The organism is Streptomyces sp. CB01881, assembly GCF_002953255.1.
Taxonomy (GTDB): Bacteria; Actinomycetota; Actinomycetes; order Streptomycetales; family Streptomycetaceae; genus Kitasatospora.
On the sequence record NZ_CP026498.1, the window covers coordinates 4,892,782 to 4,937,433 of the forward strand.

Below are 44,652 nucleotides of genomic sequence, written 5' to 3' on the forward strand. Positions count from 1 at the left end.
GATGATCAGCGTCGAACTGGCCCATGTTCTCGGTGTTGATCCGGAAGTAGGCCTGGAGCGGGATGTCGACGTGCACGCCCTTCGGCACGTAGATGAAGGAGCCGCCGGACCAGACCGCCGTGTTCAGCGCGGCGAACTTGTTGTCGCCGGCCGGGATGACGGTGCCGAAGTACTCCTTGAAGATCTCCGGGTGCTCCTTGAGGGCGGTGTCGGTGTCCAGGAAGATGACACCCTGCTCCTCCAGGTCCTCGCGGATCTGGTGGTAGACGACCTCGGACTCGTACTGCGCGGCGACACCGGCGACCAGGCGCTGCTTCTCCGCCTCCGGGATGCCCAGCCTGTCGTACGTCGCCTTGATGTCGGCGGGCAGGTCCTCCCAGGACTCGGCCTGCTTCTCGGTCGAGCGGACGAAGTACTTGATGTTGTCGAAGTCGATGCCGGAGAGGTCCGAGCCCCAGGTCGGCATGGGCTTCTTGCCGAACAGCTTGAGGCCCTTGAGCCGCAGGTTCAGCATCCACTCGGACTCGTTCTTCTTCGCCGAGATGTCGCGGACGACGTCCTCGCTGAGCCCGCGCTTGGCAGCGGCACCGGCGGTGTCCGGGTCGGCCCAGCCGTACTCGTAGGTGCCCAGGCCTTCGAGCTCCGGGTGCGAAACGGTGTCAGTCATGCGAGCTTCCTAACGCGCGGACGCTGAGTCTTCGATGGACGTACCGGCAGTCGGCACTGCACCGGTACCCGGTCCTGCGGCACGCAGGGCGGGCGACGATGCGGCACCGGATGCCGGCACATAGGTGGTGCAGACCCCGTCGCCGTGGGCGATGGTGGCCAGCCGTTGCACATGGGTGCCCAGCAGTTGGGAGAAGACCTCGGTCTCCGCCTCGCAGAGCTGCGGGAACTGCTCGGCGATGTGCGCGACCGGGCAGTGGTGCTGGCAGAGCTGGGCGCCCGCCGGGGCTTTCGCCGCGGCCGACGGCACACGCCGCACGGTGGCAGCGTACCCGTCCGCGCTCAGCGCCTGGGCGAGCGCCTCGGTGCGCTCCCCGGCCGCGGCCTGGCGCAGCGCGGCGAGGTAGCGCTCGCCCTGCTTCCCGAACCGGGCCCGGGCGAAGGCGGCGACCGCCTCCTCGCCCGCCTTGCCGCCGCCCACCGAGTCGGAGATCCAGCGCAGCGCGTCGGCCGCGAGCTGGTCGTACGCCTGGTAGAAGGCGTCCCGGCCGGCGTCGGTGAGGGCGAAGACCTTGGCGGGACGGCCCCGGCCGCGGCTGCCGTACACCCGCTGTTCGCGGGCGTCGACCAGGCCGGAGGCGGCTAGTCCGTCCAGGTGACGGCGGACGGCCGCGGTGGTCAGACCGAGCCGGTTCGCCAGGTCGGCGGCGGAGGAGGGGCCGTGGTCGAGGATCGAACGGGCGACCCGGTCCCGGGTCGCCCGGTGGCCCTCCAGCAGCACCTCGGCCGCCGTCGCGGGCACGGCGCAGCCGGGGGCCGACTCGGCCTCCTGCTGCGTGGAGTGCTCGCGCATGTTTTTCACAACACCAGTGTTGCGTAATTACTTCCGACGGGACAAGCCGTGATCCAGGCCTCACTGGTGTCATCTGTCACGCAGGTAAGGCTTACCTGACCTGCGTGAACGATCATCCGGCCCGGCTTCGGCCCGCGGCGTTCACGCCTCTTACACTCGCCGGTATGCATTCCGAACCCGCGGTCCAGATCACCGGGCTGGTCAAGCGCTACGGCGAGAAGACCGCGGTGGACGGTCTCGACCTCACCCTCGCACGCGGCGCGATCACCGCCGTGCTCGGCCCCAACGGCGCCGGCAAGACCACCACCATCGAGACCTGTGAGGGCTACCGCCGCCCCGACGCCGGCACCGTCCGCGTCCTCGGCCTCGACCCGGTCACCCAGGGCGACCGGCTGCGCCCCCGGATCGGCGTGATGCTCCAGTCCGGCGGCGTGTACGCGGGCGCGCGCGCCGTCGAGATGCTCCGGCACACCGCGAAGCTGCACGCCCACCCGCTGGACGTCGGCGCCCTCGTCGAACGGCTCGGCCTCGGCTCCTGCGGCCGCACCACCTACCGCCGGCTCTCCGGCGGCCAGCAGCAGCGGCTCGCCCTGGCCATGGCCGTGGTCGGCCGCCCGGAGCTGGTCTTCCTGGACGAGCCCACCGCCGGCCTCGACCCGCAGGCCCGCCGAGCCACCTGGGACCTCGTCCGCGACCTGCGCCGGGACGGCGTCACCGTGGTCGTCACCACCCACCACATGGACGAGGCCGAGCAGCTCGCCGACCGGGTCGCGATCGTCGACCGCGGCCGCGTGATCGCCGAGGGCACCCCGGAGGAGCTCTGCCGCGGCGGCGCCGAGTCCTCGCTGCGCTTCGACGGGCCGCCCGGGCTGGACCTCGGCCCGCTGCTCAAGGAACTGCCCGAGGGCGCCACCGCCACCGAGCCCACCCCCGGCAGCTACCGCGTCGAGGCGCCCGTCGACCCGCAGCTGCTGGCCACCGTCACCGGCTGGTGCGCGGCCTCCGGCATCCTCCCCGAGCGGCTCGCCGTGCAGCGCCACAGCCTCGAAGACGTCTTCCTCGACCTGACCGGACGGGACCTGCGCGCATGAGCACCGTTGACCACTCCCCCGACTACTCCCCCAGGCCGGGTGCGGCCCCCGTCGGCCGGATGCTGCTCGCCCAGACGGCCTTCGAGACGAAGATGCTGCTGCGCAACGGCGAACAGCTGCTGCTCACCGTGGTCATCCCGACGGTGCTGCTGGTGCTCTTCTCCGCCGTGGACATCGTCGCCGTGGACGGCCCCGGCAAGCGGGTCGACTTCCTGGCCCCCGGCCTGCTCGCACTGGCCGTGATGTCCACCGCCTTCACCGGACAGGCCATCGCCACCGGCTTCGAGCGGCGGTACGGCGTGCTGAAGCGGCTGGGCGCCAGCCCGCTGCCGCGCTGGGCGCTGCTCACGGCGAAGACGGGCTGCGTGCTGGTGACGGAGGCGCTGCAGGTGGCACTGCTGAGCGTGATCGCCCTGGCGCTCGGATGGTCCCCGCAGGGCAACGTGCTGGCCGTTCTGGCCCTCCTCGTCCTCGGCACCGCCGCCTTCTCCGGCCTCGGCCTGCTGATGGCCGGCACGCTCAAGGCGGAGGCCACGCTGGCCGCCGCGAACCTGGTCTTCATCCTGCTGCTGCTGGCGGGGGGCGTCATCGTTCCGCTGTCGAAGTTCCCGGCCGCCGTGCAGTCGGTGCTGGAGCTGCTGCCGATCGCGGCCCTGTCCGACGGCCTGCGCTCGGTGCTCCAGACCGGGGCCGGCGTGCCCTGGGCGGACCTCGGCATCCTGGGCGGCTGGGCAGTGCTCGGGCTGGCGGCGGCGGCCCGGTTCTTCCGCTGGGAGTAGCAGCCCGGTTCTTCCGCTCGGAGTAGCAGCCCCCGATCGCCGCGAGGCCCCCGTCCTGATGGGCGGGGGCCTTCGCGTTGGCTGCTCAGGTAGGTATGCGGTGCCGGCCGCGGGCGGGCGGGTCAGGGTTGGTTCGGCGGCGGATCTCGGGGCCGTAGTGGCCGGCCTGGCGGGCGATCCAGGCGTATTCGTGGGTGCCGTCGGGGAGTCGGCGCAGCTCCCAGCGGCCGTGGCGGGTGATGGGGGGCGGGGGTTCGTTGACCTTCAGGGCGGTGACGACCCCGAGGGCGACGGTGGCGATCGCCAGCGCGAGGAGGGTCAGGAGGACCACGCCGACGAGGAAGTTGGCGGTGCCGGTCCTCATCATCGGCGGATGCCGATCACGCGGTGGCCGAGGTGGGCCGCGAGGCCGTGGAGGAGCTCGTGGGCCTGGTCGCGGGTGAGGGGGAGGGCGAGGTACTCACCGGGGGCGGCGTGGATGTCGAGGTCGACGGCGATGCGGAGCTGGACGGTCGCGTCGGGGACGTGCTCGACGGCGAGGTAGTGGACGGTGGTGCGCTCGGTGTGGACGGCCCGGGTGGCCATCGGGATCACGACGCCCACGCGGCGCGGTCCAGCTCGAACCATACGAGCTTGCCCTTGCCGTGCCGGCGCGGGTCGGTGCCGAAGCGGTGGGTGAGCGAGCGGACGAGGTGCAGGCCCCGGCCGGACAGCTCGTACGGGTCGGCGGAGACACGGGGCTCGGGCAGGTCCGGGCTGTCGTCCACCACGGAGACGCGGAGGGTGCGGTCCGCGAGGAGGACGACGACCACGGTCGGCGCGGGGCTGCCTCCGTGCCGCCAGGCGTTGACGAACAGCTCATGGAGGGCGAGTTCGGCGTCGGAGATGAGGTCGTCCGGCCAGCCCGCGGCGGACGTCGCGCTGCGCAACGCCTCACGGGCGGCGGACCAGTCGGGCGGGTTGAGGGCACACATGGGGAACCTCCGAGAGAGGTGGTGTGGTGGATTCGGGGTTGACCGGCGGAATCGTCGCCGTGAGCCAGGCCAGGACGGGGCTGGGAATGCCACGCGTGGCTGCTCTGCGGTGCGCGGGCAGCAGGCGCCTACTGCCCTGGAAACAGGCGTTACTGACGATCCGTCGGATCGCTGTGATGAAGACCATAGCGCAGCAAGGTTCTAAAATTAGAACTCTCGCGGGAAATTCCCTCTCCGGTGGCAACAGAGGCCAGGTGGACCTGCTCACAACCATCCGGGCAGACTTGGCCCGACCCCAGGCCCGGAAGGAAACCATGCCGCCACGCCCCAACCCGACACTGCGCCAGCGCAGGCTTGGAACCGAGCTGCGACGAATGAGGGAGCAGGCCGGCCTCGGTGGCACCCAGCTCGCCCGCACCCTCGGGATGAGTCCTGCTCAGGTCACGCAGATGGAGACAGGGAAGATCGGCATCAGTGCGGACCGCCTACGGACGATCGCCGCAGCATGCAAGTGCGCCAACCAACCACTTGTCGACGCACTCGCCGGCCTCGCTGCGACACGCGGCAAGGGCTGGTGGGAGGAGTATCGAGGAGTCCTGCCGACCGACTTTCTTGAGGTCGCAGAAATGGAGGCCCACTCCCACGAGCTCTACACCTGGGCCACGACCTACATCCCCGGACTCCAGCAGACCAGCGCGTACGCGTCTGCCGTTTTCGCACGGATCACACCGCCGCTACCTCGTCACGACATCGACGTCAGAACGGCGTTCCGCGTGCAACGCCAGCACGTTGTCCGCTCCGGCAAGACGCCGTACGTCTCCTTCATTCACGAGGCCGCACTCCGAATGCAGTTCGGCGGACCCAAGGTCCTCGCAGACCAACTCGGCAGTCTCATCGAGGACTCCGCGCAGCCGGAGATCTCCGTTCGGGTGGTTCCGTTCGACATGGACACCTTCCCCGGCGCAGGCGAGAACATCATGTTCGCCGAAGGTCCGGTTCCAGAACTTGCAACCCTTCAGATGGACACCGCGCAAGGCGTTCTCTTCTTCGACTCCCCAGCAGACCTGGCCAGCCATCGGACAACCTTCGCGCGGCTGAACTCTCTCGCTCTGTCGGAGGATGACTCGCGAAAGTTCATTCGATCCCTTGAGGATGAGATGAAGGGCAAGTATGAGTAGGTCCAACTGGCAGAAGTCGAGCTACAGCGGCGCGTCCAACGAATGCGTCGAGGTCCGTGCCGCCGACAGCCAGGTCGAACTCCGCGAATCCGACGCCCCCGCCACCATCCTCCGCACCACCCCCACCACCTTCGCCAAGCTCCTCCAAGCCGCCAAAGCCGGCGCCTTCGACCACCACGCCGCCCCCACCCCCTAAGGACTCCCAACAAAAGTGGTGGGCTTGACCTGGTCAGCCGTTGGCGCACGAGGCCGCCGGGCAGCGGGATGCGGTCAGCCGCGTAATCGCACGCGGTAAACCTGGCGACGTCGGCGGTCGTCCCCGGGATACTGGTCGCCCATGGATGAGGTCCAAGTCGTCGTCGCCCATTCCGAGCGCGCGACCCTGCGCGTCGGCGATGTGTTCCTGAAGGTGGACGCCGATCAGGCGCGCATCGACGTCGAGGTCGAGGCGATGTCCCTCGCGCCGGTCCCGACCCCGGAGGTCCTGTGGCGCAAGCCGCCCGTGCTCGCGCTCGCCGCGCTCCCGGGGACGACGCTCGGGCGCCTCGGCGGGCCGTCGACCGGGGCACCGGCGTCGTGGGCCGCGGCGGGCGCCGCCATCCGGAGGCTGCACGACGCGCCGCTGCCGCCCCGGACCGGCCGGGCCGGCCGGAGCATCGTCGCGCTGGCAGCGGAACTCGACGACGAGTGCGAGTTGCTCGTGACGAACGGCGTCCTGCCCGCCGACCTGGTCGCCCGCAACCGCCAGGTCGCCAAGGCCGCGCTCCGGCCGTGGAGTCCGGCGTTCACGCACGGCGACCTGCAGGTCGCGCACGTCTTCGTCGACGGCGGCGAGGTCACCGGCATCATCGACTGGTCCGAGGCGGGCCAGGGTGATGCCCTGTACGACCTCGCCACCTTCACGCTCGGACACGAGGAGCACCTCGACGACGTCATTTCCGGCTATGGCACCGACATCGACCTCGACGTGATCCACGCGTGGTGGTCGCTGCGAAGCCTGCTGGTGGTTCGCTGGCTGATCGAGCACGGCTTCGACCCCTTCGCACCGGGCTGCGAGGTCGACGTGCTGAGATCCCGGATGTGAGGCGGCGCGGACCCGACTGCCGTGAGTACTTTCTGACGTATTGAGTCCGGGCGGCGAACAGCCCTTGGACGCACTGCCGACAGAGGTCGCCCGCAGTCGAACAAGGCTTCCGGGACGGCTCATCCGATCGAACAGTTCGTGCCGAAATCGACTCTGCGGGAATCTCTGGCGTGTCGAGATCGGGGCCCAAGTCATGCCCCGCCACGCGCCGATAGCATCGCGGCGCTGATCGACATCAGAATGCGAGAGAGGAATCCTGCACCATGCCTCCGATCCCGATCAAGCCCGGCATCTACAAGATCCACGCGCACATCATCGGCCCGTCCTCCCTGCTGACCGCCACGGAGTACGCCGTCAAGTACGGCGCCCCCGTCATCACCGACCGCTTCAACCCCCTTCCGATCGAGCAGGAGTGGGCAGTCGAGCCCTTCGAGGCCGAGCCGGGCTCGCCCTACGTGGTCCGCCTCGCGTCTCACGAGGAAGCGGGGCTGGTGGTGGCCGAGGACAAGCTCTGGGTCAACACCGTCCCGCGCATCGAGCGGGCGAAGTTCACCTTCGAGGCGGTCCTCGGCGGGGTCAAGATCATCTCGGAGAAGGGGCTCGCCCTGCGTGCCGGCCACCGTGGCGCGCAGATCGAACTCAGCCCGCCGAAGCCCGAGTTCCAGGAGACGTGGACGCTGGAGTACGTGCGTACGCTCGACGAGGAGTAGTCCGGGAAGGCACGCGGGGCGATCGCCGCCAGTGCGGCCGGTCGCCCCGCCGTCGCGTTCCCGCTACGACGCCGCATCGAGGCCTGTCTCGTGGGGCTTGAGGCCGCCCCACACCTGAACAATCCCGTATCTCCGATCTGGATGCCGCGGTTCCTGGCAAGCAGGTTCGGTTCATGGCACTTGGGGGCGGGGCGGGTGAACGGCCGACGACGGTTCTCTGGGGGCTGCTGACGGCCTTGTGCGTGGGCGCGGCCGCCGTCGGGCTGGTGCTCGGCCTCGCCCGGGTGGCGCCGTGGGGCCACCCGGAGTCGGTGGTCGTGACGGAGTGCCACACGAAGCACGCCGGACGCAACGACTACGTCCAGTGCGAGGCCCGCTCGGCCGGTGGAGCCCTGGTCTCGCTGCGCCACGACGGTCACCCCGGCGAGGCCGTGAGGGCGGTACGAGCACCATGGGGCTCGTACGTCGTCCCCCAGACCGGCGTCACTGCGTGGGCGATCGCTCTGGCTGTTCCACTGGCGCTGCTTCTGGCGGCCTCGGTGTGCGGGATGGTGACGCTGAGAAGGGTCCGCCGGCTCCGGTACCGGCCAAACGGTGAAACCTCGATGAGGCTGGTCAATATCCGCTGACACAAGAGTGCAGCCCTTGGCTCGGCGAGGGTCCGCCGGAGCCACTCGCAGATCTTGGCTGCCGAGAGTTGTTGGGCCACCGATCGCCAGGTGACTGGTTCGAGCGCCAGGACGGTACCCCGCCCTGGCGGGGCGCTCATTCCCCAGGTCGGGCCGGTCGGGCCCCGTGACCACCCGAGCGAGCAGCCGTTGCCGTACCGATCATGGAGTCCGTCGATCGAACGGGAGTCTCGATCGGGTGATCGCGGGCACTGCCCGGCATGAGAGCAGGACCTGGCGGTATACGGGGAAATCCAGGGGAGCGGACAACCGCGCGCTGGTACGGTCGGGCGCTATGAGCTGGCTCCCCGATAACTTCGTCCATCCCGTCCTGGTGCCGCTGCCGGGCAGTGGTCATCACCTGCGGCCGATCCGGGAGGCGGACGCCCCGCTCGACTATCCGGCTGTGATGGGTTCGCGCGAGCGGCTGTGGGCCATGTTCGGCCCGGCCTGGGGCTGGCCCGCAGCCACCATGACCTACGAGGCCGACAAGGCCGACCTGTTGCGGCACGAGAAGGAGATCGCCGCACACCAGTCTTTCAACTACGCGCTGTTCGACGCGGCGGAGACAGCTCTGCTCGGCTGCGTCTACATCGACCCACCGGAGAGGGCCGGCGCGGACGGCGAGATCTCCTGGTGGGTGGTGGACGAGCTGGCGGACAGCAAGGTCGAGCAGGCCCTCGACGAGCTGGTGCCGCGGTGGATCGCCGCCGACTGGCCGTTCGAGCAGCCGCGCTTCCTCGGCCGAGAGATCTCCTGGTCGGACTGGCTCGCCCTGCCGGAGCACCCCGACGCGTAAGTAGCTTTTGTCGTCATGCTCTGGGGGCTGGTGCTCGAACGGCCGTCTCAATCGGGTGGTCGTCGGGTGCTCCGGCGTCAGCGGCGCTGTCCGGAGCCAGAACGTATCCGACCCGCCGCCGGGCGATCACCCACTCCTGCCATTCCTCCTCGGCTGCGGCCAACTCGGCCTGAATACGGTCGGCCTCCTCACGCTGGTCATCGACCCGACGCCGAGCAACGAACTCGTGCTGTTCCAGTAGTCCAACGACTGACGGCATGCGAGACCTCCCGGGGAACGACGACCTGACAGGCCACTACTCCCACGGGTCCACCGCACCTGTCCGCAACCAGCGGAAACACGCCAATCACACCCGGAGAGACAACAGCTTCTGAGGCGTCAGGTCAGCCGCAGGCACTACCTGCCTGTTCGGCGCCCGCTTTGTGCAGATAGGCATGGGCCAGCTCACGAAGCCGCGTCTGGTCGAAGCTGCGCCCGTGGCCCGGATGGACGACGGACACGTCCAGCTGCGCGAGGCTTTCCATGCTGCGCCGGTAGGCGGGCACATCGGAGTCCGGGAGGTCGTCGATCAGGTGGCCGTCGTACACCACATCGCCGGAGAAAAGCACCCCGGTACGCTCCTCCAGCAGGGCGATGCTTCCTGGGGAGTGGCCGGGAAGGTGAAGGACCGTCAGCGTGCGGTCGCCCAGGTCGATCCGGTCCCCGTCATCCAGCCGGCGACTCAGTGTCACCGCTTCGACGCGATACGTCCGCGGGTCGTACTCGGGATACGGCAGATCCTTGATCAGCAGGTCCGGGACGGGCTCTCCCCCAGCATTGATGCCGAGCTTCTCGTAGAGCTCGGCGCCGTACAGACTGGCCGGGACACCCGCGGCCAGGATCGCGGCGTCGGCCGTGTGAGCGGCCCGCTCACGAAACTCGTGAGCCCCACCGACGTGGTCCAGGTGCGCGTGGGTGAGGACTGCCAGCGGGTCGCGCTCGAACATGCGTGGGATCTCCCCGCGCAGGGCGACGACGCCAAGCCCGGCATCGACGACGAGGTCGCGGTCGGTTCCGCGCAGCCACCACATTTTCGCTGACAGCAGCGGGCTGACGAGGGGTTCCGAGACCCGGACGAGGTCACTGCCCAGCTCTAACTGCTCATACCAGTCACTCATGCCGAGCAGTGTGTCAGCCGCCTCGCCCGGACCAGCGGGATTGAGACGGTGGGCGGCATCCACACACCGCAGACCAGATCGCTTGAGATCTCGGATCGCTGCTCGTCGCAGATGATCTGGTCGCCGCAGATCGCGGTCATGGCCTCGGACCAGATCGCTTGAGACGGGACAAGGTCTCGATCTTGCTCTGACTCATGCCGCAACGCACTGCAAGCCGGTCTCCCGTGAGACCGGCTTGCAGGCGCAGCGTCCTGAGTGTGCCGGCCAGGTCCTGCTTGGACCGGTCGAGCGCATCGGGGTCGAGCGTCACCCGTGCTCTTTCAGGTAGTCGAAGAAGGGCACCGAATGCTCGATCGCCGACCTCTTCAGCTCCTGGCACTCGACCGCCCGTTCATCAACCAGCTCACGGTTGACCTGCGTGCCGTCCGGGCGGAAGTTGAGGTGCACGACCGACACTTCGTCGAACATCCACCAGTCCTGATCCGGGATCCCGTGGTCCTCTTCGGTGGCGTCCAGAATCCGGATGTCCTCACCGGCCGCGATGTTGCCCGGGATTCCCCAGGCGAACTGGTACCGCTGGTAGTCGGTCAGCGGCCGACGCACCACGCGGACGCGCCCGATCGTCCTACCGGACGAGACGAATCCGCGAACCCGCTGGTGCCAGGCCGCGTTGTGCCCCTCCGGCTTGGGTTCACCACGCAGGAACCGCGCGAGATTCTCGGCCTCACGCGGCATCGTGTAGGCGGGCTGGGCCTCAAGCCGGAACGCATCGCGCCGGAACCCGTCGAAGTGCCGGCGCCACGACTCACCATCCAAGAGCACGGACAGCCTCCTCCAGATCGTGATTTCTCTGAACTCCTTTCCCCATTCCACTGCATCGAAGGACCCCGTGGAGTCGGAAGTCGGTGTGGCCGACTTCCTACTCCAGGCGGGCCGCGGGTGGATCGCGCAGCACAGCGGAAGCGGACGGGTGTGCCCAACGCCGCACCGCGCCGGGCATCCCACCTGCGGCCTCGCGGCGGGCCGTTGACGCGGCAGTGGTGAAGAAGATCGCCCGCCCGCGCGACATCCTGCCGTCCCACGTAGTCATGAGGGGTATGCACGGGGATCACAGGACGAGGGAACAGGCGGGGACCGAGTGAAATCAGCTCAGGAGAACGAGTACCTGGAGTTCGTGGCCGCAAGGGCCAAGGCGCTGTACCGCTCGGCGTACGTGCTCACGGCCGGTGACGCGCATCTTGCCGAGGACCTGGTGCAGGAGACCCTCAGCCGGGTGTACGTGCACTGGAAGCGGGTGGCCGGTGCGGACAACCCGGCGGCCTACGCCCAGACGGTTCTGGTCCGCACCTTCCTCAGCCTGCGGCGTCGGCGGAGCACCACGGAACGCCCCGTCGGGAACGTGCCCGACGGTGCGGCGTCCGGCCCGGACACCGCGCTGCGGCTCACCCTGCTGGACGCCCTCGGCCAACTCCCGCCCCGCGACCGGGCGGTGCTTCTGCTGCGCTACTGGGAGGACCGCAGCATCGAGGAGACCGCCCGGATGCTCAGGCTGAGCAGCAGCGCGGTCCGTTCCCAGGGCACCCGCGCGCTCGGCAGGGTGCGCGCGCTGCTCGGCGACAGCCTGTCCGACCTGGTGCCGCACTGAGCACGTGCACGCAGGTCAGAACCGCCGCAAGGCCCCGCCCCCATCAGCGACAGAAAAGGTGACTTCAGCATGCCGTTCGAAGCAGACCTCGCACACGCCCTGGACCGCACGGCCGACTCCCTCGACCCCGATCTCACCACGTTCGTGAGCGGAGCCGTCGAGCGCGGGCGCAGCCGCCGGCGTCGGCGCACCGCCGGCGTCATCGCCGGTGTCACCGCCGGGGTCGGCGCCTGCGCCTGCGCCGTGGTCGCGGCGACCGGCCTGGCGTTCCCCGGCGCGCTCCCCGGGCTCCACCCCGCAGGATCCGACATCGAGCCGGCGGCGCACGCGGCGCCCCGTTCCGCGATCACCGACACCCAGATGATCAAGGCCCTGGAGCTGACGTTCCCCGGGGGCCGGTTCAGCCAGGAGACCGGGCAGAGCAACAACCCCTCGGATCCGTCCGGCGGAATGGTCGCCATGGGTTCACTGGTCGTCGACGACGGTGGCGGCGCCTCCAGCGTCGGCGTCTCGGCCGTGCGGCTCAAGCTGCCGCTCAGGGACGGTGACGGGCTGAGCTGCGAGCAGACGAAGCCCGCGCGTGCCGCCGGTGACACCTGCACGCTGAGCGAGCTGCCGAGCAGTGCCGCGATTCCCGGTGGGGCCGTGGTGATGTCGGAGGAGATCGCGGCCAAACACCCGGCCGGTGTCGACGCCGCCCACCGCTGGACGGTGACGGTGACCCTGAAGTCGACCGGTGCGCAGCTGCAGATGGTGCAGTGGAACAGCGCCGGCGGTTTTGGTGCCAGTGAGGTGCCGAAGCCGACCCGGGCCGCTCCCCCGCTCTCCCAGCAGCAGGCGGTGGCCGCACTCACCGGTGCCACCTGGGCGCCGATCCTTGCCGCCCTCGGCTGACGGTCCGTCGGTTGCCCGTCGGCTGTCCCTCGACTGCCGCGGCGCACCTGCCCCCCACACACACCACACACACCACGGCGGCCCCCCGCTCGACGAGTCGAGCGGGGGGCCGCCGTGGTCACCTGTCGCGGGCGTCAGCTCTCGCTGCCGCCGCCGCGGCGCTTGCGGGCGACGAAGACGAGCCCGCCGCCGAGCAGGACGACGGCGCCGCCGGCCGCGGCGATGACCGGGGTGGAGTCGTTGCTACCGGTCTGGGCGAGCACCGGGCCCGCGGTCGGGGTCGCGGTCGCGGTGGTCGGCGCCGGGGTGGGCGTCTTGGTCGCGGTGGGGGTCGCCGTCGCGGTGGCGGTGGGCGACACCGTCGCGCTCGGGGCCGGGGTCGGGGTCGGGGTCGCCGTCTTGGTGGCGGTGGGCGTCGGCGTGGGGGTCGGGGTCGCCGTCTTGGTGGGCGTGGGGGTCGGCGTCGGGGTCGGCGTCTTGCAGACCTCGATCGTCCTGGTCTCGGTCTTGTTCCAGTCGTGGTTCTTCGGGTCCTCGGTGGTGGTGACCACGAAGGTGGCGGCGACCGGCTTGTCGTGGTCCTTGACCGGGTACGTCCCGTGGAACTCCTTGCCGAACTCCTTCTGGTCCAGCACCTTCACGCCGTCGACGGTCAGGCTGACGACGTTCTTCACGCCCGCCGCGTCGCTGTAGTTGATCAGGTCGATGACGACCTTGTCGCAGGTCGTGGTCCATGCGGGCGTGTGCGCCGAGGCACTGGTGGCCAGGGCCATCGGCAGTAGGACGGCGGCCGCCGCCGCCCCCGCCAGTGCCGCGCTCCTGATGCCGATCTGCCGCTGCTGTCGCGCCATTTCGTTGTCCCCTCCGAACGGTCTTGTGCAGCAGGCGTGTTGAGTGGTCTGGCGGTGGCCCGCTACGACTGTCCGGGGGACTCTACCTGCACTTACGCCCCTCCCCACACCCCGCCGACGACCGGATTTCGTCTGTCCGTCCGGTCCCGGATGTGCAATGAGCAGCCCATCACGCCCGCCACCTCGCATGACGTGGTTTCGGCAAAGTTGAATGGACTTCGTCACACTGCCATGAAGAACGGCGCCCGCGGTGATCGGGTTCAGTCACCGCAGGCGCCGTGTCGATCGGCCGCATCGGCCGCATCGGCCGGTCAATGAGGGTTCAGGCCTTCTTGGCCGCCCGGCGACGGGTGGCCCCCACGATCGCGCCACCGGCCGCGATCACGACCGCGCCACCGATCGCCAGCGGGACGACCGGGCCGGAGCCGGTGTGTGCGAGGTTGCCACCGCCGGTGGCCTCGGCCGACGGGCTCGCGGAAGCGGTCGGCACGGCCGCCGGGGCGGAGGCCGACGGGCTCGCGGAGGCGCCCGGGCTCGGCCTGCCGCTCGCCGGAGTGGTCGGGCCGCCGGAAGCGCCCGGGGTCACCGAGGGGGACGGCACCCCCGGGGTGGTGCCCGGCGTGCTCGGGGTGGCGGACGCCGACGGCGAGCCGCTCGGGATCACCGGGACCACCGTCGTAACGGTGGTCGGCGGCGGCACGACGGCGGGCAGGCAGCCGGCGAACGGGTAGTGGTGCGTCTCCGCACCGCCCTTTCCGGTCAGCGACTTGGCGATCACCGAACCGTTGACCGGCCCGCCGCTGCCGAGGTCGAAGGCCGCGTTCGGCGCCAGGACGGTGCCGGCCCAGGCGGCCTGACTGTTCTTGACCACCTTGGTGGCGGTCGGGAAGTTCCAGAGCAGCCTGGCGCGGACGGCCCCGCCCGCGGCGCTCTGCAGCTTGTCGTCCAGGACGTACGACTGCTTCGCCTCGTCCCACAGGTGGAAGCCGGTGGTCTTCGCGGCGGCCATGTCGTACCCGTCGCCGGTCACGTTGATCACGGTGACCGAGCCGGCCGGCACCTTCAGGAAGACGTCGGTGGCGCCCTGGAGCGTCGCGGCGCTGACGGTGAAGCTGTTGAGCCCGGTGCCGGTGCCGCCCAGGCGGAGCTCCTTGCCCTTGGCCTCGACCGTGGCGCCGGCGGTCTGCGGTGCGGCGGCGAGCGAGGCGGAGGCGGAGCGCAGCTTGGCGAACTCGGCCTTGAAGTCGATCGGGGACGCGCCCTGGCCGACCTTGCCCTGGTGCGCCTCGACCACGGCGCCCGCGGCCTTCGAACCGTAGACCCCGTTGCCCTTCATGACCTGGGTGTTGTGCCCGGTCACGCTGCCGGCCACGACCAGCGCGTTGCCGCCGGGCAGCGCGGCGACCTGCTCGGGGGTGAGCTCCTGGCCGACCGAGAAGCCGCCGGTGAAGTCGGCGTTGCCGCCGACCGCCACCGCGCCCTCGGCGTCCGGCGTGTGGGTGTCGTCGCCCTCGATGAACTCCCCGTAGAGGTTGGCGACGCCGAGGCTCTGGCACTGCCGGCCGGGCCCGGCGGCGTGGGCAGCCGGGGCGACGAGGGCGGCCAGGGCAAGGGATCCGCCGATTGCGAGCGCCGCGGCGGGTGTGGGTATGCGCATGTGCAGGATCTCCGCTTGACGTGCGGGGGTGGGTGGGGCCCGAAAAAGGTATGGACCAAACCGCACTCTTTCGGCCAGTCGGATAATTGGTCAAGACCAATGACCGACATGCCCGAACAGTCCGGTTCCCGCCGACGCTCTTGCCGGAGCGGCAAACCGCACGGGGCCCGTGCGGCGCGCGACCGCCCCGCCCCAAGATCGGCTGTAAGGCCGCCTACGATTGACCCCGTGCGTACCCCCTTCTCCCTGCTCGCCGAGCGCTGGCAGCCGTCCGCCGCCATGGTCAGGCGTGCCGCGTTCGCCGCGCTGGTGATGAGCGTGGTCATCGTGGTCACCGGCGGCGCCGTCCGGCTCACCGCCTCCGGCCTCGGCTGCACCACCTGGCCCCGCTGTACCGACGAGAGCCTGACGCCGACGCCCGAGATGGGCTTCCACGGCGTCGTCGAGTTCACCAACCGGATGCTCACCTACGTGCTGAGTGCCGCGGTCGGCTGGGCCATCCTGGCCGCCCGCTGCCACCGCCCGTGGCGGCGGCAGCTGACCAAGCTGGGCTGGGCGCAGTTCTGGCTGGTGATGAGCAACGCCGTGCTCGGCGGCATCACCGTGCTGACCGGCCTCAACCCGTACACCGTCGCCCTGCACCTGATCGCCGCGATGGGCCTGGTCTGGGTCGCGCTGCTGATGTGGGAGCGGTCCGGCGAGGGCGACGGACCCCCGCAGCCGGCCGTGGCCCGCCCGATCGTGCAGCTCTCCTACGTCCTCGTCGTGGTGATCGGCCTGCTGGTGGCGGCCGGGACGCTGGTGACCGGCGCCGGGCACCACCCGGGGACGCCCAGGGACAACAAGATCGTGCCGCGCATCCCGCTCGACTACGACCGCCTGGCGCAGTTCCACGCCGACCTGGCCTTCGTCTCGGTCGGCCTGGCGATCGCGGTGCTGTTCGTCTTCGCCGCGGTGAAGACCCCGCCGGCCGCCCGGGCCCGCGCCCGCGAGCTGCTCGTCGTGCTGCTGCTCCAGGGCGTGCTCGGCTTCGTCCAGTACTTCACGGAGGTCCCGGAGATCCTGGTAGGCCTGCACATGCTGGGCGCCACCCTCACCTGGATCGCCGCGCTGCGCATCCCGCTCGCGCTGCGGGTCCGCACGGACGGGGACGCGCCCGCCCCGCTGCCGGCCCGCGAGCCGCAGGCCGCCGCCGCCTGAGCCACGCGAACCGCCTGAGCCCGTACGCGAAGGGGCCCCGGGATCACCCGGGGCCCCTTCCGCATGTCCGGGGCGGCGTCAGCCGCCGATCTGGATGCCGGCCATCCGCTTCCACTCGTACGGGCCGGTCTTCACCTTCAGGCCCAGCTCGCCCTCGAAGTCGTCGTGGAGGGTGACCCCGGCCAGCTCGGCGGCCCGGCGGCCGACGGCGTAGCTGGGGGCGACCTGGTCGCCCCAGGTGCCGTCCGCGCCGACCACCACGATGCGGGTGGCCACGGCGCCGACGTACTCGACGACGCCGTCGGCGCTGCCGCCGTGCTGCCGGGCGAAGCTGGAGAGGTGCTTGGCGATGCGCTTGGCGCGGCGCTCGGCGCGGGCGTCCGGCGCGGCGGTGGTGGCGGTCTCTGCGCTGCTCATGCCCGCATGCTACCGATCGGTAGCGGAGCTGGCGACGGGAGCGGACTGTGCACCGGGCCACATGCCGGCCCCGCGCACCACATACTGGCCCCGTGACCTTCCAAGGCTGGCCCGCCGAGGCGCTCGACTTCTACGAGCACCTGGAGGCCGACAACTCCAAGACCTTCTGGCAGTCCCACAAGGACCAGTACGACCACGCCGTCCGGGAGCCGATGGAACGGCTGCTGGACGAGCTGGAACCCGGCTTCGGTCCCGGCAAGATCTTCCGCCCCAACCGCGACGTCCGGTTCAGCGCCGACAAGTCCCCCTACAAGACGCACATCGGCGCCCACCTGGAGGCCGGCGGCTACGTCCAGCTCTCCGCCGACGGACTGGCCTGCGGCAACGGGCTCTACCAGCTCGCCCCGGACCAGCTGGAGCGCTACCGGGCCGCCGTCGCCGAGGACGTGAGCGGCGCCGAGCTGGAGCGGGTGGTCGCCGCGGTCCGCGAGGCCGGCCCGCAGGTGGTCGGCCGGGACAGCCTCAAGTCCGCGCCGCGCGGCTACCCCAAGGACCACCCCCGGATCGAGCTGCTCCGCCACAAGGGCCTGGTCGCCTGGCAGGAGTGGCCGCCCGGGGCCTGGCTCGGCACCCGGACGGCCTACCGGCGGATCACCGGCTTCCTGGAGGCCTCCCAGCCCCTCAAGGACTGGCTGGACGGCCACGTCGGCCCGTCCGAACTGCCGCCCCGCTGACACCGGGCCGGCCCGCGCCGGAAGCCGAATCCCCCGCACTGCCCCGCCCCGCCGCAACCGCACGGACCCCGCCCCACCGAAAACAGAAGGGCCCCGGTCCGAAGACCGGGGCCCTTCCTCAGAAGTCCTACTTCACGAACGGGTCCACCGCGATCACCACGAACAGCAGCGTCAGGTAGGTGATCGACCAGTGGAACAGCCGCATCTCCTTCAGCTTGGCGCCGACCACCCCGGCCTTGGCCCGGGCGTACAGCCCGTGCGCCTCCTTGAGCCAGGCGGCGCCCAGCACGACGGCCGAGACGGGGTAGAGCCAGCTGGTGTCGGCCAGCGGCCACAGCGCCAGCGAGACGGCCACCATGACCCAGGAGTAGGCGACGATCTGCTTGGCGACCGCCAGGTTGCCCTTGATCACCGGCAGCATCGGGACGCCGGCCCGCTCGTAGTCCTCGCGCACCTTCATCGACAGCGGCCAGTAGTGCGGCGGCGTCCAGAAGAAGATGACCAGGAAGAGCACCAGCGCCGACCAGGACACCGTGTTGGTGACCGCCGCCCAGCCGACGAACACCGGCATGCAGCCGGCGATGCCGCCCCAGACGATGTTCTGCGCCGTCCGCCGCTTGAGCCCCAGCGTGTACACGAACACGTAGAAGAGCAGTGCCGACAGCGCCAGCAGCGAGGACAACGGGTTGACCAGGTAGCCCAGCCAGATCGTCGAGCCGACCGCCAGGGCGATGCCGAAGACCAGCGCCTCGCGCGGCGACACCATGCCGGTGACGAGCGGCCGCCGCTCGGTGCGCGACATCACCGCGTCGATGTCACGGTCGATGTACATGTTGAGGGCGTTGGCGCCGCCGGCCGAGAGGTAGCCGCCGATGACCACCTCCAGCACCAGCAGCGGATCCGGAACACCGCGCTGCGCCAGGAACATCACCGGCACGGTGGTGATCAGCAGGAGCTCGATGATCCGCGGCTTGGTCAGTGCGACGAAAGCGCCGACACGGGCCCCGAACGGCCGGTGCGCAGGCGTCGCCCCGGTGACCCCGGCGGGACGGGATTCGACGGCGGTCACTAACACCCCAACTGAAGATGAATCCTCACAGGCGGCCACGGGAACGAGGGCCCCGTTTCGTCCGCTCTGCGCGTACCACGCCACCTTAGACGCTCCATATCTCCCCACCGGCTCCGGGGTCCCCCGGCGAGGCGGAACGCACACCCCTGGGTGAACAGACGAAGCTGGTCCCGTGCGGTACCTGCCCCCTGCCCCGACCCCCCGAGGGGCAGAGACGACGAAAACAGGAGAGCCTGTGACAAAACAGCCGCCCGGTCCTTCGTGGGAATCGCCATACGGAATTTCCCGTTGTCCCAGCACGGAGGGTGAGCCTCGGCCCGGACGGTAGGCTCGCTCCGAGAAGCGGGATCTACCCTCCGTGACCGGCACCACCCAAGCGTCCGGCCCCAGCGACGTGGCCGACCCGGTCCCCCTCACGGGGTCACTCTTCACAACGGAAGGAGCCCTGAGACAGGGTGAACACGACGCCGACGAACGTATTCGAGTGGTCCGAACTGGACGAGCGGACTGTCGACACGGCCCGCGTCCTGGCCATGGACGCGGTCCAGAAGGTCGGCAACGGACACCCCGGGACGGCCATGTCGCTGGCCCCGGCGGCGTACCTGATCTTCCAGCGCTTCCTGCGCCACGACCCGACCGACCCGGCGTGGGTCGGCCGCGACCGTTTCGTGCTCTCCCCCGGGCACACCAGCCTGACCCTCTACACCCAGCTCTACCTCTCCGGCTACGGCCTGGAGCTCGACGACCTCAAGGCCTTCCGGGTCGCCGGCAGCCGCACCCCCGGTCACCCCGAGCACGGCCACACCGCGGGCGTCGAGACCACCACCGGCCCGCTGGGCCAGGGCATCGCCAACGCGGTGGGCATGGCGATGGCGGCCCGCTTCGAGCGCGGCCTCTTCGACCCGGACGCCGCGGCCGGCGAGTCGCCGTTCGACCACACCATCTGGGCCATCGTCTCCGACGGCGACCTGGAGGAGGGCATCTCCGCCGAGGCCTCCTCGCTGGCCGGCCACCAGAAGCTGGGCAACCTCGTCGCCCTGTACGACGACAACCACATCTCGATCGAGGGCGACACCGAGACGGCCTTCTCCGAGGACGTCCTCAAGCGCTACGAGGCGTACGGCTGGCACGTCCAGCGGGTCACCCCGAAGGCCAACGGCGACATCGACGTGGCCGCCCTGGCCGAGGCCCTGGCCGCCGCCAAGGCCGAGACCTCCCGCCCGTCGATGATCGCTATGCGCACGATCATCGCCTGGCCGGCCCCGGACGCCCAGAACACCGCCAAGGCACACGGCTCCGCGCTCGGCGCCGCCGAGATCGCCGCCACCAAGAAGGTCCTGGGCTTCGACCCGGAGAAGACCTTCGAGGTCGGCGACAAGGTGATCGAGCACGCCCGCCAGGTGATCAAGCGCGGCAAGGCCGCCCGCGACGCGTGGCAGCAGTCGTTCGAGGCCTGGCGCGGCGCCCACCCGCACCGCGCCGCCGAGTTCGACCGCATCCAGGCCGGCGAGCTGCCCGAGGGCTGGAAGAAGTCCGTCCCGGTCTTCGAGGCCGGCAAGGACGTCGCGACCCGCAAGGCCTCCGGCGAGACCCTCAAGGCGATCGGCGCGGTGATCCCGGAGCTGTGGGGCGGCTCGGCCGACCTCGCGGAGTCCAACCTCACCACCATCGACGAGGACAGCTCCTTCCTCCCCGAGGGCAACCCGCTGAAGACCGCCGGCCCCTACGGCCGGACGATCCACTTCGGCATCCGCGAGCACGCCATGGGCTCGACCATGAACGGCATCGCGCTGCACGGCAGGACCCGCGTCTTCGGCGGCACCTTCCTGGTCTTCGCGGACTACATGCGCCCCGCCGTCCGCCTGGCCGCGCTGATGAAGCTGCCGGTCACCTACGTCTGGACGCACGACTCGATCGGCCTCGGCGAGGACGGCCCGACCCACCAGCCGGTCGAGCACATGGCCTCGCTGCGCGCCATCCCGGGCCTGGCCATGGTCCGCCCGGCCGACGCCAACGAGACCGCCGTCGCCTGGCGCACCGTGATCGAGCGGCAGACCACCCACCCCGGCCCGGTCGGCCTGGCGCTCACCCGCCAGAACGTCCCGACCTTCGACCGCGAGGTGTTCGGCTCCGCCGAGGGCACCACGAAGGGCGGCTACATCCTGGCCGAGGCCTCCGACGGCGACCCGCAGGTGATCCTGCTCGGCACCGGCTCCGAGGTCCAGCTGGCCGTCAAGGCCCGCGAGGTCCTGGAGGCCGAGGGCATCGCGACCCGCGTGGTCTCGCTGCCGTCCTTCGAGTGGTTCCAGGAGCAGGACCAGGCCTACCGCGACAGCGTGCTGCCGCCGTCGGTCAAGGCCCGCGTCTCGGTCGAGGCCGGCATCGCCCAGGGCTGGCGCGAGCTGGTCGGCGACCACGGCCGGATCGTCTCGCTGGAGCACTTCGGTGCCTCCGCCGACTACAAGGTGCTGTTCGAGGAGTTCGGCCTGACCTCCGAGCGGGTCGTCGCCGAGGCCCACAACGCACTGCGCTCGCTCGAAGCCGTCAACCGCTAGCGGCACCCGGGCCGGGCCGCCGACCGCACATCGGCGCCCCGGCCCCTCTGACTACCCCACGAAGCAGAAGAAAAAAGGGACTGAAGCACCATGACTGACGCACTGAAGCGCCTCAGCGACGAAGGCGTGGCGATCTGGCTGGACGACCTCAGCCGCAAGCGGCTGAACACCGGCAACCTCGCCGAGCTGGTGCAGAACAAGCACGTGGTGGGTGTCACCACCAACCCGACCATCTTCCAGAAGGCGATCGGCGGCGGCGACTCCTCCTACGACGGCCAGCTGCGCGACCTCGCCGTCCGCAAGGTCACCACCGACGAGGCCGTCCGCATGATCACCACCTCGGACGTGCGCGACGCGGCCGACGTGCTGCGCCCGGTCTACGACGCCTCCAACGGCCGCGACGGCCGGGTCTCCATCGAGGTCGACCCGCGCCTGGCCCACGAGACCGCCGCGACCATCGCCGAGGCCAAGCAGCTCTGGTGGCTGGTCGACCGCCCGAACGTCTTCATCAAGATCCCCGCCACCAAGGCCGGCCTGCCCGCGATCGGCGAGGTCATCGGCAAGGGCATCAGCGTCAACGTCACGCTGATCTTCTCGCTGGAGCGCTACCGCGCCGTCATCGACGCCTACCTGACCGGCCTGGAGTCCGCCAAGGCCAAGGGCCTGGACCTCTCCCAGATCGAGTCGGTCGCCTCGTTCTTCGTCTCCCGCGTGGACACCGAGATCGACAAGCGCCTGGACAAGGTCGGCGGCGACGCCCGGGACCTTCGCTCCAAGGCCGCCCTGGCCAACGCCCGCCTCGCCTACCAGGCGTACGAGGAGGTCTTCGGCACCGTCGACGGCAAGACCGCCGGCAGCGAGCGCTGGAAGGCCCTGGAGGCCGCCGGCGCCAAGCCGCAGCGTCCGCTCTGGGCCTCCACCGGCGTCAAGGACCCGGCCCTGCCGGACACCCTGTACGTCACCGAGCTGGTCGCCCCGGGCACCGTCAACACCATGCCCGAGGCCACCCTGGACGCCACCGGCGACCACGGCGTGATCACCGGCGGCACCATCGTCCCGAACTACGCCGACGCCAAGGCCGTGATGGACGCCATCGCCGCGGCCGGCGTGGACTACGACGACGTCGTCCAGGTGCTGGAGGACGAGGGCGTGGAGAAGTTCGAGCAGTCCTGGAACGAGCTGCTCGACACCGTCACGGCCTCGCTCGCCTCCTTCGCCGACGAGAAGTGATTCCCGCTCACAGCCAGCGCACGAAAGCGGAGCCCATCAAGTGAGCACTGATTTCCCTGAGTTGACGTCGGACTCGGACGCGGGCGACCCCCCGCCGGCTCCCGTCAACCCGCTTCGTGACCCGGCAGACCGGCGGCTCCCGCGCATCGCGGGGCCGTCCGGCCTGGTCATCTTCGGGGTCACCGGCGACCTGTCCCGCAAGAAGCTGATGCCGGCCATCTACGACCTGGCCAACCGCGGCCTGCTGCCGCCGGGCTTCTCGCTCGTCGGCTTCGCCCGCCGCGAGTGGAAGGACGAGGACTTCGCCCAGGAGGTCCACGACGCGGTCAAGGAGCACGCCCGGACCCCCTTCCGCGAGGAGGTGTGGCAGCAGCTCGCCAAGGGCATGCGCTTCGTCCACGGCACCTTCGACGACGACGACGCCTTCGACAAGCTCCGCGGCACCATCGAGGAGCTCGACAAGGCGCAGGGCACCGGCGGCAACTTCGCCTTCTACCTGTCGGTCCCGCCGAAGTTCTTCCCGACCGTCGTCCAGCAGCTGAAGAAGCACGGCCTGGCCGACCCGCCCCAGGGCTCCTGGCGGCGCGCGGTCATCGAGAAGCCCTTCGGCCACGACCTGGAGAGCGCCCAGGAGCTGAACCGGATCGTCCACGAGGTCTTCCCCCGGGACGAGGTCTTCCGGATCGACCACTACCTGGGCAAGGAGACCGTCCAGAACATCCTGGCGCTCCGCTTCGCCAACCAGATGTTCGAGCCGATCTGGAACCGGTCGTACGTCGACCACGTGCAGATCACCATGGCCGAGGACATCGGCATCGGCGGCCGGGCCGGCTACTACGACGGCATCGGCTCGGCCCGGGACGTCATCCAGAACCACCTGCTCCAGCTGATGGCGCTCACCGCCATCGAGGAGCCGGCGTCCTTCCACCCCAAGGCGCTGGTCGCCGAGAAGCTCAAGGTGCTCAGCGCCGTCAAGCTCCCGGCCGACCTCGGCAAGCACACCGTGCGCGGCCAGTACGCGGCCGGCTGGCAGGGCGGCGAGGAGGTCGGCGGCTACCTCGACGAGGACGGCATCAACCCGGACTCCAAGACCGACACCTACGCGGCCATCAAGCTGGAGATCAACAACCGCCGCTGGGCGGGCGTGCCGTTCTACCTGCGCACCGGCAAGCGGCTCGGCCGCCGGGTCACCGAGATCGCGGTGGTCTTCCAGCGCGCCCCGTACCTGCCGTTCGACTCCTACGCGACCGAGGAGCTGGGGCAGAACGCCCTGGTCATCCGGGTGCAGCCGGACGAGGGCGTCACGGTGCGGTTCGGCTCCAAGGTGCCGGGCACCTCCTTCGAGGTCCGGGACGTCACGATGGACTTCGCCTACGGCGAGTCCTTCACCGAGTCCAGCCCGGAGGCGTACGAGCGCCTCATCCTCGACGTGCTGCTCGGCGACGCCAACCTGTTCCCGCGCCACCAGGAGGTCGAGCTCTCCTGGCAGATCCTCGACCCGATCGAGAAGTACTGGGACTCCCACGGCAAGCCCGCCCAGTACCCGGCGGGCACCTGGGGCCCGGCCGAGGCTGACGAGATGCTCGCACAAGACGGCAGGAGCTGGCGCCGGCCATGAAGATCGATCTCACGAACACGACCTCCAGCAAGATCAACGCAGCGCTGATGGAGGCGCGCCGGGGCAACGGCGCCACCGCCGCCGGCATGGTGCTCACGCTGGTGATCGTGACCGACGAGGGCAGCGCCTACGACGCCCTCAAGGCCGCCAACGACGCCTCGCGGGAGCACCCCTCGCGCACCCTGGCGGTCATCAAGCGCGCCGGGCGCTCGCCCCGGGCCCGCGCCGAGACCCGCCTGGACGCCGAGATCCTGGTCGGCAGCGACGCCGGCTCCGGCGAGACGGTCGTCCTGCGCATGCACGGCGAGCTCGTCGCGCACGCCCAGTCGGTCGTCCTGCCGCTGCTCCTCCCGGACGCCCCGGTGGTCGTCTGGTGGCCGGAGAACGCTCCGCTGCACCCGGCCCAGGACCCGCTGGGCTCGATCGCCCAGCGCCGGATCACCGACGCCGTCACCGCGGAGTCCCCGGTCGGCCAGCTCGCCCAGCGGGCCCAGAGCTACACCCCGGGCGACACCGACCTGGCCTGGACGCGGATCACCGGCTGGCGCTCGATGCTGGCCGCCGCGCTGGACCAGCGGCCGTCCACGATCACCTCCGCGGTGGTCGAGGGCGAGTCGTACAACCCCAGCGTCGAGCTGCTCGGCCTCTGGCTGCACAACCGGCTGCACGTGCCGGTCGAGCGGGTCGTCACCGGCGGCCCCGGCATCACCGCGGTGCACCTGCGCACCACGGACGGGGACATCACCCTGGACCGCCCGGACGGCCTGATGGGCACGCTGTCCATGCCCGGCTCGCCGGACCGCCAGGTGGCGCTCAAGCGGCGCGAGACGTCCGAGCTGATCGCGGAGGAGCTGCGCCGGCTCGACCCGGACGACATCTACGCGTCGGCCGTGCGCACGCCCGTCGAGCGGCTGCGCGAGACGGCGGCGGCCGAGTCGGCCGCGCACACCGTCGCCGAGGCCGCGGTGGCCAACCCTTCGCGGGTGACCGCCAAGGTGCCGGGCGACGCCGCACCGGAGAAGGACGCCGACCAGGAGTCCGCGCCGAAGAAGGCCGCCGCGAAGAAGGCCCCGGCCAAGGGCGCGGACAAGAAGGCGGGATCGTGACCGCGGCCACCCCGCAACTGGTCGTCCACCGGGACAAGGAGCTGATGGCCCAGGCGGCCGCGGCCCGGCTGATCACCCGGATCGTGGACGCCCAGGCCGCCCGTGGCACCGCCTCGGTGGTGCTCACGGGCGGGCGCAACGGCAACGCCCTGCTGGCAGCCATCGCCGCCTCCCCGGCCCGGGACGCGGTCGACTGGGCCCGGCTGGACCTCTGGTGGGGCGACGAGCGCTTCGTGCCCTCCGCCGACCCGGAGCGCAACGCCGTCCAGGCCCGGGCGGAGCTGCTCGACGCCGTCCCGCTCGACCCCGCGCGGGTGCACGAGATGCCCGCCTCGGACGGCGTGGACGGCTCGGACGTGGAGGCCGCCGCGGCCCGCTACGCCGAGGAGCTGGCGAAGGCGGCCGGGCCGGGTGACCGGCTCGGCGTCCCCTCCTTCGACGTGCTGCTGCTCGGCGTCGGACCGGACACCCACGTCGCCTCGCTCTTCCCCGAGCACCCGGGCGTGCGGGAGACCGAGCTGACGGTGATCGGCGTGCGCGGTGCGCCGAAGCCCCCGCCGACCCGCGTCTCGCTCACCCTCCCGGCTATCCGGGCGGCCCGTGAGGTCTGGCTGCTGGCGGCGGGCGAGGACAAGGCCGGCGCGGTCGCGGTGGCCCTCTCCGGCCCGGGCGAGCTCCAGGCGCCCGCCTCGGGCGCGTACGGCCGCAGCCGCACCCTCTGGCTGCTGGACCGGGCGGCGGCGGCGCAGATCCCGCCGCAGCTGTACCCGCCGGCCTCGGCGTAGCCCCGGCCACGGCCACGGCCACGCGAAAGGGCGCCACCGTCGCAGAACGGTGGCGCCCTTCGTGTTGTCAGGTCTCAGATCTCGCCGCGCAGCTTGGCCAGGGCCTCGGCGAGGATCGCCTCGCCGTCGGCGTCGGTGCGCCGCTCGCGCACGTAGGCGAGGTGGGTCTTGTACGGCTCGTTGCGCGAGGGGGCGGGCGGGTTGTGCTCGTCCTGGCCGGCCGGGAAACCGCAGCGCGGGCAGTCCCAGGTGTCCGGGATGACCGCCTCCGCGGCGAAGCTGGGGCGGGTCTCGTGCTTGTTGGCACACCAGAAGGTGATCCGGTTGCGCGGGGCGGACTCGCCGCGCTCCGCCTCCCCCATCGGGCCGGCTCCGACCCTGCTGCCACGGATGGCGTTGCCACTTGCCACGGTCTGACTCCCTGCGTGCTGATGCGCCGACCCGCCGCGGTGCGCGTCGGTGGCGAAAGTCGTCCTAGTGTAAGCAGGAGTTAAGGATCCACGACCACCGGCTCCGCCCCGGACCGTTCCAGCATAGGCCGCGGGGCGACGAGGCGTCAGAGATATGTCAGCTCTTGTACTTGAGCACCAGGCCGAGCACGATGATGCATGCGAACCAGCCGACGGCGACAATGATCGTGATGCGGTCCAGGTTGCGCTCGGCCACCGCCGAACCGCCGCCGGTGGACATCGCGCCGCCGCCGAACATGTCGGACAGGCCGCCGCCCTTCCCCTTGTGCAGCAGCACCAGGAGGATCATCAGCAGGCTGAAGATGATCAGGGCAATCGAGAACCCGATAACCACGACGGGACCAACTCTCTCGTATCTTCGGCGAAGGGGCCGGGCCGCACTGAGCGGTCCGGCCCCAAAGCCTACGTTGCTGCGGCGGCGTTAGCCTACTGCCTGCTCACGGTACCGCACGATCTTGACGAACTCGTCGGCGTCCAGGGAGGCACCACCGATCAGGCCGCCGTCGACGTCCGGCTTGGCCATCAGGCCGGCCGCGCTCGACGACTTGACCGAACCGCCGTACAGCACGCGGACCTTGCCGGCCAGCTCGGCGTCGTACAGCTCGGCGATCCGCACGCGGATCGCGGCGCAGACCTCCTGGGCGTCCTCGGGGGTCGCCACCTCGCCGGTGCCGATCGCCCAGACCGGCTCGTACGCGACGACGATGGACTCGGCGTGCGCGGCCGGGACGTCCTTCAGGGCGCCGTCGAGCTGGGCCAGCGTGTACTCGACGTGGGTGCCGGCCCTGCGGATGTCCAGCGGCTCGCCGATGCAGAGGATCGGCGTGATCCCGCTGCGGTAGGCGGCCTTCACCTTGGCGTTGACGATCTCCTCGTTCTCGCCGTGGTACTGGCGGCGCTCCGAGTGGCCGATCACCGCGTAGGTGCACTTCAGCTTGGACAGCATCGGGCCGGAGACCTCGCCGGTGTACGCACCGGAGTCGTGCTGCGAGATGTCCTGCGAGCCGTACTTGATCTTCAGCTTGTCGCCGTCGACCAGGGTCTGCACCGAACGGAGGTCGGTGAACGGCACCAGGACGGCGACCTCGACCGACTCGTAGTCCTTGTCGGCCAGCGCGAAGGCCAGCTTCTGGGTGTGCTGGATGGCCTCAAGGTGGTTGAGGTTCATCTTCCAGTTGCCCGCCATCAGCGGGAGACGCTCAGTCATTGCCTCAGCCTTCCAGGGCGGCGAGACCGGGGAGGGTCTTGCCCTCCAGGTACTCGAGGCTCGCGCCACCGCCGGTCGAGATGTGCCCGAACTCCGTCTCGTCGAAGCCCAGGATGCGGACGGCCGCGGCGGAGTCGCCGCCACCGACCACGGTGAACGCGTCGCTGTCCAGCAGCGCCTGCGCGACTGCCTTGGTGCCCTCGGCGAAGGTCGGGTGCTCGAAGACGCCCACCGGACCGTTCCAGAACACCGTCCTGGCGTCGGCCAGCTTCGCCGCGAAGAGCTCGCGGGTCTTCGGGCCGATGTCCAGACCTTCCTTGTCCGCCGGGATCTCGTTCGCGGCGACGATCGCGAAGTCCTCGACCGGGGCGTGCGTCTTGGTGTCGGGGAACTTCGCGGAGACCGCGACGTCCACCGGCAGCACGAACTCGACGCCGTTCTCCTCGCCGCGCTTCAGGTAGTCCAGGACCACGGGGACCTGGTCCTTCTGCAGCAGCGAGATGCCGACCTCGTTGCCGAGGGCGTACAGGAAGGTGTACGCCATGCCGCCGCCGATCAGGATGCGGTCGGCCTTGCCGAGCAGGTTGTCGATCACGCCGACCTTGTCGGACACCTTGGAGCCGCCGAGCACGACGACGTACGGGCGCTCGACCTCCTCGGTGAGGCGCTTCAGCACGCCCACCTCGGTGGCGATCAGGTCGCCGACGGCGTGCGGCAGGCGGGCCGGCAGGTCGAAGACGGAGGCGTGCTTGCGGTGCACCGCACCGAAGCCGTCGCCCACGTACAGGTCGGCCAGCAGGGCCAGCTCGTCCGCGAAGGCGCCGCGCTCGGCGTCGTCCTTGCTGGTCTCGCCGGCGTTGAAGCGCAGGTTCTCCAGCAGCGTGACCTCGCCGTCGGCCAGGGCGGCGACGGTGGCCTTCGCGCTCTCGCCCACGGTGTCGGCCGCGAAGGAGACCGGCCTGCCGAGGATCTCGCCGAGGCGGGCGGCCACCGGCGCGAGGGAGAACTGCGGGTCCGGCTCGCCCTTGGGGCGGCCGAGGTGGGAGGCGACGACGACCTTGGCGCCACGCTCTGCGAGCTTGGCGATGGTCGGCGCGACGGCACGGATCCGGCCGTCGTCGGTGATCGTGCCGCCGGACAGCGGGACGTTCAGGTCCGCGCGAACGAATACGCGCTTGCCGGCGACGTCGAGGTCTTCGATGGTCTTCACGGTCTTCCGTCTCCTGGGGGGTGGAGCAAGGACGGCACAACGGCGGGCCGTCAAAGGGGAGTTGAGGGTGCGCAGACGAGGGCCCGGATGGCGTCGAAGCCTTCCGGGCCCTCCCCCTTACTTCACGTCAGCTCCCGCTGCGTCAGAGCTGGCCACCGACGAGGCTGGTCAGGTTGACGAGGCGGTTCGAGTAGCCCCACTCGTTGTCGTACCAGCCGAAGACCTTGACCTGGTTGCCCTGGACCATGGTCATCAGCGAGTCGAAGATCGTGGAGAACGGCGAGTTCACGATGTCGGAGGAGACGATCGGGTCCTCGGTGTACTGCAGGATGCCCTTGAGCGAGCCCTCGGACGCCTTCTGGAAGGCGGCGTTGACCTCCTCGACGGTGACGTCGCGCTCCAGGGTGACGACCAGGTCGGTGATCGAGCCGGTCGGGACCGGGACGCGCAGCGAGGTGCCGTCCAGCTTGCCCTTCAGCTCGGGCAGCACCAGCGCGGTCGCCTTGGCGGCACCGGTGGAGGTCGGGATGATGTTGAGGGCGGCGGCGCGGGCGCGACGCAGGTCCTTGTGCGGGAAGTCCAGGGTGACCTGGTCGTTGGTGTACGCGTGCACCGTGGTCATCAGACCCTTGACGATGCCGAAGTTCTCGTTCAGCACCTTGGCCAGCGGCGCCACGCAGTTGGTGGTGCAGGAGGCGTTGGAGATGACGGTGTGCTTGGCGGCGTCGTACTTGTCGTCGTTGACGCCCATCACGATGGTGACGTCCTCGTCGGTGGCGGGCGCCGAGATGATGACCTTCTTGGCTCCGGCGGTGACGTGCTTCTTGGCCGCCTCGGCCTTGGTGAAGATGCCGGTGGACTCGATGACGATGTCCACGCCCAGCTCGCCCCAGGGCAGGTTGGCCGGGTCACGCTCGGCGATGACCTTGAAGGTCTTGCCGTCGACGGTGATGCTGTTCTCGGTGTGCGAGACCTCGCCCGGGAAGGTGCCCAGGATCGAGTCGTACTTGAGCAGGTGCGCCAGGGTCTTGGTGTCGGTCAGGTCGTTGACACCGACGATCTCGATGTCTGCGCCCTGGGCCTTGACCGCACGGAAGAAGTTGCGGCCGATGCGGCCGAATCCGTTGATGCCTACCCGGATCGTCACGAACCGATCTCCTCGTTAGGTACGCCGGAACTATGCCGACGGGGTGGAATTTGGGATGTCCCCGACCGCCTACGACCCTACCCCTCCGAGACGTTCCGGGGCACATCAGGCCGGGTCAAAGACCCTGGCGTGGCGTGTCAAGGGGCCACGAACAGGACTTCCGCGCCTCCCCCCGCGGGAAGTTGGTCCCACATCCCGGACACCCCGCCAGGGGCTGCGCCGTCGGCGGTTCGGACACGGAACGGCCGGTACCCGGGATTCCGGGTACCGGCCGTTCTCCACCACGGTCCGCGATCGCTGTCAAGGCCCGCTAGTTGAGCGCCATCTCGTCGGTCAGATTGGCCTCGGTGCTCGGCAGGCCGAGCTCGGAGGCCCGCTTGTCGGCCATCGCCAGCAGGCGGCGGATCCGGCCGGCCACCGCGTCCTTGGTCAGCGGCGGGTCGGCCAGCGCGCCCAGCTCCTCCAGCGAGGCCTGCTTGTGCTGCATCCGCAGCTGGCCGGCGGCGGCCAGGTGCTCGGGCACCTCCTCGCCGAGGATCTCCAGCGCGCGCTGCACCCGGGCGCCGGCCGCCACCGCGGCGCGGGCCGAGCGGCGCAGGTTGGCGTCGTCGAAGTTGGCCAGGCGGTTGGCGGTGGCCCGCACCTCGCGCCGCATCCGGCGCTCCTCCCAGGCGAGCACCGACTCGTGGGCACCGAGCCGGGTCAGCAGTGCGCCGATGGCGTCGCCGTCGCGGATCACCACCCGGTCCACGCCGCGCACCTCGCGGGCCTTGGCCGGGATGCCGAGCCGACGGGCGGCGCCGACCAGGGCGAGGGCGGCCTCGGAGCCGGGGCAGGTGATCTCCAGCGAGGAGGAGCGGCCGGGCTCGGTGAGCGAGCCGTGCGCGAGGAACGCCCCGCGCCAGGCCGCCTCGGCGTCACAGGTGGCGCCGGAGACCACGGCCGGCGGCAGGCCCCGGATCGGCCGACCGCGGCCGTCCACCAGTCCGGTCTGGCGCGCCAGCAGCTCGCCGTCCTTGACCACCCGGACCACATAACGGCTGCCGCGGCGCAGACCGCCGGGCGCCATCACGACCAGGTCCGAGGAGTGTCCGAAGATCTCCAGCAGGTCCTTGCGCAGACGGCGCGCCGCCGCGCCGGTGTCCAGCTCCGCCTCGATCACGATGCGGCCGCTCACGATGTGCAGCCCGCCCGCGAAACGCAGGATCGCCGAGACCTCCGCCTTGCGGCAGCAGGCCCGGGTGACCGGGAGCCGGCTGATTTCGTCCTTCACCGCTGGAGTCATCGCCATGGCCCGATCCTTCCATGTGTCCGGAAAATCCGGTCGTACGCGGCGGCCAAGAGCTCCGGGTCGTGTCGCGGCGTCCCGTCGGTACGGGCGACCCGCCCGAGCACCAGGGCCGCGCCCATCCGCTCGGCGGCCTTCTCCAGGCCGGCCAGGTCCGCCTGGCCGAAAGCGCCGCCGGTGACGGCGCGCTCGTCCACCAGGATCGCATCCACCGCGAGGGTGGGTGCGTGGTCGGCGATGACCTCCAGGTGACGCTGCGGGGTGAAACCCTCCGTCTCACCGGGCTGGGGGGCCAGGTTCAGGGTGAGCAGGCGACGGGCCCGGGTCTCGGTGAGCGCCTTGGCCAGCTCGGGCACCAGCAGGTGGGGCAGCACGCTGGTGAACCAGGAACCGGGGCCGAGGACCACCCAGTCCGCCTCGCGGACGGCGGTGACGGCCTCCGGGGCGGCCGGGGGCTCGTCCGGCAGCAGCCGGACCGACTCCACGGTGCCGGGCGTCGCGGCGACACTGGCCTGGCCGCGGACCGCGGAGACCTCTCCGGGGCGGGCCGGGTCGTGCCCGCGGACTATCGCCTCGATGTCCAGCGGGACCGCCGACATCGGCAGCACCCGGCCCTGGACGTTCAGCAGCCGGCCCACCCAGTCCAGGGCGGCGACCGGGTCGCCGAGCTTCTCCCAGAGCGCGACGATCAGCAGGTTGCCGACGGCGTGGCCGCCCAGCCCGCCGGTGCCGGTGAAGCGCTGCTGGATCACCTCGGACCAGGTGCGGCCCCAGTCGTCGTCGCCGCAGAGCGCGGCCAGCGCCTTGCGGAGGTCGCCCGGCGGCAGCACCCCGAGCTCCTCGCGCAGCCGGCCGCTGGAGCCGCCGTCGTCGGCCACCGTGACCACGGCGGTGAGGTCGGTGGTGAGCCGACGCAGGGCGGAGAGCGAGGCGGAGAGGCCCTGGCCGCCGCCGAGGGCGGTGATCCGGGGGGCCTGGTTGGACCGGGGCGCCTGACTGGTGCGGGCCGGGCCCGGGCGGGCCGGGTTGGTCCGCGCCTGCCCGGTCCGCGGCCTGCCGGGCGCCGCGGCGCGCGGCGGGACCCCCGTCCGGTCGGCGGTCTTGTTCTGGAGCTGCCGCCCGGGCACGTATCCCGTCACACCTACCTCGCGTTCCTCTTGCCCGCCGCCGGGCCTCCGCCGGCGGCCCGGCAGGGGCGCGGCGGCTACTCCCGTCCCATGTCACGGTGGACGAGCACGGTTTCCACTCCGTCCGCGATGAGGCGCTTCGTCAGGCGCTCGGACATCGCGACGCTGCGGTGCTTGCCACCGGTGCAGCCTACGGCAAGCGTCATGTAGCGCTTCCCCTCGCGGCGGTACCCCTCGGTGATGATGCGCAGAAGCTCGGCGTAGCCGTTGAGGAACTCGTTGGCCCCGGGCTGCTGGAACACGTAGTCGGCGACGTCGGCGTCCGTGCCGGTACGGGCGCGCAGCTCGGGGACCCAGTGCGGGTTGGGCAGGAAGCGGCAGTCCACCACGAGGTCGGCGTCGACCGGCAGGCCGTACTTGAAGCCGAAGGACATCACCGTGGCGCGCAGCTCGGGTTCGTCGTGGTCGGCGAACTGGGCGTCCAGCTTGGCGCGCAGCTGGTGCACGTTGAGGTTGGAGGTGTCGATCACCAGGTCGGCCTCGCCGCGCAGGTCGCGCAGCAGGTCGCGCTCCCGGGCGATGCCGTCGACGATCCGGCCGTCGGCCTGGAGCGGGTGCGGGCGGCGCACGCTCTCGAAGCGGCGGACCAGGGCGTCGTCGGAGGAGTCCAGGAAGACGACGCTCAGCCGGACGCCGCGCTTCTCCAGCTCGTCCAGCGAGGTGAGCAGGTCGTCGAAGAACTGCCGGCCGCGGACGTCCACCACGACGCCGATCCGGGCCACGTTGCCCTGGGAGCGGGCGCCGAGGTCGACCATGGTCGGGATGAGGGCCGGCGGCAGGTTGTCCACCACGAACCAGCCCAGGTCCTCCAGGCACTTGGCCGCGGTGGAGCGGCCCGCTCCGGACATGCCGGAGATGATCACCAGCTCCGGGGCGTTCTCTCCCGCGTCTGACATCGTCACTTCGGTTCCCCGCTCTCGGTGGTTCTGCTGAGGAGAACGCGCGTCGCGCGGGCACGCTTCCCCGGCTCACTCGGACGAGTGGGCTCGGGGCGCGCCGGCTGACGGGCGGCGTCGGCCGTCATGGCGTCTCCTGGGACGGTGCTGCCTGGGGCGCCGCGCCGGCCGCCGGGCCGGCCACGTCGGCGCTGTCATCGATGATCTCGCCGGTGGCGGTGTTCACAGCCGGTGCCGCGGGTGTACGGGAGGACAACGCTGCCGCAACAGTCTCCGCCGTCCGGCGTCCGATGCCGGGGACGGCGCAGAGTTCGTCGACGGTGGCCGCGCGGAGCCGCTTCAGCGAGCCGAAGTGCTTGAGCAGCGCCTGGCGGCGAGTCTCGCCGAGGCCGGGGACGGAGTCCAGCTCCCCGGCGGTGAGTCGCCTGGAACGCTTGGCGCGCTGGTAGGTGATGGCGAAGCGGTGCGCCTCGTCGCGGACCCGCTGGAGCAGGTAGAGGCCCTCGCTGCTGCGGGGCAGGACCACCGGGTCGTCCTCGCCGGGCAGCCAGACCTCCTCCAGGCGCTTGGCCAGGCCGCAGAGGGCGACGTCGTCGATGCCCAGCTCGTCCAGGGCGCGCCTGGCGGCGGCGACCTGCGGCTGGCCGCCGTCGACGACCAGCAGCTGCGGCGGGTAGGCGAAGCGGCGGGGGCGGCCCGTCTCCGGGTCGACCGGCCCGGCGGGCACCTCCTGGCCGTCGGGGGCCTCCTGGCCGGCCGCGTCCGCGGTGGCGGCGACCGGGTCGTCGGCCTCGGGGACGGCCCACTCCCCCGTCTGCTCGCGCTCCTGGAGGTAGCGGCGGAACCGGCGGGTGATCACCTCGTGCATCGAGCGGACGTCGTCCTGGCCCTCGAAGCCCTTGATCTGGAAGCGCCGGTACTCGCTCTTGCGGGCCAGGCCGTCCTCGAAGACCACCATCGAGGCGACCACGTCCTCGCCCTGGAGGTGCGAGATGTCGAAGCACTCGATGCGCAGCGGGACGGAGTCCAGCTCCAGCGCGTCGGCGATCTCCTGGAGGGCCCGGCTGCGGGTGGTGAGGTCGGAGGCGCGCTTGGTCTTGTGCAGGGCCAGCGCCTGCTGGGCGTTGCGCTGCACGGTGACCATGAGGTCCTTCTTGTCGCCGCGCTGCGGGACGCGCAGGTCCACCTGGGCGCCGCGGAGGCCGCTCAGCCACTCCTTCACGGGGCCGACCGGTTCGGGCAGCGCGGGGACCAGCACCTCGCGCGGGACGGCCTCGCTCCGTTCGTCCCCGCCGGCACCGCCGTAGAGCTGCTGGAGCGCGTGCTCGACCAGGCCCGCGGTGTCCACGTCCTCGACCTTGTCGGTGACCCAGCCGCGCTGGCCGCGGACCCGGCCGCCGCGGACGTGGAAGATCTGGACGGCGGCCTCCAGCTCGTCCTCGGCGACGGCGAGCAGGTCGGCGTCGGTGGCGTCGGCGAGCACGATGGCGTTCTTCTCCATCGCGCGCTTGAGCGCCCCGATGTCGTCCCGCAGCCGGGCCGCCTTCTCGTACTCCATCTCCGCGGCGGCCTCCTGCATCTGCTCTTCCAGCCGGCGCAGGTAGTTGCCGGTGCGGCCGGCCATGAAGTCGCAGAAGTCCTCGGCCAGCGCCCGGTGTTCGTCCGCCGAGACCTTGCCGACGCAGGGCGCGGCGCACTTGCCGATGTAGCCGAGCAGGCAGGGCCGGCCGACCTGGCGGGCGCGCTTGAAGACGCCGTTGGAGCAGGTCCGGACGGGGAAGACGCACAGCAGCAGGTCGACCGTCTCGCGGATCGCCCAGGCGTGCCCGTACGGGCCGAAGTAGCGCACGCCCTTCTTGTGCGCCCCGCGCATCACCTGGACCCGCGGGTACTCCTCGTTGAGGGTGACCGCCAGCTCCGGATAGCTCTTGTCGTCGCGGTACTTGACGTTGAAGCGGGGGTCGAACTCCTTGATCCAGGAGTACTCCAGCTGGAGCGCCTCGACCTCGGTGGCGACCACCGTCCACTCCACCGAGGCCGCGGTGGTGACCATCGTCGCGGTGCGCGGGTGCAGCCCGGCGAGGTCCTGGAAGTAGGACGACAGCCGGGGGCGCAGGCTCTTGGCCTTGCCGACGTAGATGACCCGACCATGGGCGTCGCGGAACTTGTAGACGCCCGGCGAGACCGGGATCGCGCCCGGCGCCGGGCGGTAGGTGGACGGGTCAGCCATGGGTCCACCGTACCGAGTCGGGCCGGGTGTACGGAGGGGAGATCAACTGGGCGGAGGTCAACTGCTTCAGCTCGGGGTCACCTTGAGGTTCCCGCCCTCGACCGCCACCGTGTACTCGGGCAGCGGGGTGGGGGCGGGGCCGTCCAGCACGGCGCCGTCGGTGATGCCGAACATGCTGCCGTGGCAGGGGCATTGGATCTTCTGGTTCTTGACCTGGTCGACGATGCAGCCGGCGTGGGTGCACTTGGCGCTGAAGGCCTTGTACTGGCCCTCGGCCGGCTGGGTCACCACGATCTTCTTGTCGCGGTAGACGGTGCCACCGCCGACCGGCACCGCGGAGGCCGGGCCGACGTCCACCGGGGTCTTCGCCGCCGGGGTGCCGGAGGAGCCGGAGGAGGACGAGGAGCAGCCGGAGACCGCCAGCGTGCCGCCGCCGGCGGCGAGCACGGCCGCGGCCCCGCAGAGCAGGGTGCGGCGGGAGGTGGCGGGGCTCTCGGCCTGCGGGCTCTCGGGTGCCTCGGACATGGGTGCGCTCCTGGTCTGGCGGCGGGCTCGGCTGCTGGGGGTCGCCGGGAATTCTATGCGGCCCTTACCGGCCGCCCCCACGGGTGGGGGCGGCCGGTAAGGGGTGCCGCACGGTACGGCCGGCGGGGCTACTTCTTCGCGGCGGCCCGCTTGCGCGGGACCTTGACCGCCACCGGGGCGTCGGCGAACTCGCCCGGGAGGATGTCCCGCAGGAACTTGCCGGTGTGGCTCTCCGGGACGGCGGCGATCTGCTCCGGGGTGCCCTCGGCGACCACCGTGCCGCCACCGGAACCACCCTCGGGGCCCATGTCGACGATCCAGTCGGCGGTCTTGATCACATCGAGGTTGTGCTCGATGACGATCACCGTGTTGCCCTTCTCCACCAGACCGGAGAGCACCTTGATCAGCTTGCTGATGTCCTCGAAGTGCAGGCCGGTGGTGGGCTCGTCCAGGACGTAGACCGTCCGGCCGGTGGAGCGCTTCTGCAGCTCGGAGGCGAGCTTGACGCGCTGCGCCTCGCCGCCGGAGAGCGTCGGCGCGGACTGGCCGAGCCGGACGTAGCCGAGGCCGACGTCGTTGAGCGTCTTCAGGTGGCGGGCGATCGCGGGGACGGCCTCGAAGAAGTGCAGGGCCTCCTCGATCGGCATGTCCAGCACCTCGGCGATGGACTTGCCCTTGTAGTGGACCTCCAGCGTCTCCCGGTTGTACCGGGCGCCGTGGCAGACCTCGCACGGCACGTAGACGTCGGGCAGGAAGTTCATCTCGATCTTGATGGTGCCGTCACCGGAGCAGTTCTCGCAGCGGCCGCCCTTGACGTTGAACGAGAAGCGGCCCGGCAGGTAGCCGCGCACCTTGGCCTCCTGCGTCTCCGCGAAGAGCCGCCGGACGTGGTCGAACACGCCGGTGTAGGTGGCCGGGTTGGAGCGCGGGGTGCGGCCGATCGGCGACTGGTCGACGTGCACCACCTTGTCCACCAGGTCGGTGCCGGTGATCCGGGTGTGCCGGCCGGGCACGCTGCGGGCGCCGTTCAGCTCCCGGGCGAGGTGGGTGTAGAGGATGTCGTTGACCAGCGTCGACTTGCCGGAGCCGGAGACGCCGGTGATCGCGGTGAACGTCCCGAGCGGGAAGCCGACCGTGACGTCCTTGAGGTTGTGCTCGCGGGCGCCGTGGACGGTCAGCTGGCGCTTCCTGTCCCGGTCGCGGCGGGCGGCCGGGATCGGGATGGACCTCTTGCCGGAGAGGTACTGGCCGGTCAGCGACTCCTTGTTGCCGAGCAGCTGCTTCAGCGAGCCGGAGTGCACGACCTTGCCGCCGTGCTCGCCGGCGCCGGGGCCGATGTCGACCACCCAGTCGGCCATCTTGATGGTGTCCTCGTCGTGCTCGACGACGATCAGGGTGTTGCCGATGTCCCGCAGCCGGACGAGCGTCTCGATCAGGCGGTGGTTGTCGCGCTGGTGCAGGCCGATGGAGGGCTCGTCCAGCACGTAGAGCACGCCGACCAGGCCGGAGCCGATCTGGGTGGCGAGCCGGATCCGCTGGGCCTCGCCGCCGGAGAGGGTGCCGGCCGCGCGGTTGAGCGAGAGGTAGTCCAGGCCGACGTCGACCAGGAAGCGCAGCCGCTCGTTGACCTCCTTGAGGACGCGCTCGGCGATCTGCTTGTCCCGCGCGTTGAGCTTCATCGCGCCGAGGAAGTCCGAGCAGTCGCTGATCGACATCGCCGAGACGTCCGCGATCGACCGGCCCTCGACGGTGACGGCGAGCACGACCGGCTTGAGCCGGGTGCCCTCGCACGTCGGGCAGGGCACCTCGCGCATGTAGCCCTCGAAGCGCTCCCGGCTGGAGTCGCTCTCCGCCTCGGTGTGCCGGCGCTGGATGAACGGGACGGCGCCCTCGAAGCCCGTGGTGTACGAGCGGTCCCGCCCGTAGCGGTTGCGGTAGCGGACCTCGACCTGGTGCTTGTGCCCGTACAGCAGCGCCTTCTTGGCGCGGGCCGGCAGCCCGGCCCAGGGGATGTCGGTGCGGAAGCCCAGCTCGCCGGCGAGGGCGTCGATCAGCCGCTGGAAGTACTCCTTGGTGTGGCCGCCCGACCACGGGTGGATGGCGCCCTCGTCCAGCGACTTCTCGTCGTCGGGGACGACCAGCTCCGGGTCCACCTCCATCCGGTTGCCCAGGCCCGAGCAGTCCGGGCAGGCGCCGAACGGCGAGTTGAAGGAGAACGAGCGCGGCTCCAGCTCCTCGAACGACACGTCGTCGTACGGGCAGTAGAGGTGCTCGGAGTACATCCGCTCGCGCTCCGGGTCGTCCTCCGGGAGGTCGACGAAGTCGAGCACCACCATGCCGCCGCTGAGCCGCAGGGCCGTCTCCACCGAGTCGGTCAGGCGGCGCTTGGCGCTCTCCTTGACGGTGAGGCGGTCGATGACCACCTCGACGGTGTGCTTCTCCTGCTTCTTGAGCTTGGGCGGCTCGGCGAGCTGGACCGTCTCGCCGTCCACCCGGGCGCGGGCGTAGCCCTTGGACTGGAGGTCGGCGAAGAGGTCGACGAACTCGCCCTTGCGCTCGCGCACCACGGGGCTGAGCACCTGGAACCGGGTGCCCTCGGTGAGCTCCAGCACCTTGTCCACGACGGCCTGCGGGGACTGCTTGGCGATCGGGCGGCTGCAGTGCGGGCAGTGCGGCTTGCCGATCCGGGCGAACAGCAGGCGCAGGTAGTCGTAGACCTCGGTGATGGTGCCGACGGTCGAGCGCGGGTTGCGGTTGGTGGACTTCTGGTCGATCGAGACGGCCGGGGAGAGGCCCTCGATGAAGTCGACGTCGGGCTTGTCCATCTGCCCCAGGAACTGGCGGGCGTAGGAGGACAGCGACTCGACGTACCGGCGCTGCCCCTCGGCGAAGATCGTGTCGAAGGCCAGCGAGGACTTTCCGGACCCGGAGAGGCCCGTGAAGACGATGAGGGAGTCGCGGGGCAGGTCGAGCGAGACGTTCTTGAGGTTGTGCTCGCGAGCACCACGGACGATGAGCCGGTCGGCCACTGCTTCTGGCGCCTTTCTCCGGGGCGAGATGGCTGGTGAAAGTGAGGTGTTCTTCTTCCAGGATGCGGCAGCCAGCCTACTAGCTCACGCGTTCGATTATCGAGCTTGTCCAGCCAGGTCCACCCGAACGAGTGACGGCGGCCTCGGGGCCGTCCATACCCGGTCCGAAAAGGCCCTGCTCAGGGCCCGGGTTCGGAGGTAGCGTCAGCTGGTCAACGAGCGGAGCCCCGCCGGGGCAACGCGCCGCCTCCCGAGAGAAGGCCCACCCGATGACCGACCCGCAGACCGCCGCCGCCCTCGCAGCCGACCGGCTCGGCCTGGTCGGGGAGAGCACCCGGCACCTGCTGCACACCGTCTCCGAGCTGAAGCCCGAGGCCGTCGCCGAGCCGTCCGCGCTCCCCGACTGGACCAAGGGCCACGTCCTGGCCCACCTCGCCCGCAACGCCGACTCCCTGGTCAACCTGCTGAACGGCGCCCGCACCGGCACCGACATCCCGCAGTACGCGAGCAACGAGGCCCGCGACCAGGAGATCGAGGACGGCGCGCCCCGCCCGGTGGACGTCCAGCTCGCCGACCTGGAGGCGAGCGGCCAGCGCTTCGCCGAGGCCGCCGCGCTGCTGCCCGGCGAGGCGTGGACCGCCGACGTCCGGCACCGCAGCGGCTACGTCTTCCCGGCCTGCGACATCCCGTGGAAGCGCCTCGCCGAGGTCGAGTACCACCACGTCGACCTGGACGCCGGCTACACCCCCGCGCACTGGCCGGAGGCCTTCGCGGTGGCCGAGTTCCGCAGGATCGCCGCCGGGCTGGCCGACGCCGCCCTGCCGGCCGTCGAGCTGATCGCCGACGACACCGAGGACCGCGGCGCGATCGGCTCGGGCGGGCCGGGACTGGTCGTCGAGGGCCCGGTCCGCGCGCTGCTCGCCTGGCTCTCCGGCCGCTCGGACGGCGACGGGCTCCAGGTCCACCGGGGCGGTGTCCAGCTCGCCGACGGCCGCGCCGCGCTGCCCCCGCTTCCCCCGCTGGGCTGACGGCGCGAGGATGTTCCTGACCCCTGTAGCGACCTGACGAGGAGCGGACGGATGACGTACCACGGAGCGGTCAAGGTCGGCGGACCGCCGGACGTGCGCGAGCTGGCCCATCTGATCATCACCAAGGTGGCGGTCGGGCCGTACGACAACAACGCCTACCTGCTGCGCTGCCGGGCCACCGACGAGCAGCTGCTGATCGACGCCGCCGCCGACGCGCCGGTGCTGCTGGAGACCGTCGGCGACGAGCTGGCCACCGTGGTGACCACGCACCGCCACCACGACCACTGGGGGGCGCTCGCCGAGGTGGTCGCCACCACCGGCGCCCGCACGGCCGCCGGCGAGCACGACGCCGAGGGCATCGACGTCCCCACCGAGCTGCGGCTCGCGGACGGCGACACCCTCCGGGTCGGCCAGGTGGAGCTGACCGCCCGGCACCTGGTCGGCCACACCCCCGGCGCGATCGTGCTGGTCTACGACGACCCGCAGGGCCACCCGCACGTCTTCACCGGCGACTGCCTCTTCCCGGGCGGCGTGGGCAACACGTGGGGCGACGCGGCGGCCTTCGAGAGCCTCTACCGGGACGTCAACGAGAAGATCTTCGACGCCCTGCCCGACGAGGCCTGGGTCTACCCCGGCCACGGCAACGACACCACCCTCGGCGCCGAGCGCCCGCACCTCCAGGAGTGGCGCGAGCGCGGCTGGTGACCGCCCCGGCCACCGGGAACGACGGCGGGCCCGCGACCTCTGCCAGGTCGCGGGCCCGCCGTTCACGAGGGGGGTCAGGCGTCGATCTTCTCCGGCTCCGCCGCTTCCCGCTCCTGCTTCTTCGAGGCCATCAGGCTGGTCACCGTGGTGACGGCCAGGACGACGACGATGACGCCCAGGGAGAGCGGGATGCCGATCTCCGGCACGTTCGCACCGGCCTCGTGGGCAGCGTGCAGGACCAGCTTCACGCCGATGAAGCCGAGGATCACCGACAGGCCGTACGAGAGGTGGACCAGCTTCTTCAGCAGGCCGCCGATCAGGAAGTACAGCTGGCGCAGACCCATCAGGGCGAAGGCGTTGGCGGTGAAGACGATGTACGGGTCCTGGGTGAGGCCGAAGATCGCCGGGATGGAGTCCAGCGCGAAGAGGACGTCCGTGGTGCCGATCGCCAGCATGACGATCAGCATCGGGGTCATCAGCCGGCGGCCGTTCTCCCGGATGAACAGCTTGGTGCCGTGGTACCTGTCCGTCGACGGGAAGCGCTGCTCGATGGACTTGAGCAGACGGTTCTCCTCGAACTCCTCGTCCTCCTCGTCAGCCCGGGCCTCCTTGATCAGCTTCCACGCCGTCCAGATCAGGAAGGCGCCGAAGATGAAGAACACCCAGGAGAACTGCGCCACCAGCGCCGCGCCGCCCGCGATGAAGACCGCCCGCAGCACCAGCGCGATGATCACGCCGAACATCAGCACGCGCTGCTGGTAGATCTTCGGCACCGCGAACTTGCCCATGATCAGAATGAACACGAACAGGTTGTCGACACTGAGCGACTTCTCGGTGATGTAACCGGCGAAGAACTCACCGGCCGGCTGTCCGCCGGAGTGCCACCAGAGGAAACCGCCGAAGACCACGGCCAGGGCGACCCAGACCGCGGTCCAGATCCCGGCTTCCTTGATCGACACCTCGTGCGGCTTGCGCCCGCCGATGAGGAAGTCGGCCACGATCAGCGCCAGCAACACACCGATCGTGCCGACCCACATGCTTATGGAAACGTCCACTACTGCTCCTCCGGCAGGTAGGCGAGACAGTCATCGTCACTTGCCGGAGGTCTCTTCCGCCCGTCGGACCCGCTCTGGCGCGCCCGCGGACCAGTGCCCCGGGACGCCGCTCGCGAGGGCGCCCGTGATGACGGGACGACTGCGGGGGAATACTCCCCTCCGCTGCCTTCGAGAGTAACAGGAAGTCCAAAGGAAGGTAAAGAAGGTAAAGAACCACCCTGCACTCCCCCGCCCCGGGGCGCCCGGTGTGCCTGCGCGAGGTGCCTCCGCGGGTGCCTCGCGCAGGCCTCCCCGGGTGCTTCGCCCGGTGCCTAGAGGAACGGCTCGATGGCCGGCAGCAGGTCCTGGAAGGTCCGGCCCCGGGCGGGCGCGCCGATCGCCTGCATGCCCCAGCCGCCGGACGGCTCGCGGAACACCTTGGCCATGATCTGCCCGGTGTGCGGGCCGCCGCCGGCCAGCTCGTACCGGGCCAGCTCCAGACCGGTGGACTCGTCCACCAGTCGGCAGTACGCGTTCTGCACCTCGGCGAAGGTCTGCCCGGTGTAGGAGCTGACCGTGAACACCACCTGGGTGATGTGCGCCGGCACGTGCACCAGGTCGACCAGGATCGACTCGTCGTCCCCGCCCGCACCGGTGCCGCCGACCAGGTTGTCGCCGGTGTGCCGGACGGACCCGTCGTTGCTCTCCAGGTGCTGGAAGAAGACCACGTCGGACGGGGTCTGCTCGGCGTACAGCAGCGCCGAGGCGTCCAGGTCGATCTGCCGGGTGCGGCTGCCGAAGAGGCCCCGCTTGGGCGCCGCCTTCCACCCCAGCCCCATCCGGACGATGGTCAGTGATTCGCCCGAACCCTTCTGCAGGCTGACCTGCTGCCCCTTGGCAAGGTTCACCGACACGGCGTTGTCCTCTCTGCCCAGCCGCGCGGTCGGTCTCCGCGCCGGCTCCACGGTGGAACACCCCGTTGCCGTCCCCCGGCTGAGGCCCCCTGGTGCGACCGTCCTCGTCCCCGGACGGCACCGCAGACAAGCCTATGGCCTGCGGTCGGGCGCACCGGTCAGCGTCTACCCGTTTGTGGCAAGGCTGAGACACCGCGGGGCTTGACCGGTGTCAGAACCGGCCAAGCCCCGCGGCGGTGCGCCGGGAGGCGTCAGGCGATGCCGGCCTCGCGCATCTGCCGCAGCTCCTTCTTCAGCTCCTTGACCTCGTCGCGCAGCCGGGCCGCGACCTCGAACTGGAGGTCCGTCGCGGCCGCGTGCATCCGGTCCGTCATCGACTGGATCAGGTCGGCGAGCTCGGCGGCCGGCATGGACTTGGCCGGCTTGCGGTCCGCGCCGAGCGCCGGCACCGGGGCCTTGCCCTTGGCGGCCGCAGCCCGGTACCCGGTGGAGAGCAGCTCGTCGGTGTCCACGTCCTCGCGGGCGAGGGTGTCCAGGATGTCGCCGATCTTCTTGCGCAGCGGCTGCGGGTCGATGCCGTGCTTCTTGTTGTAGGCCTGCTGGACGGCCCGGCGGCGGTTGGTCTCCTCGATCGCCCTCTCCATCGAGGGGGTGATCCGGTCCGCGTACATGTGGACCTCGCCGGAGACGTTGCGGGCGGCGCGGCCGATGGTCTGGATCAGCGAGGTGCCGGAGCGCAGGAAGCCCTCCTTGTCCGCGTCCAGGATCGCCACCAGGGAGACCTCGGGCAGGTCGAGGCCCTCGCGGAGCAGGTTGATGCCGACCAGCACGTCGTACCTGCCGGCCCGCAGCTCGCGCAGCAGCTCGACCCGGCGCAGCGTGTCGACGTCGCTGTGCAGGTACCGGACCCGGATGTCCAGGCCGAGCATGTAGTCGGTGAGGTCCTCGGCCATCTTCTTGGTGAGCGTGGTGACCAGGACGCGCTCGTCCCGCTCGACCCGCTTGCGGACCTCGTGCACCAGGTCGTCGATCTGGCCCTCGGTCGGCTTGACGATCACCTCGGGGTCGATCAGGCCGGTCGGGCGGATGATCTGCTCGACCTGGCCGTCGCCGCGCGACAGCTCGTACGGGCCGGGAGTGGCCGAGAGGTACACGGTCTGGTCGACCCGCTCCAGGAACTCCTCCCACTTGAGCGGGCGGTTGTCCATCGCGGAGGGCAGCCGGAAGCCGTGCTCGACCAGGGTGCGCTTGCGCGAGGCGTCGCCCTCGTACATCGCGCCGATCTGCGGGACGGTGACGTGCGACTCGTCGATGACCAGGAGGAAGTCCTCCGGGAAGTAGTCGAGCAGCGTGTTCGGCGGGGAGCCGGGCTCGCGGCCGTCGAAGTGCATCGAGTAGTTCTCCACGCCGGAGCAGGTGCCGATCTGGCGGAGCATCTCGATGTCGTAGGTGGTGCGCATCCGCAGCCGCTGGGCCTCCAGCAGCTTGCCCTGCTTCTCCATCCTGGCGAGCGTCTGCTCCAGCTCCCGCTCGATGTCGTTGACCGCGCGCTCCATGCGCTCCGGGCCGGCCACGTAGTGGGAGGCCGGGAAGACGTGCACGGAGTCGTCCTGGCTGATGATCTCGCCGGTGAGCGGGTGCAGGGTGTACAGCGCCTCGATCTCGTCGCCGAACATCTCGATCCGGACGGCCAGCTCCTCGTAGACCGGGAAGATCTCGATGGTGTCGCCGCGGACCCGGAAGGTGCCGCGGGTGAAGGCGAGGTCGTTGCGGGTGTACTGGATGTCGACGAAGCGGCGGAGCAGGACGTCGCGGTCGATCTCCTCGCCGACCTTGAGCCGCACCATCCGGTCGACGTACTCCTGCGGGGTGCCGAGGCCGTAGATGCAGGAGACGGAGGCGACCACCACCACGTCCCGGCGGGTGAGCAGCGAGTTGGTCGCGGAGTGGCGCAGCCGCTCGACCTCCTCGTTGATCGAGGAGTCCTTCTCGATGTAGGTGTCCGTCTGCGGGACGTACGCCTCGGGCTGGTAGTAGTCGTAGTACGAGACGAAGTACTCGA

General features: G+C 70.8%; 44 protein-coding genes and 1 pseudogene. 19 read left to right on the forward strand and 26 right to left on the reverse strand.

The window, feature by feature from the left end:
- Positions 1–667, reverse strand: a pseudogene (locus C2142_RS11285) (Fe-S cluster assembly protein SufB); the annotation flags it as partial.
- Between the two features lie 9 nt (positions 668–676).
- The gene (locus C2142_RS11290; protein WP_148642515.1) at positions 677–1,519 is read right to left on the reverse strand and encodes an HTH domain-containing protein; all 843 of its coding nucleotides are present in this window, start codon (positions 1,517–1,519) and stop codon (positions 677–679) included.
- Between the two features lie 164 nt (positions 1,520–1,683).
- Between C2142_RS11290 and C2142_RS11295 the strand changes: the two genes are divergently transcribed.
- Together C2142_RS11295 and C2142_RS11300 are read left to right on the forward strand one after the other, a co-directional pair.
- Positions 1,684–2,610, forward strand: a complete 927-nt coding sequence (locus C2142_RS11295) for an ABC transporter ATP-binding protein (protein ID WP_148642516.1) — start codon at positions 1,684–1,686, stop codon at positions 2,608–2,610.
- Entirely contained in the window at positions 2,607–3,389 is a 783-nt protein-coding gene (locus C2142_RS11300) for an ABC transporter permease (RefSeq protein WP_148642517.1), read from the forward strand. Before C2142_RS11295 ends, C2142_RS11300 begins: the two co-directional genes overlap by 4 nt.
- 85 nt (positions 3,390–3,474) lie before the next feature.
- On the opposite strand, the gene C2142_RS11305 is transcribed toward C2142_RS11300, so the two are convergent.
- The 3 genes from C2142_RS11305 to C2142_RS11315 are packed head-to-tail and all read right to left on the reverse strand — an operon-like array spanning position 3,475 to position 4,363.
- The gene (locus C2142_RS11305) at positions 3,475–3,756 is read right to left on the reverse strand and encodes a hypothetical protein (RefSeq protein ID WP_148642518.1); all 282 of its coding nucleotides are present in this window, start codon (positions 3,754–3,756) and stop codon (positions 3,475–3,477) included.
- A complete protein-coding gene (locus tag C2142_RS11310) occupies positions 3,753–3,992 on the reverse strand; it encodes a hypothetical protein (protein ID WP_148642519.1) in 240 nt (79 codons plus the stop codon). The genes C2142_RS11305 and C2142_RS11310 overlap by 4 nt, the downstream gene beginning before the upstream one ends.
- The gene (locus tag C2142_RS11315; protein WP_148642520.1) at positions 3,980–4,363 is read right to left on the reverse strand and encodes an ATP-binding protein; all 384 of its coding nucleotides are present in this window, start codon (positions 4,361–4,363) and stop codon (positions 3,980–3,982) included. Before C2142_RS11315 ends, C2142_RS11310 begins: the two co-directional genes overlap by 13 nt.
- A 176-nt stretch (positions 4,364–4,539) precedes the next feature.
- On the opposite strand from C2142_RS11315, the gene C2142_RS11320 reads away from it, so the two are divergent.
- From C2142_RS11320 to C2142_RS11345, 6 genes are all read left to right on the forward strand, one after another.
- Positions 4,540–5,541 carry a helix-turn-helix transcriptional regulator gene (locus C2142_RS11320; RefSeq protein WP_162002454.1) on the forward strand — a complete coding sequence of 334 codons (1,002 nt, stop codon included), beginning with the start codon at positions 4,540–4,542 and terminating at the stop codon, positions 5,539–5,541.
- Complete coding sequence (locus C2142_RS11325; RefSeq protein ID WP_148642522.1) at positions 5,534–5,737, forward strand: DUF397 domain-containing protein; 204 nt, start codon at positions 5,534–5,536, stop codon at positions 5,735–5,737. The genes C2142_RS11320 and C2142_RS11325 overlap by 8 nt, the downstream gene beginning before the upstream one ends.
- A gap of 141 nt (positions 5,738–5,878) precedes the next feature.
- Positions 5,879–6,625: a phosphotransferase gene (locus C2142_RS11330; protein ID WP_148642523.1), complete on the forward strand. Its 747-nt coding sequence runs from the start codon at positions 5,879–5,881 to the stop codon at positions 6,623–6,625.
- Positions 6,626–6,888: 263 nt separating this feature from the next.
- Complete coding sequence (locus C2142_RS11335) at positions 6,889–7,335, forward strand: hypothetical protein (RefSeq protein ID WP_148642524.1); 447 nt, start codon at positions 6,889–6,891, stop codon at positions 7,333–7,335.
- A 173-nt stretch (positions 7,336–7,508) separates the two neighbouring features.
- Positions 7,509–7,964 (forward strand): hypothetical protein, encoded by a 456-nt coding sequence (locus C2142_RS11340; protein WP_148642525.1) that lies wholly within the window; start codon positions 7,509–7,511, stop codon positions 7,962–7,964.
- Positions 7,965–8,298: 334 nt separating this feature from the next.
- Positions 8,299–8,802, forward strand: a complete 504-nt coding sequence (locus C2142_RS11345) for a GNAT family N-acetyltransferase (RefSeq protein WP_148642526.1) — start codon at positions 8,299–8,301, stop codon at positions 8,800–8,802.
- Positions 8,803–9,185: 383 nt separating this feature from the next.
- Here the strand turns inward: C2142_RS11345 and C2142_RS11350 are convergent, their stop codons facing one another.
- The 3 genes from C2142_RS11350 to C2142_RS11360 all read right to left on the reverse strand — a co-directional run bounded on the left by C2142_RS11350 (position 9,186) and on the right by C2142_RS11360 (position 10,781).
- The gene (locus C2142_RS11350) at positions 9,186–10,022 is read right to left on the reverse strand and encodes an MBL fold metallo-hydrolase (RefSeq protein ID WP_241002517.1); all 837 of its coding nucleotides are present in this window, start codon (positions 10,020–10,022) and stop codon (positions 9,186–9,188) included.
- Positions 10,023–10,095: 73 nt separating this feature from the next.
- Positions 10,096–10,269: a helix-turn-helix transcriptional regulator gene (locus C2142_RS11355; protein ID WP_148642528.1), complete on the reverse strand. Its 174-nt coding sequence runs from the start codon at positions 10,267–10,269 to the stop codon at positions 10,096–10,098.
- Positions 10,266–10,781 carry a DUF6879 family protein gene (locus C2142_RS11360; protein ID WP_148642529.1) on the reverse strand — a complete coding sequence of 172 codons (516 nt, stop codon included), beginning with the start codon at positions 10,779–10,781 and terminating at the stop codon, positions 10,266–10,268. The genes C2142_RS11355 and C2142_RS11360 overlap by 4 nt, the downstream gene beginning before the upstream one ends.
- Positions 10,782–11,097: 316 nt before the next feature.
- Here C2142_RS11360 and C2142_RS11365 point away from each other — a divergent pair, with 316 nt between their 5' ends.
- Positions 11,098–11,604 carry a SigE family RNA polymerase sigma factor gene (locus C2142_RS11365; RefSeq protein WP_148642530.1) on the forward strand — a complete coding sequence of 169 codons (507 nt, stop codon included), beginning with the start codon at positions 11,098–11,100 and terminating at the stop codon, positions 11,602–11,604.
- A 69-nt stretch (positions 11,605–11,673) separates the two neighbouring features.
- Positions 11,674–12,498, forward strand: coding sequence for a hypothetical protein (locus C2142_RS11370; RefSeq protein ID WP_148642531.1), 825 nt, complete (start codon positions 11,674–11,676; stop codon positions 12,496–12,498).
- A gap of 134 nt (positions 12,499–12,632) precedes the next feature.
- Here the strand turns inward: C2142_RS11370 and C2142_RS11375 are convergent, their stop codons facing one another.
- Together C2142_RS11375 and C2142_RS11380 are read right to left on the reverse strand one after the other, a co-directional pair.
- Positions 12,633–13,349, reverse strand: coding sequence for an LAETG motif-containing sortase-dependent surface protein (locus tag C2142_RS11375; protein ID WP_162002455.1), 717 nt, complete (start codon positions 13,347–13,349; stop codon positions 12,633–12,635).
- Positions 13,350–13,671: 322 nt separating this feature from the next.
- Positions 13,672–15,006 (reverse strand): choice-of-anchor A family protein, encoded by a 1,335-nt coding sequence (locus tag C2142_RS11380; RefSeq protein ID WP_148642533.1) that lies wholly within the window; start codon positions 15,004–15,006, stop codon positions 13,672–13,674.
- Positions 15,007–15,285: 279 nt separating this feature from the next.
- On the opposite strand from C2142_RS11380, the gene C2142_RS11385 reads away from it, so the two are divergent.
- Complete coding sequence (locus C2142_RS11385; protein ID WP_241003164.1) at positions 15,286–16,206, forward strand: COX15/CtaA family protein; 921 nt, start codon at positions 15,286–15,288, stop codon at positions 16,204–16,206.
- Between the two features lie 78 nt (positions 16,207–16,284).
- Here C2142_RS11385 and C2142_RS11390 read toward each other — a convergent pair whose 3' ends face one another.
- Positions 16,285–16,623, reverse strand: coding sequence for a hypothetical protein (locus C2142_RS11390; RefSeq protein ID WP_148642535.1), 339 nt, complete (start codon positions 16,621–16,623; stop codon positions 16,285–16,287).
- A gap of 92 nt (positions 16,624–16,715) precedes the next feature.
- Here C2142_RS11390 and C2142_RS11395 point away from each other — a divergent pair, with 92 nt between their 5' ends.
- Positions 16,716–17,357, forward strand: a complete 642-nt coding sequence (locus C2142_RS11395) for a DUF2461 domain-containing protein (protein ID WP_148642536.1) — start codon at positions 16,716–16,718, stop codon at positions 17,355–17,357.
- A gap of 127 nt (positions 17,358–17,484) precedes the next feature.
- On the opposite strand, the gene C2142_RS11400 is transcribed toward C2142_RS11395, so the two are convergent.
- Positions 17,485–18,426 carry a heme o synthase gene (locus C2142_RS11400; protein ID WP_148642537.1) on the reverse strand — a complete coding sequence of 314 codons (942 nt, stop codon included), beginning with the start codon at positions 18,424–18,426 and terminating at the stop codon, positions 17,485–17,487.
- Between the two features lie 455 nt (positions 18,427–18,881).
- On the opposite strand from C2142_RS11400, the gene tkt reads away from it, so the two are divergent.
- The 5 genes from tkt (at position 18,882) to pgl (ending at position 25,720) form a co-directional block, all read left to right on the forward strand.
- On the forward strand, positions 18,882–20,981 hold the full coding sequence (gene tkt / locus C2142_RS11405; RefSeq protein WP_148642538.1) for a transketolase: 2,100 nt from the start codon (positions 18,882–18,884) through the stop codon (positions 20,979–20,981).
- A 90-nt stretch (positions 20,982–21,071) separates the two neighbouring features.
- On the forward strand, positions 21,072–22,211 hold the full coding sequence (gene tal / locus C2142_RS11410) for a transaldolase (protein WP_148642539.1): 1,140 nt from the start codon (positions 21,072–21,074) through the stop codon (positions 22,209–22,211).
- Positions 22,212–22,272: 61 nt separating this feature from the next.
- The gene (gene zwf, locus C2142_RS11415; protein WP_148644708.1) at positions 22,273–23,829 is read left to right on the forward strand and encodes a glucose-6-phosphate dehydrogenase; all 1,557 of its coding nucleotides are present in this window, start codon (positions 22,273–22,275) and stop codon (positions 23,827–23,829) included.
- Positions 23,826–24,935 carry a glucose-6-phosphate dehydrogenase assembly protein OpcA gene (gene opcA / locus C2142_RS11420; RefSeq protein WP_148642540.1) on the forward strand — a complete coding sequence of 370 codons (1,110 nt, stop codon included), beginning with the start codon at positions 23,826–23,828 and terminating at the stop codon, positions 24,933–24,935. Before zwf ends, opcA begins: the two co-directional genes overlap by 4 nt.
- Positions 24,932–25,720, forward strand: coding sequence for a 6-phosphogluconolactonase (gene pgl, locus C2142_RS11425; protein WP_277347250.1), 789 nt, complete (start codon positions 24,932–24,934; stop codon positions 25,718–25,720). The genes opcA and pgl overlap by 4 nt, the downstream gene beginning before the upstream one ends.
- Positions 25,721–25,794: 74 nt before the next feature.
- Here pgl and C2142_RS11430 read toward each other — a convergent pair whose 3' ends face one another.
- From C2142_RS11430 to uvrA, 11 genes are all read right to left on the reverse strand, one after another.
- Entirely contained in the window at positions 25,795–26,130 is a 336-nt protein-coding gene (locus C2142_RS11430; RefSeq protein WP_079135914.1) for an RNA polymerase-binding protein RbpA, read from the reverse strand.
- Positions 26,131–26,287: 157 nt separating this feature from the next.
- Positions 26,288–26,524, reverse strand: coding sequence for a preprotein translocase subunit SecG (gene secG, locus C2142_RS11435; RefSeq protein WP_148642541.1), 237 nt, complete (start codon positions 26,522–26,524; stop codon positions 26,288–26,290).
- An 87-nt stretch (positions 26,525–26,611) separates the two neighbouring features.
- Positions 26,612–27,397: a triose-phosphate isomerase gene (gene tpiA / locus C2142_RS11440; RefSeq protein WP_148642542.1), complete on the reverse strand. Its 786-nt coding sequence runs from the start codon at positions 27,395–27,397 to the stop codon at positions 26,612–26,614.
- Positions 27,398–27,401: 4 nt separating this feature from the next.
- Positions 27,402–28,607, reverse strand: a complete 1,206-nt coding sequence (locus C2142_RS11445; RefSeq protein WP_148642543.1) for a phosphoglycerate kinase — start codon at positions 28,605–28,607, stop codon at positions 27,402–27,404.
- A gap of 142 nt (positions 28,608–28,749) precedes the next feature.
- Positions 28,750–29,754, reverse strand: coding sequence for a type I glyceraldehyde-3-phosphate dehydrogenase (gap, locus tag C2142_RS11450; RefSeq protein ID WP_148642544.1), 1,005 nt, complete (start codon positions 29,752–29,754; stop codon positions 28,750–28,752).
- A gap of 310 nt (positions 29,755–30,064) precedes the next feature.
- Entirely contained in the window at positions 30,065–31,045 is a 981-nt protein-coding gene (gene whiA, locus C2142_RS11455; protein WP_148642545.1) for a DNA-binding protein WhiA, read from the reverse strand.
- Entirely contained in the window at positions 31,036–32,007 is a 972-nt protein-coding gene (gene yvcK, locus C2142_RS11460; RefSeq protein WP_148644710.1) for a uridine diphosphate-N-acetylglucosamine-binding protein YvcK, read from the reverse strand. The genes whiA and yvcK overlap by 10 nt, the downstream gene beginning before the upstream one ends.
- A 239-nt stretch (positions 32,008–32,246) precedes the next feature.
- A complete protein-coding gene (rapZ, locus tag C2142_RS11465; RefSeq protein ID WP_148642546.1) occupies positions 32,247–33,125 on the reverse strand; it encodes an RNase adapter RapZ in 879 nt (292 codons plus the stop codon).
- A gap of 124 nt (positions 33,126–33,249) precedes the next feature.
- Positions 33,250–35,355: an excinuclease ABC subunit UvrC gene (uvrC, locus tag C2142_RS11470; protein WP_148642547.1), complete on the reverse strand. Its 2,106-nt coding sequence runs from the start codon at positions 35,353–35,355 to the stop codon at positions 33,250–33,252.
- Positions 35,356–35,421: 66 nt separating this feature from the next.
- Positions 35,422–35,880 (reverse strand): Rieske (2Fe-2S) protein, encoded by a 459-nt coding sequence (locus tag C2142_RS11475; protein ID WP_148642548.1) that lies wholly within the window; start codon positions 35,878–35,880, stop codon positions 35,422–35,424.
- 128 nt (positions 35,881–36,008) lie between these two features.
- Entirely contained in the window at positions 36,009–38,909 is a 2,901-nt protein-coding gene (gene uvrA, locus C2142_RS11480; RefSeq protein WP_241002518.1) for an excinuclease ABC subunit UvrA, read from the reverse strand.
- A gap of 269 nt (positions 38,910–39,178) precedes the next feature.
- Between uvrA and C2142_RS11485 the strand changes: the two genes are divergently transcribed.
- Together C2142_RS11485 and C2142_RS11490 are read left to right on the forward strand one after the other, a co-directional pair.
- Positions 39,179–39,937, forward strand: coding sequence for a maleylpyruvate isomerase family mycothiol-dependent enzyme (locus C2142_RS11485; RefSeq protein ID WP_148642549.1), 759 nt, complete (start codon positions 39,179–39,181; stop codon positions 39,935–39,937).
- 51 nt (positions 39,938–39,988) lie between these two features.
- Positions 39,989–40,642 carry an MBL fold metallo-hydrolase gene (locus C2142_RS11490; protein ID WP_148642550.1) on the forward strand — a complete coding sequence of 218 codons (654 nt, stop codon included), beginning with the start codon at positions 39,989–39,991 and terminating at the stop codon, positions 40,640–40,642.
- A gap of 74 nt (positions 40,643–40,716) precedes the next feature.
- Here the strand turns inward: C2142_RS11490 and C2142_RS11495 are convergent, their stop codons facing one another.
- The 3 genes from C2142_RS11495 to uvrB all read right to left on the reverse strand — a co-directional run.
- Positions 40,717–41,697 carry a TerC family protein gene (locus C2142_RS11495; protein ID WP_148642551.1) on the reverse strand — a complete coding sequence of 327 codons (981 nt, stop codon included), beginning with the start codon at positions 41,695–41,697 and terminating at the stop codon, positions 40,717–40,719.
- 311 nt (positions 41,698–42,008) lie between these two features.
- Complete coding sequence (locus tag C2142_RS11500) at positions 42,009–42,590, reverse strand: TerD family protein (RefSeq protein WP_148642552.1); 582 nt, start codon at positions 42,588–42,590, stop codon at positions 42,009–42,011.
- A gap of 251 nt (positions 42,591–42,841) precedes the next feature.
- Positions 42,842–44,652, reverse strand: a 1,811-nt coding sequence (gene uvrB / locus C2142_RS11505; RefSeq protein ID WP_241002519.1) for an excinuclease ABC subunit UvrB, incomplete at its 5' end; no start/stop codon positions are given.

Excerpts from the sequence above, each read along its gene's own strand:
- C2142_RS11370 (WP_148642531.1), top strand. The coding sequence starts at position 11,674 with ATGCCGTTCGAAGCAGACCTCGCACACGCCCTGGACCGCACGGCCGAC.
- C2142_RS11300 (WP_148642517.1), top strand. The coding sequence starts at position 2,607 with ATGAGCACCGTTGACCACTCCCCCGACTACTCCCCCAGGCCGGGTGCG.
- tpiA (WP_148642542.1), bottom strand. The coding sequence starts at position 27,397 with ATGACTGAGCGTCTCCCGCTGATGGCGGGCAACTGGAAGATGAACCTC.
- C2142_RS11385 (WP_241003164.1), top strand. The coding sequence starts at position 15,286 with ATGGTCAGGCGTGCCGCGTTCGCCGCGCTGGTGATGAGCGTGGTCATC.
- C2142_RS11320 (WP_162002454.1), top strand. The coding sequence starts at position 4,540 with ATGAAGACCATAGCGCAGCAAGGTTCTAAAATTAGAACTCTCGCGGGA.
- C2142_RS11325 (WP_148642522.1), top strand. The coding sequence starts at position 5,534 with ATGAGTAGGTCCAACTGGCAGAAGTCGAGCTACAGCGGCGCGTCCAAC.
- C2142_RS11380 (WP_148642533.1), bottom strand. The coding sequence starts at position 15,006 with ATGCGCATACCCACACCCGCCGCGGCGCTCGCAATCGGCGGATCCCTT.
- C2142_RS11305 (WP_148642518.1), bottom strand. The coding sequence starts at position 3,756 with ATGATGAGGACCGGCACCGCCAACTTCCTCGTCGGCGTGGTCCTCCTG.
- opcA (WP_148642540.1), top strand. The coding sequence starts at position 23,826 with ATGAAGATCGATCTCACGAACACGACCTCCAGCAAGATCAACGCAGCG.
- C2142_RS11490 (WP_148642550.1), top strand. The coding sequence starts at position 39,989 with ATGACGTACCACGGAGCGGTCAAGGTCGGCGGACCGCCGGACGTGCGC.
- C2142_RS11295 (WP_148642516.1), top strand. The coding sequence starts at position 1,684 with ATGCATTCCGAACCCGCGGTCCAGATCACCGGGCTGGTCAAGCGCTAC.
- C2142_RS11485 (WP_148642549.1), top strand. The coding sequence starts at position 39,179 with ATGACCGACCCGCAGACCGCCGCCGCCCTCGCAGCCGACCGGCTCGGC.
- C2142_RS11335 (WP_148642524.1), top strand. The coding sequence starts at position 6,889 with ATGCCTCCGATCCCGATCAAGCCCGGCATCTACAAGATCCACGCGCAC.
- C2142_RS11475 (WP_148642548.1), bottom strand. The coding sequence starts at position 35,880 with ATGTCCGAGGCACCCGAGAGCCCGCAGGCCGAGAGCCCCGCCACCTCC.
- C2142_RS11345 (WP_148642526.1), top strand. The coding sequence starts at position 8,299 with ATGAGCTGGCTCCCCGATAACTTCGTCCATCCCGTCCTGGTGCCGCTG.
- C2142_RS11375 (WP_162002455.1), bottom strand. The coding sequence starts at position 13,349 with ATGGCGCGACAGCAGCGGCAGATCGGCATCAGGAGCGCGGCACTGGCG.
- rapZ (WP_148642546.1), bottom strand. The coding sequence starts at position 33,125 with ATGTCAGACGCGGGAGAGAACGCCCCGGAGCTGGTGATCATCTCCGGC.
- C2142_RS11390 (WP_148642535.1), bottom strand. The coding sequence starts at position 16,623 with ATGAGCAGCGCAGAGACCGCCACCACCGCCGCGCCGGACGCCCGCGCC.
- tal (WP_148642539.1), top strand. The coding sequence starts at position 21,072 with ATGACTGACGCACTGAAGCGCCTCAGCGACGAAGGCGTGGCGATCTGG.
- whiA (WP_148642545.1), bottom strand. The coding sequence starts at position 31,045 with ATGGCGATGACTCCAGCGGTGAAGGACGAAATCAGCCGGCTCCCGGTC.
- C2142_RS11290 (WP_148642515.1), bottom strand. The coding sequence starts at position 1,519 with ATGCGCGAGCACTCCACGCAGCAGGAGGCCGAGTCGGCCCCCGGCTGC.
- C2142_RS11330 (WP_148642523.1), top strand. The coding sequence starts at position 5,879 with ATGGATGAGGTCCAAGTCGTCGTCGCCCATTCCGAGCGCGCGACCCTG.
- C2142_RS11340 (WP_148642525.1), top strand. The coding sequence starts at position 7,509 with ATGGCACTTGGGGGCGGGGCGGGTGAACGGCCGACGACGGTTCTCTGG.
- C2142_RS11315 (WP_148642520.1), bottom strand. The coding sequence starts at position 4,363 with ATGTGTGCCCTCAACCCGCCCGACTGGTCCGCCGCCCGTGAGGCGTTG.
- uvrC (WP_148642547.1), bottom strand. The coding sequence starts at position 35,355 with ATGGCTGACCCGTCCACCTACCGCCCGGCGCCGGGCGCGATCCCGGTC.